Raw genomic sequence first — 57671 nt, forward strand, 5'->3', positions numbered from 1 at the left:
TCGGTGGATGGGACAATTCCTTTTTAGAAAATTTGCTCAGTTTGATTGAAAATTGAAGTGCGTAGGCCGTGGCATGTTCATTAAGGGGCAAGTGTACTTAAGGAAGAGTTAAGCCGGATCTGCTATATTGACCACCCTGCTCATAATTTGAATAAAAACCAATGCCGTTAACCGAACATATTGTCGCACGTACTATAGATGACGACCAAAAGGCGGTCGCTGAACAGTGGGCGAATACCTTCACGCACAGTCAAACCGACAAGAGGGCTGTCAAGATGGCCCAGTTGATGGCAGCCTGCCTTGCCCGGGGTGAATTTCGTGTCCGGGACTATTTAAGCAAAAGCAATATGCTGGCGGCCCCATCTGATCAATTAACGATTATTGATTATCTTTCGCATGCCAGCCGCATCATTTTTGATTATCAAGAGTTGTCTCCCGGCAATCGGCAACAGTTTTTATCGTTCTTCCCCGTGCCTGCCGAAGCGGACGGGGTGGTTTCCCGTTCGGCCACGCATGGCGTGGATCGCAATCAGTCCCATGAGATCGTCGAATTAAAAGGGTTACTACTGGGCTTGGCCGGGCAACTGCCGGCTTACCTTAAAACCGCGCGTGATTTTGGCATCAACATCGCCATGGGGGGTGAAGGGCAACGAAATGCCAAGCAGAAAACCATTGCGGCGAATGGTTACAGCGGCCATCTGTATTTTCATCGCTATGATGAAAAGCAACTGCTTATGGCTGGCCTTGAGCAAAGTGCGCCTGCGGCTTCCGCCCTTGATTTGTTGTGGGGTGAGTCAGCGCCTGTTGCCAATGAACAAGTCGGTACCGATCAATTTGGTCAGGGCCATTCACTGCTTGGTGCCTCGGATGTCTACACGGCGGCCGGCTCGCTTTATTTCAGCGACCCGGTTTATCAAGCCAAACTCATCTTGGAAAAAGACTGTTTTCCACCTGATAAGTACGGCGCCATGCAGGTTAAATTAACCGATGAAAATTGGTGTTTCATCAAGCAGTTTTTAATGGCGCTCCAAGACAATAGCCAGGAGGGCAAAACCCATTTACTCATCAAGCAATTACTGGAAAAACCGCAGTCGGCGGTCAGTGGCAAGCGGGAAGTCAAAAGTTATATCGCACTGGATTTTGCCACCTACCTTCATCGGGTTTATGACGTCTTCATTGCGGCGAATAAACTGGACAACAATAAATCCGTATTGCTTCTGCAAAATCAATTATTAGCCATTATCACCAAATTGCAGCAGGGGGACACGGGTTTTTATGCGTCCTTTGCACTGAAAGTGCAGGAAATTACCAGTTTAAAGCAATTGCCTGATGCCTACGTCAAGGCAATACAACGAATAGACGAATTGTTTAAAAAACAATTGACCGTTGATCCGCAATTAAAAAATAGTATGAGGGACATTCTGCTGGAAAGGCGCTTCGATGCGTTGCAGGCCGACGCATTGGAGTGGCTGCAGAAATTGCGCCTGGTGCGCGAGTATTTTACCGCGGAATACATCGATGCTGATGACAGCATCAAACAGTATTGCCAGGCGTTAAGTGCAGCCGAAGGGGCTTTAAAGGTATGCTATGGTAATGACTCTAAAACGCCATCATTAGAGTCCAGTTGGATGTTGCTGGGTTCAGCGATCGATGAACGGAAGCTGGATTCCTTGGCAGCAGCCATTGAGCAGGCCAGCCTTATCTTAAAGAAAGCGCCCAGACTGTACTCCGGGTTTACTGTGCAAACGGTTAGGGAAGAGCTTGGGAAAGCGCAAATAGCTAACGAAACCCTGACTATGCAAATAAAATTGCAGGAAAAGTTCCATGAGAAACTGGCTGAGAAGAACAACAAAGCAGCCCGTGCAATGGCCGAACTAGAGAAAAATCATGAGCAGGCAATTATATCGCTTAACAGGGACCATCAATCGGAGCTTAGCCGGCAACAGCAACGGTATGAACGGCGTATGAAATTAATGGAGCCGCTATTACTCCAGGTCACAAAATTGGAAAAGCAGGCTAAGGCATTGGGCGAGCGCGGTAAATTATCCACTGAAGTCAAAGCGAATAAGCTGGCTTCTGATATCCGCAAGCAATTGAATGTCTACTACCGCAGCGATAAACCAGACCATGAGGCGATGAAAACATTAAAGGATGAGACCAACATCCTGTTGGATGATTGTATTGATGCCTTTGAGTCGCATCGCGGCATCAAAGAAATTCTGGCGGCTATTTCCATGCTGGTGATTGGTTATTTTATCGCGGTAGAAGTCATGAAAAAGAAAACCGGAAAGCCCACTTTCTTTTTGACGGAGACGGATTCCATTAAACGGCTAAACGCCTTGCGCGGCGCCTTGAATTCCGTCAACCCACAAGACCAGTCAGAAGATGACACGCATGCGCCTGTTATTGATGCCGCGCAGATCTAACGATCTGGCGGCAACGGTTAGGCCTTGAGTGTATTTTTACTTTCAAGGCTGTCCTCATCCTCGGATTCATGGTTTTTTTGCGCCTCCTCATCATCGTCCGTAATCAACGTCGTGGCTTGGCGCCCCTTATCCTTATCGCTCATATTGATAGAAACATGGTCGGGCGCTTTGAATGAGTCTTGAACCGCAGGGGGCTGATCCTGAGCTTTCTGCGGGGGGAGGCTGGTTTCGTCTTTGGAGGCTTCTGCGAGAGCGAACGAAAAGGCAAGAAGCCCTTCAAAAAACAAGTCGACCAGGAGTTTGGATTTACATAAAGCATTCTCTTCATCATCACAGGTATTGCCTTGAGCAAACAGCGCGATAATGAGGCTCAGTTGGGTCGCGGCCAATGCAAACTGCAAAAATTGCACCCCCTTTTCACTGCCATGCGTATCCGTACGGAACATCGAAAAAAGCGCAATCAATATTTGCGCAAACTTGGCTGGGATGACGGCTTTGACGTCGAGGTTCTGAAGGCCTGAACCTAAAATTTCGGTGACGGCCTGAACCCGCTGTGTATGGCGATGACCGGAGGTGGATGAGTAAGCGGCGGGTCTGATGGTATTCATGACCGTATTAAAAAAACCAGACATATTATTTCCTTATAATTGAGCAACGTCATATGGCGTGTAACACCTTATCACAAAAGGCATTTTTTTATAAAACCGTTTTCAAGTAACAAAAGTGTAAAGTATTGTAAAAATTTAATTTTGTGTTATTATTGCGCTAACTTAACTAATCTAGTCAATGATGCCTGAATTAAACCCTCAAAGTTTGACCGTTAATCACAGGGAGTGTCATGGCAATGTATTTAAGTGGTGGAAAAAAGTGAAACATCCCACCGTTATAGGCCGTTTCTTTCCCAGTTTTCAAACCCGTTTGTTGGATAAAAGCCTCAACGAGTTTTCTTCTTTGCTGGAGACTCAGGAGTGCCGTCTAAAACAAAAAAGACTGAGTGCCTTAAAGCTATTGCAGACGCAGATACTGGATTGGCAGCATATGCATGTCATAAATAAACGGACGTCGCATCGTCACCAGGTAATCGATGCGCTTCTTCAGTGGGTTAATAAGGAAATCCAGACCAGTGGCCAGCCCTCTGTGAATGAAGTGAAGGCGGAACCAAACAGGCAGCAAGCTTCTCTTTCATTGCCTTCAAGTGATGAAACCCTTTACAACTGGTGGAAAAAACACAATCGGCAGCACGGGTTTACCTGGCGATCCGATGCCACCAAAGAGCTGGATAAAGCCATTCGCTGGTATTCCAATGCCATTATTGTCTATAAGCAGGAGGCGTTGCAGGAAATTCTGAATGCGATTGATGTCTGGCTCTATGCGCGCAAAGACCAGAGTAACCGTCAGCCGCTGGTTTTGCAATTAAAGCATAGGGTAGAAGCAGAAATAGCTCGCATCGGGATTGATGCGTTTGATGAACAGAGCGAGGACGATGATTTATCATTCGGTTTCAATGGATAAAAAATATTTTATCCTGTTGCTTGTGGCCCATGTGTCCATTCTTTGTTTAAGTAATGTGCTGGTGCAATACCCTTTCGATCTGGCCGGATTTAAAACCACGTGGGGTGCTTTAAGTTACCCGTTAATTTTTATTTTATCCGATTTAACCGTCCGTCTCACGCAGGCGGCGGTCGCCCGCCGGATTATTTACCTGGCCATGCTGCCTGGCCTCGTGGGTTCTTACCTGATTTCCAATGTGTTGACCTACCATACCCTGTTTGCTACCAATACCATGGCTCTGCGTATCGCGTTTGCGAGCTTCTGTGCTTATGTCGTGGGTCAGTTAAGCGACATTATGTTGTTTCAACGTCTTCGCCAAAAAACGCAGTGGTGGGTTGCACCGACGTTCTCCACAACCTGGGGCAATGTGCTGGATACCTATTGTTTTTTCTTTATTGCTTTTTTTCATAGCAGCAATGTGTTCTTAAGTCAGCATTGGTTAGAAATTGCCAGTGTCGATCTGGTATTTAAGCTGCTCATCAGCCTGGTGTCGTTTATTCCGCTTTATGGTTTAATCCTGCGCTGGATTCTCCATTCGCAAGGCCGGGGCAGGAAAGCCGCAGCAGCCTAATTCAGAATAGCTGCCAAAGCGACACTGCCTTTGCCGGCATGAAGGCCAATGGCTGTGGAGGCTGGCTCAATGAATGCGGGCTCATAACCAAAAGCTTCGGTGGTCATCAGGGCAAATTCCTGGGCTTTTTCAGGCACGCCGGCGTGAATAATGCAATAATTATCCAGGCCCTTGTCGTTGGCCTGCTCCTGAATGAGTGCAACCAGTTTGCTTAAGGCTTTTGTCTCGCTGAATGCTTTGTCATGAATCATGCCTTTGCCTTCTTCATCCAGGCTGATAATGGGTTTAACACCGGAAAATTGTGCCAGCATGCCTTTTAATTTACTGATTCGGCCGGAACGGATTAAGGAGTCAAACTGGTTGACCATGACAAAAATTTTCGTTTTGGCAATTTTATCCTGCAAAGATTCTTTAATCGCCTCAATGCTGTGGCCGTCAGCAATCAATTCAGCGGCGTGATTGAGCAAAAGGCCCTGACTGCCCGCGACATGCCGGGAGTTAATCACATGAACATTGGTAAAGGGTTGCCCCGCTTTAACAATGGCATCATGTGTGCCGCTCAGCGCTTTTGCCACACTGATAACCAGGACGTGTTCGTAATGGTCTGAAAGGTGGCGGAGTTTCTCCTCAATTAAAGCGGGAGCAGGAAACGAGGTGGTGGGGTAAACCACCGAGCGGGTTAAATGATCGTAAAAATTTTCACCATCCAGGCAATAGCGATCCAGTAAATCATGACCATCGAAATGAACATTGATGGTAATGAAATGGATTTGATAATGATCAGCCACATCCTGTGGGATATTGGCGCAGGTATCGGTGACTAAGGCAATAGGGTATTTGCGCTGGTGGATAATTTCGTATTGACGGAGCATGTCATCAACTTTCGGGTATTGCACTTTGCCTAAGGACTGCAGAGAAGAAAAAACCTGCCAGGGTTTGTTGCAATGCAGATGCAGGCGGCAAATGCGGGAGTTGGCGGTTAGCACAATACTGTCGCCCTTATCCTGCACGGCCTGCGTTATCGCGCCCTTGTCAATTCCCTCACCGACCAGCATGGCTTCGGTGCAATAGCGTGTGACAGGGGGGTGACCGCTGACGGGTTGTTCGTCGTGGTGTGATTCACACCGCAGTAAATCGATAGGTTCATATTTTTGCAGGGGATTGGCTAAAAATTCCGCAAATCCTTTCACAAAAAGTCGAAATCCCAATGCGCCTGCATCCACCACATGTGCTTCTTTAAGTACCGTTAAGGTTGTCGCGGTGGTTTGCAGGGCTTCCTCAAGGGCTGGCTGGGTATCAATCATTAACTGGTTGAAACAGGACGTTTGTGTCGCTGCGCGTTCCAGGGCCTTTGCCCAGGCTTCCATTACCGTCAGAATAGTGCCCTCCACTGGATTAACAATGGCGGCGCGCACGCTGGTCGCCGCACGGCTGACCATGGCTGCAAAATACCGGGTGTCTAATTCTGGCGGCATCGTGGTGTCTAAAAGCCCGTTAAAGAACTGTGAAAAGATCATTCCGGAGTTACCGCGAGCCCCCAGGATCCCGGCATCGGCAATGGCACGGCAGGTGGCTTCCATGTCGGCCATGGGCTTGGCATGGGTGACAATGGCTCTTGCGGTGGCTGCCATGTTATCACCCGTATCGCCATCGGCAACCGGAAACAGGTTAATGGCATTCAGTGATTCGCGTTGTTGGATAAGAGTGTAACACGCATGAATAATAGCAGAATGGAGCAATCCAGCATCAAGGTGCAATAATGCCATGGCTAACAAATTTCAGTGACTTTCTAATAGCATACACCGACTTTTGATTGGCTTCATCCCTCTTGACCTTAATTTATTAACTTTTAATAACTTATGCCGGCAATCTTTACTTGACATCTCGCATGGCGCAACCGAACATAGCGTCTATATAAATTAATTTAGTCGCAGGGAGAGCTGAGATGATGAAACAGAAATGGCTAATCAGTGCTGCTTGTTTTTTAAGTGCGCAAGCATTTGCTGATGGCATATTGAATAACCAGGTTGTAAATGGCCAAAAAGTCATTACATTGAGTGCAGGGCCCGCCTGGTACTCCTCAGGAACGACCCAGACTGTTACCTTGCAGCCCGATGTTTTAAAAACCTACATTGGCGACAGCGAAACGAGGGTGCTTGGTACGGCTGAAATTTTCTTTGGCATCCAATGCCTGCTGACTAATCAGATTTATAGTCAGTTTGGTATTGCCGCTGCCTACGCAGGCAACGCGAAATTGCGCGGCGATGTGCTGGAAGATGGTGATCCGAATTTTAATAATTTCGTATACCGCTATCAGCTTAACCATGGGCGCGTTGGATTAAAAGGCAAGCTGTTGGGTGATTTTGGCTATTGGGTTACCCCTTATGTCAGTGGCAGCGTGGCAGTGGCCTTTAATCATTCCTTCGACTGGTCTTTAACGCCTAAAATTTTTGAGGAAGTGCCCGCACCGCCATTTGCTTCTAACACCACCACTGCGTTTGCCTACACGGTGGGTGCCGGTTTGCAGGCGCCGTTGAACAAACACTGGCAATTGGGCCTTGGGTATGAGTTTGCCGATTTAGGCAAGAGCCAATTGGGTGCGGCCATTGGCCAGAGTGTGAATGATCGATTCAAGGAAACGCATCTTTATACCCATCAACTGCAATTCAGCGCGACCTATTTACTCTGAGAGGATTAAGAAATGCGAGGGATAATTTATGCTATCGGACTGGTTTTCTTGGGCCTCACCACGAGTGCCCAGGCAGGAGCCCAGCCAAAATTTTCTTTTTTTGTGATCGAGCGGGGGCAGCCGGTTATTACGTCGGATGGCGCGACGGAAGTTATTTATCAAGTAACCAATAATACGCGCATTACCAGGACGTTGATGATGGTTCCGCGCCCAGGCTTGGCGCTGGTGGCAGGCCTACCCGGCAAATGCAACTTCCCCTTTACCCTGACCCCCGGTCAATCCTGTCTATTGCATCTGGTGATTTTAGGCAGTGAGATTGGTAGTGGTGTGTCCGGCGGCCCGGTCGTCTGCAAAACATATCTGCCCAATAGCACCATTCCTGATACGTCCCTCTGCTCCCAGCCTGCTGCAGGTGATACAATCAATATCAGGGTTGTCGGATAGGTCAATAAGCTGCGCCCGCCTTAAGACATGGTGTGAAGGCGGGTGGAACGATTATATTGTGTTCTTTGTACAGCGATGTTAAGTATGACAGTGACAGTGGCCGTAGCGAGCGGCACGCAAAGAACCATGGTCCAAGGGATAGAGAACGGAATATCCAGCAGCGTTGAGGCTAGGTAACCATTAATGGCTATCGCCGCCACACTCGCTAAAAACCCTGCATAAGCACCAATAATCCAGGCCTCGCTGCTGCGTATCCAAAGCAGAGCGTAACGGCTCATGCCTAACATTTTAAGAATATGTGTTTCCTGCTGCTTGCTGCCGCTGAATGACAGAATAGCGAGGGCTGCGACCACCAGTCCTGCCAATAAGGCGAAAAAAGTAATCAAGGTGATGGCGTTGCCGGCACTGGTGATAATGGCTTGTATACGATTAAGCGTATTGGCTATATCAATGAGGCTGACGTTGGGAAATTGCCTCACCAGCTTAATAAGAGCCGACTGCTGTTCAGGCGAAACATACAGGCTGGTAATCAGGGTATGGGGAAATTCTTTCAACAAATCGGGTTTAAACAGCATAAAAAAATTGGGCTTGAATGTAGTCCAATCCACTTTGCGTAAACTGCGGATTTCAACTTCAAGCTGGTTATCGCTTATCTGAAAGGTGAGATGATCGCCAGTTTTTAACCCCAGTCGGTTAGCCAGGCCCAGTTCGACGGAGACCCAGGGTTTATCCGGGTTTGAGGCCCAGCGGCCGGCTGTTATTTCATTGCCATCGGGTAGTTGTCGTGTCCAGGATAAATTGAGTTCCCGCTGCAGGGCATTGATGTTTTTAGTATCTTCGCCAAATACCTGTTTTACCGGCTGGCGGTTAATGGCAATTAACCGCCCACGCACGACAGGATAAAAGTCGGCTGCCTCAACCCCTTCCTGCTGAAGAAGCAGGCGAAGATCGGGCAGTTGGGACGGTTCGACATTGATAAGGAAATAATTCGCGGTATTAGCCGGCAATTGTTGCCGCCAATTGGCCAGTAAATCGTGCTTAAGCAGAAACAGGGATAAAATAGCGGTGAGGGCAAGGCCAATGCCCACAACCTGCAGGGCACTGTCTTCGAGGTTGCGTGCAATGTTATTCAAACCAAAACGCCAATTCAGAGGAATAGTCCGTTGACCTTTCACCAGACTAAAAATTAACCATAGGCTGGCAATGACCACGCCGACATAAGCGACGCACCCTATCAATACAGCCGCGGTGATGCTGAAGGATTGGGTATAGAGGTAAGCAAGCAGAGCGAGCAGCAATAAGGCCAGACCATACGTTAAGTAAGCGCTGTTTTGCCCAATATGATGTTGCTCGCGAAAAATGGCGATGGCAGTCACTTGACGCAATGCCCAGATATTGCCCAAAGAAAAACAGAACAGCAAAAGCATGCCGCTCACCAGACTAAAGACAAAAGGCATTGCGTGAATTTGCGGTTTGATATCGGGTAATAAGCCACCTAACCATTGCACCAGTACAGGTTGCAATGCATAGCCTATGAGCCCCCCTGTCAGGCTGGCCAAAAAACCAAGCAGGCTTAATCCCGTGAAATAAACAGTAATCACCTGCTTTTCGGAGGCACCGAAACAACGCAACAGGGCTACCTGTTTTAACTGACGCTGGCAATACCTTAACGATGCCATGCTGATTGCCACTCCGGCTAAAACCAGACTCATTAATGTGCCCAGATGCAGGTAATTTAATGTGCGGTCAATGGTGCGGCTGACGGTGGGCGTGCTGCTCTGGCTATCCAGCCATTGTTGTTGATCGGTGAGTTGCTTTTGTAAATAACCGTGCAATTGCGCAAGCGAATCGGGGTTGCCCTTCAGCAGCCAGCTGTAAAGAAGATTACTCCCAGGTTTGATGACCTGGGTTTTATAGAGATCAGCCTGATTCATCAAAATGCGGGGCGAAAAAGAGAACCAGTCACCCATTTGGCCGGGTTCCTGGCGGATAATGCCGGTTAACCGGAATGAGGCCGCCCCAATGTGAATGGTTTCACCCAGTGTGAGGTTAAGCAAGGGTAAAAGCCGGGGACTGAGCCAAACCTCACCTGGGGGCGGCGCATGCGCCGCGTGGCCTTCGGCATCATCTATCCTAAAGGCTATTTTTAAGGAACCACGCAAAGGATAAAGGGGGGAGATGGCAGTAATCTGTGCGAGCTGCAACTGTTCCTCGTGTTCTGCCATGCTTAAAAAGGTTAGATTAACGGTTTGTGTGAGGTTTCGAGTATTGGCTTCTTTAATCCACAAGGGGTCAATGGGCGCTTGGCTGGTGACGACTGCATCTGCGCCAAGCAGACTGGCAGCCCCCTGTTGTAATTGCAGATTGACAGCATAGGTAAAATGATTGAGCGCGCTGACGCAGGCGACGGCAATGACCAGCGCCATGAACAACAGGGTTAGTTCGCCGCTTCGCCAGTCGCGGACTAAGGCTTTGATGGCCAAGGGTAATTTCAGCATTGCAGTTGCCCATCCACCAGCGGCCAATGCAACTCACAACGCGCCGCCAGTGTTTCATCGTGCGTGACAATCACCAAGGTCGTTTGATGCGACTGATTCAGGTCAAATAACAGATCGATGATGGTACGGCCCGTCTGTTTATCCAGGTTGCCTGTTGGTTCGTCTGCGAACAGGATGCGCGGAGCAATCGTAAACGCACGGGCAATAGCGACCCGTTGTTGTTCTCCGCCTGACAATTGCGTGGGGTAGTGGTTGGCACGCTGGCTTAAGCCGACTTTTGCCAACCAGCCCATGGCTACTGGCCAGGGATCATCGTATTGGCGATTAATTTCAAGGGGCAACAGCACGTTTTCAAGGGCTGTCAGGTTAGGCAGTAAATGGAAGGATTGAAAAATAAAACCAATATGACGGGCACGGAGTTGGGCACGTTGGTCCTCATCCGCTATAGTTATATCCTGAGTGCCGTAATAAATGTGTCCAGAGGTTGGTAAATCAAGCCCTGCCATTAAATTAAGCAGAGTTGTTTTCCCAGAGCCAGATGCACCGGTGATGGCGATGGTTGCACCTGCCTTGATTACCAGATTGATATCTTTCAAAATAGACAATATTTGATCACCACTCGGCACGGTAAAATAGACATTTTTTAATTCAATTAACGGATCGGGAGGCGACATGAACCCTCTGCGCGCAGGTTTTATTCTCTTTGCATTGATCATAGCACCCCTTCATGCAAAGAACATTGTGATTCTTGGGGATAGCTTAAGCGCGGGCTACGGCATGGATGTTCAAAAAGGCTGGGTTGCGCTGCTGGGAGAAAAGCTCAGGCAGGTTAATCAATCCTATCGGGTGATCAACCTCAGTACCAGCGGTGATACAACCAGTAATGGTTTGCGAAAGTTAGCGCCGGCATTGCAAAAATATCAACCAGAGGTCATTATTATCGCGTTGGGGGCTAATGACGGATTGCGTGGCCTACCCGTTAGGCAGATGAAGGAAAATCTTGAAAAAATGGTGATTGCCAGTCAGAAAACCGGCGCTAAAGTCATTGTGCTCGCGACGTTGCTGCCGCCTAATTACGGCTCACGTTACCTTGATCAATTTAACAAGGCCTATGCTGAATTGGCAAAAACCTACGGGATCATTTTAGTTCCCATGTTTCTTGACGGCGTGGCTGGTGACAGTGAATTGATGCAAAAAGACGGTCTTCATCCTAACGAACAGGCGCAACCGCAGATTCTGGATAATGTATGGCCGCATTTAAAATCCGTGTTGAAATAATGAAAATCAGGCAAGGTTTTTGCCTGTAAATGATGTTTTATTGTTTAGTTAAGGCAAACTCGAAGGCATGATGGCTGCTGACTACAAGATTAATGAGAAAGGGGGAGGTTATGAATAAATTGAAGTGCACGCTCGCGGCTTGTTGGTTGCTGCTTTTTGCGCCCTCGGCAATAGCGAATCAGCAAAATTGGCAATCCTGGGTTGCTGAAGTGCGTAAGCAGGCCTTGGGTGAGGGTATTTCAGCTGAATTATTTGATGAGGCCTTTGCCGACATCCGCGAACCCAGCCGGCAGGTTAAAAGCCTGGCGCGCTCCCAGCCGGAACATCGCTTAACGTTCACCAAATATTTAAATACCCGCGCGGACAATTACCGGATTGCTATGGGTAAAAAGAACTACAGCAAAAACAAGGCTATTCTGGATGAAGTGGCCGCCCATTTTGGCGTTGATCCCTGCTTTATTGTATCGTTCTGGGGTATGGAAACCAGTTATGGAACTTACATGGGTAATTTCCCAGTGATCAAGTCTCTGGCGACCTTGGCTTATGATTCCAACCGGCCGGATTTTTTCCGCAAGCAACTCTTTTTAGCCCTGCATATTGTCAATGACGGGCATGTCTCGTTGCGTCATTTCAAGGGCGAGTGGGCAGGTGCTTCAGGCCAGCCGCAATTTTTGCCGTCAAGCTGGGTTGAATACGCAGTGGATTATGATGGGGATGGCCGTAAAGACATTTGGGAAAGTAAACCCGATGTGTTTGCATCAATTGCCAATTACATGAAAAAAAATGGCTGGCAAACAGGCCAACCCTGGGCTATCCGTGTGAAATTACCGGCCAGGTTTGATTATACGCTGGAAGGTAAAACCATTGTTAAACCCGTCAGTGAGTGGAATGCCCTCGGTGTTCGCACAGAAAAAGGTGAGCCTTTGCCTTATCAGGATTTGGAAGCCAGCATTGTGCAACCGCATGGCGGTCCGGTCTTTTTGGCGTTTCCTAACTACAAAATGATTTTGCGCTACAATAATTCTATCTACTATGCCGGCGCGATTGGCTACATGGCCGATAAAATCTGTAATCGTGTGCAGTAGCATGGCCTGCAAACCGCACCGACAGCAGCCGGTGCGGTTCTTACGCTCTAAGGAGGCTTTGTGACCCATTTTCTTGATAAAACCGCAAGTTTAACGCCTCTTGCCCGCCGTGTGATCTGCGATAAAGCCACCGAATACCCCCACACAGGGCAATATATTCAACCTGTTGGCCGGGGCAGCTATCTCTGCCGGCGCTGCGGGTTGGCCCTGTTTCGAGGCGACAGTCAATTTCATTCCGGTTGTGGATGGCCGAGCTTCGATGATGATATCGTGCAAGCAGTCAAACAGGTTCCCGATGCGGATGGACAACGCACTGAAATTTTGTGTGAGCGCTGCCAGGCTCATTTGGGTCATGTGTTTGTCGGCGAGCAGTTTACTGCCAAAAATCTGCGTCATTGCGTTAATTCTGTGGCCCTGGATTATGTAGCGGACAGTGAGGTGCTGGATACGGAAGAAGCCATTGTCGCCGGCGGGTGCTTTTGGGGCGTTGACCATTTTCTGCGCCTTTTGCCAGGCGTGCTGAATGTGGAGGTGGGGTATACTGGCGGGCACGTGCCTGAGCCAAGCTATGAACAGGTGTGTCAGGGCAATACCGGGCATTATGAGGCGGCGCGCGTGGTTTATGATAAAAGTAAACTGGATTATGGGGCGGTCATCAAGCGCTTTTTTGAAATTCATGACCCCACCCAACGAACCGGGCAGGGCCCCGATTTGGGACAGCAATACCACAGCGCGGTGTTTTACTATAATGACGAGCAAAAAGCCACGATCGCGGATTTAATCCAGCAATTACGTCAACGCGGTTACGATGTGGCTACTCGTCTGTTGGAAGTCCGCCCTTTCTGGCCTGCGGAAGCCTACCATCAGGATTATTATGCCAAACACAGCAAGGCACCCTATTGCCACCGACCAGAACTGCGGTTTGGTGACTAGCCAAAAGCCCGTGCTGGTTGCCCACTATACAGTTGATTATTGCCTTTCTCTGACGCCTCGATTTCTGGGCGTAAGTATTTTGCCAGATGGGTATTAGGAAAACGTTTTAAAAATTGCACCGCGTAATTAAACCGCTTCGTGTCAGAGAGTTGGCTATTGTCAAGCAGGTCAATGGCTTGCAGGCTGGCATCACTTGAAAAGAAAGTATTCAATCCAAAACGCCCTGACAGCCCGCCCCAGCGCGATGATTTATAAGCCCTATACTGCTTAATCACCTCGTTTACCTGGCCTATGGTCAGTTTGGGAGCGGCTGCTTCGCTATTGTAAAAAGAATGCCGAAGGGTCTTAGCCCGCAGTTCTTGGCCGCTTTGGGGGGTGCAGATGAATTTATGGGCCGGCTCATCGGCCTGTTTCGTTTTAAGTTCTGACAAGTGACCGGGATAATAATCAATACGAATATGGCCCTGATGATATTGTTCGTATTTACGTAAGGAATTACGAAAGGCTGAGGCCAGGCTTTCTGCCTGTTTGCCGGCATCAAAGAAAAACAGCTTGATACGCAAGCGGTTTTTTGAGTCAGGATTAAACGATTGGAGTAAGCCGTCCTTGACTAAGTCATCGGCAATCTGCGGCACAAGAATGGTATCTTTTTTATGAGTCAGGCGCAGATGACTGGAGACACTGGGATGATGCCTGGCAGTCTCACTGTCAATGGTAGTGAATGGTGGAGCACCCGGCGTGCCATGTAACCAGACGCCTACTTTGGCTGAGTCAGGCAATGCGGGTAACTTCTCCCCTTGATAACACAGAATGACGTTTTTATTCTTTTGTTTCTCAAGCGCTACCCATTGCTTTACTGCTTCCTGCTGATCAAGGGGGAGTTTTTTCCTTGAGATTGGAATGTAAAGGTAATAAGTCATGGCAGAAAACCTTTGAAAGTAACAATTGAGTAAAGATTTGTAAAAAATCATACTTAAAAAAAAGAGAAATGTAAATAATTATTTCTTTTTGATTTGTCGATGAACAAAAATGCGTGTGTGGTCAATCGATTATCATTCAAGGTTATGTGAAGCTTCATCTTCATAGAAATAAATGCAGTTGCGCCCGGTGCGTTTACCTTTCAACAGGGCAATTTCCGCATTCATTAACACTTTTTCTGGTCGGATGGATTGCGGATCAAAGCAGGTATAACCAATGGTGACACTAAAATCCACTTTATGCTGCGGTGTTTCCACAATGATTAAGGAGAGGTTATGCTGAATTCTGTCGACAACGGTGCGAATATTGGCGGTGTTGTCGGTATGAATCAAGATGATGAAATCGCAAAAATCGCTGCGGGCAATGGTGTCCTCGGCGCGGCAGGTGCGCATTAAGGTTTTTGATATTTTTCTAAGCAGGTCATCGCCAATTTCAAACCCATCGTGTTCATTAATGGCTTTCAAGCCATCAATGTCCACGGAAACGAGGCCAAAACCTTTTTTGGTTTGGAGACTTTCAGACAACTGATAAGCCACGATTTTCTTAAAACCGGCAAAATTCCAGGCTCGGGTTTTTTGATCAGTGTAATCCAGGCGCTGATCGTAAGTCATTTCATCCAAAAGCATTTTTTGGGCTTTGGAGAGACGGCAATTGTTAATTTCAGCTTCGGCCAGCTTAATGATGTCATTGAGATTACTCAAATCGGTCAGGCAAAAGGTTCTTGGCTTATTGTCGAGCAACACAATAGCCCCTATTTTTTTTCGTTTTTTGCTATAAATCGGGCAACTGACATAAAAACGGATTTCGGCTCCTTCAAGAATCAACGGGGTTTTTATAAAACGCTCATCGTTATGAGTATCTTCAACAATCAGGATGTCGTCGTTAATGTATTGGGTAAAAAGCGATAAGTCCCTGTTTTTACTAAACACTTCTGAAAAGTTGATTAAATTGAATTTCTGCCGTTTTTCATCAAACAGGCTGATGGCGACAATGGGCACATCAAACATGCGTTTGCCTAAGGCGACTAAGCGGGTCAGGCTTTCTTCGATCGGCGTGTCAATGATCTTGCTCAATTGTTGCGTAATAATGTGGATATCCGAGGAAAGCGCTTTCTGCCCCATGATGAATCCTTGTTCGGCCTGACTACTATCAACTATAGCACGCACCATAGAGTATGCTGGGTAAATCTTCTTATAAGTCAACCGATTGGCGTAGGGGAAGACGATATTTTTAGGGGCTGACAGGCATTCCTGAGCAATTTGGTGTAAAATTTAATAAATTTGTATAAATTTATGTCTTCAGCCGTCCTTAAAGACGTAGATTAAAGTTATGGGTTTAAAAGCCCGATATAAAACACGTGGATACGGTTAGCCCAAGGTTGGAGAAAAGGTTATGCAAAGTTATTCTTTATCTGAAATTCTATGTGAGCGCATGCAGAATGCAGAAGAGGAGCTTGGTTTCGTTGAACGCATTATCCAACTGAATTGCAATGAAATCGACACATGGGAATTCAGGGACCGCAAAGCCTTTGAAATTGGCAATATTGAAGAACTGGCCTTCAGCATCAAACACAAGGGGCAGTGTCAGCCTATCGTTGTTGTGCGCGCTTCTGATGAATTTCGCCCCAAAAGCGACCCGAGTGCTAAATACATTGTCATTGCCGGGTATCGTCGCTGGTCAGCCTGTAAACTTTACAATATCCCGGTGAAAGCCGTGCTTAAGGATTTAACCTTTAATCAGGCGATTTCAGTGCTGGTGTCTGAAAATGAAAAGGAGAATGTATCGGACTATTCCAAAGGCATGTTTTACACCACGCTTTTATGCACCGAAAAAATTACCCAGGAACAGTTAAGCGACAAGCTGGGATTAAGTTCCTCGGTCTTGAGTAATTACCTGGCTTTTGCTCAGGTTCCTCATGAAATCTGGAATGCAGTGGGTGATTTATCCCATGTCTCTGCTAAAACGGCTTCCGTTATCCGCGCCATTGCTAAAAAAGGTACGATCTACATTGAGGTTTTGTGTGAAATCGGCGATAAGATAGCCAAAGGATTTGGGGAAAAACGGATCAAAGAAGCAGTAGAAGAGCAATTGGATAAAAAATTAAAGCGGGCGCCGATTGATAAATTTAATAATCATCGCTTTAACTACCGGGGTAAACAATTGATGACCTTGCATCGCGGCACCATCAAGTTGAGCAACACCCTGGTTCAGCACGAACATTATGATGATCTCGTGGCTAATCTTGAAAAATTGCTGGCTGATTTTGCTGATTTTTATATCAACAAATAATCACGGTTTGGTTTCGTCTTTACTATACAGGGCGTCGGCTTGTTCCGCTTTGCGGGTATTTTCAAGCAGTTGCTGTTCCTTCATTTGCTCTTGCCAGAAGTCATTCAGTTGAACCCTCAGGCGATTGAGGAAGCGGAAAAGCTTGCCCAGATGGTTCGCAAGCATGGGGAGCTTATTCGGGCCGAAGACCAGGAGGGCAATGACAAAGGTAAGCAGCAGTTCGCCTGAGGTCATGATTTTTCTTCGTCTTCATTGAGCGCCTTGCGAAAATTTTTAATGGCGCTGCCTAAATCCGATCCGATATTCTTAAGCTTGCTGGTGCCAAAAAGGGCAATCACGATTAATAAAATAAGCAACAACGACAAAGGACTCACACCGCTTAGGCCCATCATCAACTCCTGTTTGTCCGGTTTATTAACATTATCATACCGCCAACAAGGGCTGCAATCAAAGCAAGGGGCGCTATTTTCCCGGGCTCAATCAAATCAAGGAAACTGAGTGCACTGAGGGTCAGCATGGCGCTGAAAATACCGGTCCCGAGCCCCTTATTCCAGGCCTGTTGGCGGTTTTGCGGTGGGTTTTCGGCAGAAGACAGGATTAAAGAACGTATTTTCTCCTCTTTACTTAAGACCAGAAGGTCATTGAGTAATCGCGGCATGTGGGGGAGCTGTTCCGCAAAGAAGGGCAAATTTTCCTTTATCCGTTCAAAAAAGGCTTTGGGACCGATTTGCTCTTTAAGCCACTTTTCTAAAAAGGGTTTGGCAGTGGCCCAAAGATCCAGCTCAGGATACAACTGCCGCCCAAGGCCTTCGATAGCCAATAGCGTCTTTTGCAGTAGCACCAGTTGCGGTTGGACCTCCATTTGAAAACGTCTCGCCACTTGAAACAGACGCAAGACGACCTGGGCGAATGAAATATCTTTTAATGGTTTTTCAAAAATCGGCTCGCAGACGGTACGAATGGCGCTTTCGAATTCTTCAATACGGGTATTACGTGCGACCCAGCCTGATTCTACGTGCAATTGGGCGACACGGCGGTAATCGCGGTTAAAGAAGGCGTAGAGATTTTCCGCCAGGTAACGTTTGTCGTTTTCATTAAGCGTACCGATGATGCCAAAATCAATGCAGATATACTGCGGATTATGAGGGTGCCGGGTTGAGACAAAGATATTGCCAGGATGCATGTCGGCGTGAAAGAAACAATCGCGAAAAACCTGGGTAAAGAAAATCTCAACGCCACGTTCGGCGAGTTTTTTAATATCAATGCCGTAATCACGCAGGGTGGACACATCAGCGACTGGAATACCGTATATGCGCTCCATCACCAGGATATTTTCGCGGGTATAATCCCAAAAGACCTCCGGGATGTAGAGAAGCGGCGAATGATGGAAATTGCGCCGCAATTGGCCGGCATTCGCCGCTTCCCGCTGCAAATCCAGCTCATTGAGCAGGCTATGCTCAAATTCGGCCACAATTTCCTTGGGTTTAAGGCGCTTGCTTTCAGGCCAGTAACGATCGGCAAAATTGGCGATGGTGTGCATGATGCTTAAATCGTTCTCGATGACTTTCCGCATATTGGGCCGCAAAATTTTTACGACCACTTCTTCGCCACTTTTTAAGCGTGCGGCGTGTACCTGGGCCATGGACGCGGAAGCCAGCACCTGGGTATCAAATGCAGCAAAAACATCAAAGGCTGAACGTCCGTAAGCGGTTTCAACGATGGCCAATGCCTGCTCACTGGGAAAAGGCGGCACTTTATCCTGTAATTTGCAAAGCTCTAAAGCGATATCGGCCGGTAAAATATCCGGCCGAGTGGATAGAGCCTGGCCGAATTTAATAAAAATAGGGCCTAACTCTTCCAGGGTTTTACGCAAGGCTTCCCCACGCGTTAATTGCTTGCGGCGCCACCAATTCCATGGGTTTAAATAAACGATGAAGCGAAAGGGTGCAAATAAATGGATGCTCACAATGAGTTGATCAAGGCCGTTACGTGCTAAAACCCAGTTAATATAGAGCAGGCGAAGGACTTGTTTAATCGATTTCATAGGTGGTCGCTAATAAGTTAATCCGTGCCGCGAGGCGCTCAACGTCGTGTCCGAGTTCATCAATGTCCCTGAAGAAATCGTCTATTTCCTCGCGTCCAGGAAAAAGCCTTAATTCCTCATGCAGGTAATGGCTGACATTATGCTGCATGGAATGGGTAAAATCCTTCTTGAATGCCAGGCCTCGTTTGACGAAAGAGCCCAATTGATGAGCGATTACATCGCCGGTGAAGCGGGCAAGATGCCCTTCCCAGTCGATGTCGAGCTCATCAAACAGTTTCTTAACCTGATAGCCCAGCTCTGTATCGCCGGAAAGCCTGATTTTATCATTAAACAGGGACCGTGCCTGAGAGGCAGGCAGGAAACTCAAACGAATAAGCCCCAGTGGGTTGCTGTAAATCACCGTGTCGGGATGCTCTGAACAGCGATCCAAAAGAAGGAGTTGCTGTTTTTCAAATGTAATAAAAAAATGAAGGTCAAGCGGTGTCACAACGATTTCAATCCGTTTACCATGCAAGGCGGCAATTTTTTCCGGCATGGTATCATCCAGCGCCAGGGCGCTGTTGATGGCTGTTTGCAATGCGATAAGTGAGTATTTTTTAATCATAACCCTCTCAGTATTTATAGGCGATATGCAGGGCAACAATGCCGCCGCTTAAATTGTGATAATGACAATCCTCAAAGCCTGCTTGTTCGATCATGGCTTTTAATGTGTCTTGATCCGGGTGTTGCCTGATGGATTCCGCCAGATACTGGTAGCTGGCCGCGTCTTCGGCAAAAAACTGCCCAAGACGCGGCAGTATGGAGAAGGAATACCAATCATAAATCGGCTTTAAACCGGGCAGGGTGGGTGTGGAAAATTCCAGTATCATGACCTTGCCCCCGGGTTTACAGGTTCTAAACATTGATCGCAGTGCTTCATTTTTATCCGTGACGTTACGTAACCCAAAACCCATGACAATGCAATGAAAGCTGTTGGCTGCAAAGGGCAGGTACTGGGCATTGGCCTGAACATAGTGAATGTTGTCAAGCAAGCCCTCATCAAGCAGGCGGTTACGGCCGACATCAATCATGGCGTCGTTAATGTCCGCAAGAATAACCCGGCCTTTAGACCCCGCTTTTTTACTTAACAAGCGGGTTAAATCACCGCTGCCGCCCGCCAAATCCAGAATGGTCTGCCCTGCACGGACCTGGCTTAATTCAATGGTAAAGCGCTTCCATACATGGTGAATGCCGAAAGACATCAGGTCATTCATTAAATCATAATTTTTAGCCACCGATTTGAACACCGCGCCGACTTTCTTTTCCTTCTCATCCCAGGCGACGGATTGAAAGCCAAAATGCGTGGTTTTTTGCTCATGAGTCATCAGAAGCCCTTTAATTAAACAAAGAAACAAGTTTACCGCAAATTGGTGTTAACTTCATGTAGCTGTTAATAAGAGGCGCCGTTTTTAAAAAAATTGTATAAACTAAATAAGATAGGTCTAAAAATGGTTGTAACGGAGCTGTAGGATAGCTAAGGTTTGGGATAAGGTTTTACCGCTTACTGTCTCATTGGCTTAAACTGTGAGGAAAAATAAATGGATTTCCCAGGTGTTGCCAAGTCACAGCTCGAAGACAGGTTAATCAATGAGTCCTACAAGGATTTCTATTTTATGATCCTTGCGGATTTCTTTGCGGTTATTTTGTACGCACTGATTCTGTGGCCAATCATCACAAGCCCAGGGTTGCTTTTGTCCTGGGTGTTGCTCATCGTTATCGTCAATGACGGCCTGCGTGCCATCATGGTTTTTTATTTTAATCGCGAAATAACGCAGTCAGGCTTACGGAAGGCCGCGTTTTGGAAAACCTACTTTATTTTAAATAATACCTTGTCGGGGGTTTTATGGGCATTGGGGGGGCTGTTGTTCCTGTATGTCGACGATGCTCTTTATCGTATGATTATTTTTGTGTACCTAACCGGTTTATTAGGCGCGCCGCTTGCTAAATTATTAACTGACCTTGGCGCGTACATTGGCTTCATGACGCCCATTGCATTGGTCATGCTTTTTTTATCCGTCTCCATTATTCCCGGTTTCGCTCTCATGCTTTTTCTTGCGGTAGTCCTTTACGTGGGGCTCATTGTCTTTGCGTCGACCAGTGCCAACCAGTTTCTACTGAAATCGATTTACCTTGAATTATACAGCTCTGCTTTATTGCTGGATTTAAAACGCAGCGAAGAAAATTTTCGTAATACCATTGAAAACGCCCCGATAGGCATGGCTTTGGTGTCGCCTGAAGGATACTGCATTCACGCCAATCGAACCCTGCAGGATACTCTGGGTTACAGCGATAAGGAATTAAAAAATAAAAACCTGCTAGACATCACCTTTCATGATGATTTAGGGATAACCAAAGAATCCATGAGCAAAATCATAAACGGCGACATGCGGATTTCCCATCTCGAAAAGCGGTTTGTACGCAAAGATGGCAGTGTTATCTGGGCGATGGTCAGTTTGTCGTTAATCCGCGATGAAAAAGGCGAGCCGCTCAATTTTATTTTGCAGATGAAGGATGTGAGCGATCGGATTCAAAATGAAGAAAAAATGCGGCAGCTTAATGAAAAAACGCTGGAAACCCTGAATGAACTGAAATTATTGGAGCATGATGAAAGCCTGTTGAATAAATTGAATCGCTCATTACAGATCTGTATTTCAGTTGAGGAGGCTTACCCCCGTATTCGTTTGGTTGCCGAAGAATTATTCCCTGAGTTAAGCGGTGGGTTGATGGTTTTTAACAAAGCAACGAATCAACTGGAAACGGTCATTCAATGGGGCGAACAGGACATACTCACGAAACACTGTTTACCGCTGGACTGTTATGTCATCCGGGAAGCAGACATTATTGATGTGGATGAGCCACATAAGAGCATCCCCTGCAATCATTACATCAATCCGCCGCAAGGGGGATACATGGGGGTGCCGCTTATTGTACAAAATGAATTAATTGGGGTAATTCACGTATTTGCCTCTGTTCAGAAAAAATTAACCCAGCATCAGCGGGATATGGCAATTTCCTTTAGTAACATCGTCAAACTGGCGTTAGCCAACATTAATCTGCGCACGTCATTAAATGAACTTTCCCTGCACGATCCCTTGACCAACTTATATAACCGGCGGTACTTAAACGATTTGTTAGCCCGCGAATTAATTCGTCTTGCCCGTGAAAAAAATACCCTGTGCGTCGGCATGCTGGACCTGGATAATTTTAAAAAATTCAATGATACCTACAGCCATCTGGCCGGGGATGAGGTATTGAGGGTAGTCGGGCAATTGTTAAAGAAAAATTTTCGCGATACGGACATTGCCTTTCGTTATGGCGGCGAGGAATTTGTGGTGGCCTTGCTCAACACCACGCTGGAACAGGCCGCTAAAAAACTGGATCAGTTTCGTGAGATGTTGAAAGAAATACCGATTGTTTATAAAAATCAACGGCTGTCTAATATTACCATTTCAATTGGTGTCGCTGAGGCGCCGCGTCATGGGGCTACCATTGACGAGATTATCAAGGCAGCTGATCAGGCCCTTTATGATGCGAAACAAGCCGGCAAAGACCAGGTAAAAATTTACAAAACGACTCTTTAAATGAGAGGTTCCCGATTGGCTCACCTGCTGCTATATGAAAGCTGTATCAGGATAAGGCCCTTTCGGCTTGATTTAAAGTAGCCGTATTGAGGAGCCACTGAATCTGTGATTGTAAATCAATGTTTATCTGGGACGGTTCTTCGATGTCTCGCGATTCATAAGCGTTTCCTTCGGGGAAAGACGATTGGACGTCCTGCATGTATTTTTGCCGCTGTTCATGCAACCAAACAATTTGCGGTGAGAAAAGCCGCAACATGCCTTCGACCCAACGGTCCAAAACCTGCCAGTACTCGCTGTCGTTAAGCGTCATTTTAAACCGTTTGATAAAACCGGCGATATGGCGGGCATCATAAATGATATCAGAGGAAACCCAGCGGTTGACGGTAAACAGACGAATGGGTTGTCCGTAACAATTCATGGCAATGGCGACCAAATGGGTCATGGGATTGTCCATGTGCTTGTCCCAGTCAGGTAACGCTGTGGGTTTAATGCGGGATGGGATCCCTTTATATCGTAAAAAACAATGAAAATGCCCGTGCTCCATGCTTTCAAAATTTTCGCGATGGCAATGGTAAAAATACTGGGCACCCGTTTGATGGTCAATGCGATCACCCTTGGGGTAATGATTCATGGAGATATGCTTGCGCTTTTTCTCAAGGGTATAGTGAATAATATTCTTACCCCTTGCTGTCGTCATCTGTTGCTGGGTTTCAAGCACCAGCCTTGCGGCACGCAGCAATTGTGATTGTTGAAAAGGACTTAAGCCTGGAAGAGAAAAATTAGACATAGGAAATCGTTAGTCAAGAGAAAGCACTGGGAAACAGCCGCTGTGACCGTTTCCCAGACATGTATCAGCTGCCGCTGCAGCCTTTGCAACCGCCGCAACCTTTACAGCCATTGCAACCTTTGCAGCCTTTGCAACCTTTGCAGCCGTTACAACCATGGCAGCCTTTGCACCCATTACAACCGGTCACTTGAGTACCAGCCGTATCATTGGCGTAGGCAGCAGGGGCAACAGTAGCAGCAGATAAAGCAGTTAATAAAGCGGCAACAGCAACAGTTGATTTTTTCATGATAAGTCTTCCTTGAAAGTAAGTTAAGAACATGAAGCCAATTAAAGAGTAGCAGAAAAAAAATAAATTTTCTTTTCTCCCAAATAAAAAAATCCTGTTTAAAGAAGATAATGCGCAGAGTGTTTAAAGTTAACGAGTGTCGTTTCAAAATTTGTCACGAAGACGGGGAAACAGCCTGGTCTGGCTGTTTCCCGATGTCGACTCTATTAAGATTGGGGAGCCTGATTGGCCTGGTCAGGCGTGCTGGGGTTTGTTGAACTTGTGTTATTGGCAGGGGTATTTTGCTGATTGGGATTGGGTTGATTTTGAGTCGCATCGGTTGTTTGCTGCTGAGCTGGTTGATTGGGATTGGCGGCATTGGCATACGGTTGGGTTTGTGACGCATTGGATTGCGTGCTGGCATCGGCATTGGCATTTGGCTGAGCAGATACAGCGGTTGCAGCGAAAACGGCTAATAATGCAATTACTTTTTTCATGATCTCTCCATCGATTTTATTGGGAACGCCCCTTACCGACAACGGCATATCAAGAGGCAGACTCAATATAGCTGTTAATCGTTGAATTTGACAAGAGTGTCTGATTTTTCAAGCAATTAGTTAACTTATACCAGCGATTTGAGAGCAAGAAGGTATTGGCTTTCATCCGGGTAGCTGGCTGTACGTTGGGCTTGCCAAAGGCATTCGGCCAGTTTCTCAAGCAGCAGGTGTTCAACCGCCAGGGCATCCTGGTATTTCTTGAGCAGTTGTTGATAAACAGCAACGATACCAGCGGGGCGATTGGTTGCCAATTGATCGCGTACGGCCAGGTGAAGTCCCATGTGCAGAAAGGGGTTGGTCTGCCCTAATTCCGGGAAATAGGCTTGCTCGTGTTCAGGCGAGGGATTGTCCAGCATGGCCTGGTATTCAGGGTGATCGATAATCACGTTGACTATCTGCTGCTCCAGAGGCAATAGGGGTTGCGCGTGGCGGTACTTATGCCAGCTTGAATAAAACATCTGCCGGGTGTCGTTCACCTTGTCGCCGTAAAACATGTTTGCCTCGGTTGCAAAAAAATCGATTTTACTGCATTGAATCGTTAACAACAAATGCAATCTGCTGGAATTGTTGACAATTGCGCGTTGCTTGTGAGATAGTTTGCCCTGCGAGGTTGGACTTGCTATGTGTCATTCCACTGGGTCAATTGGCGACACACTGATTGGCCCTTTCTATTCCCTACCCCCGCCATTTCTTCCTGATATTTTTTTCTTCAATTTAGCCGAAAAATGTGATTATATCGAGGTTTTCAATGGACGGAGATGATCATGCGATTTTTTACAGGGTTCTTTACAGCGGCTGTTTCTGGCCAGCAAACCGATCGATTTGTTAAACCGGATAACGCGTTCGACTATCAATCCAGCACCCACCTTCAGCTCGTTAATCAACAGGTTGAGCGCTTCAGTAAAGCATTAGCCGATTTGCAGACTATTGATGATCATATCCTCATTGGCACCGGGATTGCGGTGGGTTCCTGGCTGACCTGCGGTTTTCTTCCTTTGGTGACGGTAGGGATGGTCGTCAGTGCCTATGTGGGCTATTGTGGCCACACCCGCACAGAATATGCCAGCCGTTACAAGGAGGCGCTTGAAGACCTGATTGCAGTCTACCAATGGTCGATGGGTAAAAACACCGACAAGATGTGGTACAAACTAGGCCAAAAAGATCTCCAGAATCTCATTATGACACTGGGTCCCTGGGTTAATACCGACACCATTCATACCTGGAGAAAGGACGATCTTCAACCGTCAACCCTGACTAAATTAACGACAGGCCGCCGAACGGACATTCCTGAGGAAACGGAAAGGCAATTACTCCGGCTTGAGGAAGGCCTGCACATGAATTCAGTTAAATTCCGTCTTTACGGTGAAGGCAGTGTCGACAAATTGCTGAGCAGCATCAAAGACAATGCCATGGCGAAAATAACGGCACTGACGACAGGTTATAAGCAATCTTGAGTTAAAACTGGCTTACCGCCAGTTTTAAACTCAGGCCGATCATTAATAAACCGCTACACAATTCCACGCGCCGCCATACCGCGGTGCGTGATAATACATCTGAAAAATAATGCGTGGTGAAGGTGAGGGAGCTGAACCACAGAAGGCTGGACGTAGCAACGCCCAGTACAAAAGCTTTTTGATGTTCAGGGAATTGTGCACTGTTCGTGCCGATAATCACCAGCGAGTCAATAATGGCATGGGGATTAAGCAGGCTGAAGCCTAAGGCCAGTAAAATGATTTGGAGACGGTTGTTTCCCTGTTGATCAGGTAATTGGGATTGAGCTGATGGGGATTGGAATGCGCTTTTTAAGGCTTTACTGCCGTAGTACAGAAGGAATGCCACACCAAACCAGGTCATGCCGACTTTGAATTGCGGGTGTAATTCCAGAACATGATATAAGCCGGCTACACTGCCGCAGACTAAAATCAGGTCGCAACAAAAACAAACCAGGGCGGATAGCACGGCATGCCGGCGTTGTGCTCCCTGACGGATTAAAAACACATTTTGAGGACCTAAAGCCATGATGAGGGAGAGGCCGAGCAGTAAACCATTAAAATAAACCAACATGATTATTTCCTCCTCAAATTGTGAATGCAGGCATTATCGCTGAAAGTGGGTTATTATTGAAATTAATAATTTTGATTATTGATAAATTTAACTTATGAGATTGGATCACCGTGGCTTACAGGCTTTGGATGCCGTGATAAAAACACAAAGCTTTGCTGCTGCTGCCCAGCAGTTGTTTATAACCCAGCCGGCGATAAGCCAGCGCATCAAGCAACTGGAAGTGATTATGGGCCAGCCTTTGCTCATCCGCAGCCACCCCTACCGGGCGACCCCTCTGGGCGAAAAAATGTTGGGATTGCTGCGCCGTATTCATTTGCTGGAAGAGCATTTTCTTCAGGAAATCGAGCAGGATTTGCCGGCGCGCTTATCGGTGGCGCTTAATCGCGACAGCCTGGAAACCTGGTTTACCCATCTGCTTGCCGATTTGCGTTTTCTCGAAAGAGTGAATCTGGACATCATTACCGATGATCAGGAATTAACGCTGGATTATTTCCGTAAGGGGGCGGTGTCCGCCTGTGTATCCAGCCATGATAAGGCATTGCCCGGTTGTGAATGCATCCTGTTAGGGCATATGGATTATTTACTGGTTGCATCACCTGCCTTTATCGAACGGTATTTTGAGAATGATGCTGCCCTGGAAGATAATCTCTACTACGCGCCGCTCCTTGTTTTTGACAGCCGCGATCGCCTGCATGAGCGCTTCTTTACCCACTTTTTTAAAAAAGCCCTGATGCCGAAGCGCTATAATATGGTGCCTTCCGTGCAGGGATTCAGGGAATTTGCGATTCAGGGCTATGGCTTTGGCCTCATCCCCAGTCTGGATATCACCAGAGAGCTGGCCGCAGGAATACTTAAGGAAATCTGTCCCGGCAAACGCTGGCTCATGCCCCTGTATTGGCATTACTGGCAATTGCCGGCTCAACATTATCAGGAATTCATCGAGACAATCATCCAGGGAGCCAGCCGCTATCTCATCTGATGCGGTTTAGGCAATGTCGACCATGATTTTACCCTGCTCGATGCGCGTCGGGTATATTTTCAATGACTTGGCTTGACTGACCTTACCGAGCACTTTGCCAATGGCAGGCGGCCAAGGCGACCAGCAGGCCACTTCGCCGCTGTCTAAATCAAATTCACTTTTATGAAACGGGCAGACAATGGTATTTTGCTCGGTAATCTTTCCCTTTGCCAGCGGCAGTTTGAAGTGCGGGCATTGTGAAGACATAGCATGAACATTGTCCTTGTGCCAGAGGAAAAGAATTTTGTTGCCGTCAATGGTTGCCACATGCCGCTGCTGCTCCTGTAACTGCGTTAATGCAAGTGCTTCTTTCCAGGCCATGATGTCATTCTCCTTTGAATAAAAGCCACCAGAATAGCAGTCAGCTGCCAAGAAGTCAGGCAAAAAACTCATTTTGCCTAAATAAAAAACAATTTAACATCATTTAGTAAATACTGCTGCAATCATCATTGCAAGTTCTCCATCTAGGGGTATAAAATGCTTGATTAATTTTTCTTGTCAGCCGCTGTTTAAGATAGGTACATTAAGGAGGGGGCGTGCGCTCTTTGTTGAAAAACAACGCAATTTTTGCGATTTTATTCATGAGTGTGATTTCATTCGTCAACGCATCGTCTGCTGCGAAAGTCAGTGATGAAACCTCAAAAGCAGCGGCTGCAACGGTTTTAGCACCAGACGAGGCCCAGTCAGTCGTTCCTGAAGAGCTCAAGCCAGTTCCCAAACAGGATGTGACAGCAGAAACAGGAACGCAACAGGAAAAAATCGCGGAGCCCCTGATTGATGGGTACTACCCGGCTTACCCCCAAACCAAAGCTCCGGCGGATGAGGTTCAGAAAAAACGGATTGAGCGCGGCGAATACCTGGCTAAGATGGGTGATTGCATTGCCTGTCATACCAATGTGAAGGGGGGGACTCCCGCATTTGCCGGCGGATTGCCGATTAACACCCCGTTTGGTACGTTCTATAGCCCCAATATCACCCCGGATAAAGAAACCGGTATTGGTAACTGGACCGAAGATGATTTTATCCGTGCCATGAGAGAGGGCCGCGATCCCAAGGGCAGGAATTATTTTCCGGTTTTCCCCTACATTTATTTCTCAAAGACGACTGAGGATGATTTACGTGCGCTTTATGCGTATTTCATGAGCCTTCCGCCCGTGAAACAGGAAAATAAATCACTTCCTTTCCCATTCAATGTGCCCGGCGCGCGTTTTTCATTATGGGGATGGAACCTGCTGTTCTTCTTCCCGGAAGAAAACGCCATTGACTATCAAAGCGATAAATCACCTGCCTGGAACCGGGGTAAATACATTGTTGACAGTTTAGGGCATTGCAGCATGTGCCACACGCCGCTCAATATGTTTGGTGCGCCGAAAGATCGCTATTACCTGACGGGCAGTTTCATTGACGGCTACTGGGCACCCAATATTACCAAATACGGTTTACGCTCAGCCAGCCGCTATGAAGTAGCAGATGTATTCCTGAAAGGGGAGCTTATCAATCGAGCCGGTCCTGTCGCAGGCCCCATGGCTGAGGTCAATCACAACAGTTTAAGCTACCTGACTGAAGACGATCGCCTGGCGATTGCCACCTACTTGAAAACCGTTGTCAGCGAGGAGTCCCTGGGTGTTTCCCCTTCCGAGCAGCAACCGACCCTGAAGCGCGGCAAACAGGTTTATGTTAATGCCTGCATCATTTGCCATCAGGATAATAAAATGGGAGCGCCGGTTATTGGTGATGGAGCAAACTGGTATAGACGCCTCAAAGACAGTGGTCTGACAGGATTGTATCGTCATGCCATTAACGGCTATAACAGCATGCCGGTCAAAGGCGCCTGCGTAACCTGCAGCGACAATGATATTATCGCGGCCACGGATTATATCTTAAACAAATCGCTTTCCCGATCCCAATGGAGCGACTTAGCCAGTGCCGGTTCACAGAAATACCCCTCTAACGGCAAGATTGTTTACAATGAAAACTGCGGCATGTGCCATGACGAAGGCAAGCAGGGTGCACCTAAAATTGGCGACAAAGCCATCTGGAAGCCGCTGCTGCAAAAAAATATGGATGTCCTAATCGAACAAACGGTGAGTGGTGAATACCATCCCAAAAACGGAGGCTGCAAGCATTGCACGACAGGTGAAGTGATTGAAGCAATCAAGTACATGGTTAGCCAATCGAAGGAAGACGGTAACTATTCCTTGTGGTAAGGGGCGATTGGTCGATAAACAGCGTCATTAAACAATTAATCATCAGGCTGGTTACCCGCAACCAGCCAATAATAATAAGGTGAGGGATGGGGATGCGAAACAGGTTTAAGGCTGGCGGTTTGCTTGCGGCCGCCGGAGTCGGGCTACTGACAACTCAAACAGCCACAGCTGCGGCTGATACGTGGCAGTTAAATATGTATGAAGGGGTAACGCCTTTAAGCCATGACATGTATTTTTTGCATACGACCTCGATGATCGTGTGTGCATTGATTGGTATTGTGGTATTTGGTGTGATGATTTACTCACTTATTCATCACCGCAAGTCGGTTGGGTACAAGCCGGCCGCTTTTCATGATAACCCGCGCCTTGAAATAGTCTGGTCTGTGATTCCGTTTCTGATTCTCATCGCGTTGGCGATTCCGGCAACTACCATCCTGATGCGGCTTGAAGACAGCAGCGATTCAGACGTCACCATTAAGGTGGTTGGATCGCAATGGAAGTGGCAATACCAATACCTGGATCAGGGGATTAGTTTCTTCAGTAATCTCGCCACGCCCTATGATCAAATTCAGAATAAACAGAAAAAAGGGCAATGGTATCTGCTGGAAGTTGACAAACCGTTGGTGGTTCCTGTTAACCGTAAAATCAGATTTTTGGTCACATCGACTGACGTGATTCATTCCTGGTGGGTGCCTGAACTGGGTGTTAAACGCGATGCCATGCCCGGATTCATGCATGAAGCCTGGGCGCGTATCGAAAAGCCAGGTGTTTACCGTGGTCAGTGTACAGAATTATGCGGTATTAACCATGGGTATATGCCGATTGTGGTTTATGCCGTGAGTGATGAAGACTTCAATAAATGGGTCGACGAACAGGTCAAGGTAGAAGATATTTATGCAGCCGGCGCCGATAAACCCAAAGAGCAGGTTAAAATGACCCGCGAGGAATTAATGACGCTGGGTAAAACCAAATACGAAGCCATTTGTGCGGCTTGCCATAAGGCAGACGGCAAGGGTTTACCGCCCATGTTCCCTCCCTTGAAGGGAAGCTCCATTGCCGTTGGTAAACCCATCAGCCGACACATTGCTCTTGTCCTTGATGGCGTGCCCGGTTCGGCCATGCAGGCTTACAAGGATCAACTGACTGATCAGGAAATCGCTGCCGTCGTGACCTATGAGCGAAATGCCTGGGATAACAATACAAATGATGAAGTGCAGCCTGCCGATGTCGCCAAGGTACGATCCGGGGAAGTTCAGGCACCTAAAATAGTGAAAAAAGCGCAAGCTGGAGGTTTACGATGAGTCAAACATTGGCACATGATCTTGACCACCATGATGAACATGATCATGGACCAGAACAAGGTAAGGGGTTTATCGGTTTTGCCAAGCGATGGTTATTTACCACCAACCACAAAGACATCGGCTCGTTATATCTTTGGATAGCGATGTTAAGTTTCTTTCTGGCAGGCGGCATGGCCTTGATCATTCGGGCCGAACTGTTTCAACCGGGTCATCGTTTTGTCGACCCCAACTTTTTTAATCAGATGACCACCATGCATGGTCTCATCATGCTCTTCGGGGTCGTTATGCCGGCCTTTACCGGTATGGCCAACTGGCAAATCCCCATGATGATTGGTGCGCCTGATATGGCTTTGCCGCGGTTAAATAACTGGAGCTTCTGGATATTGCCGTTTGCGTTTGCATTGTTGTTTTCAACCATGTTCCACAGTGGCGGCGGCCCTAATTTCGGTTGGACAATGTATGCGCCCTTATCCACGAAATATGCCCCACCCAGCACGGATTTCATGATCTTTGCGGTGCATATGATGGGATTGTCATCCATCATGGGTTCTATCAATATTATCGCCACCATTCTGAACATGCGTGCTCCCGGCATGACATTGATGAAGATGCCGATGTTCGTGTGGACCTGGCTCATCACCGCCTTTCTGCTCATCGCGATCATGCCGGTTTTAGCTGGTGCGGTCACCATGATGTTGGCCGATCGCCATTTTGGTACCAGCTTTTTTGACGCGGCAGGCGGCGGCGATCCGATTTTGTTCCAGCATGTCTTCTGGTTCTTTGGCCACCCTGAGGTGTACGTCCTGATTCTACCGGCTTTCGGTGTAATCTCCGAGATTATTCCAACGTTTAGCCGTAAACCCTTGTTTGGTTATCATTTCATGGTGTATGCAACAGTCAGCATTGCGCTGCTTTCATTCATCGTGTGGGTCCATCACATGTTCACCACCGGCGTGCCGCTTGGGGCTGAGTTGTTCTTCATGTATGCAACGATGCTGATTTCGGTTCCAACTGGCATTAAAGTCTTCAACTGGGTCAGCACCATGTTTAAAGGTGCCATGACGTTTGAAACGCCCATGCTGTTTGCGGTGGCCTTTGTGTTCCTGTTTACGATAGGCGGTTTTACAGGCTTAATGCTTGCCCTGGTGCCCGCGGATTACCAGTATCAGGATACCTATTTCGTCGTGGCTCATTTCCATTACGTCCTTGTCCCTGGCGCTATCTTCTCCTTAATGGCGGCAACCTATTACTGGCTGCCTAAATGGACCGGGCACATGTACAATGAGTGCCTGGGTAAGTGGCATTTCTGGCTGTCTGCCATTTCAGTCAATATCGCTTTTTTCCCCATGCATTTCCTGGGATTGGCCGGTATGCCAAGACGTATCCCTGATTATGCCTTGCAGTTTACTAACTTCAACATGATTTCTACTGTGGGTGCCTTTATTTTTGGCTTTTCACAACTCTTGTTTTTATACAATGTGTTCATGACTGTGAAGCGCCGTCATGAGGGCAAACGGCTGGATGCACGGGTTTGGGAGGGGGCTCACGGTTTGGAGTGGACCTTATCTTCACCGCCTCCGTATCACAGTTTCACAACGCCCCCGACAGTCCCCTAGTGGGGAAGGCAGTTAATGCCTGGCATTAACTGCCGTATGAGGTAAAAATGAACAAGCAGGTGGGTGAATGCAGTGAAAGGTCATAAAAAATTAGTTTTGTTATTATCACTCATCGTGCTCAGCATGTTTGGATTCGGATTTGCGTTGGTGCCCATTTACAACAGCCTTTGCCAGACCTTGGGTATTAATGGTAAAACCAATAATCAAGCCGCGGCTTATGATGCCAAACATGCGTTGGTGGATAAAAACAGAATGGTCACGGTGCAATTTGTTTCAACCACAAACAGCAGTTTACCCTGGGCTTTTTATCCCAAGGTAACAAAAATTAAGGTACACCCCGGTGAAATAGCTAAATTGGCTTTTTATGCTGAAAATAAAAGCAATTTCCGGATGACCGTACAGGCAATACCCAGCGTAACACCTGGCATTGCCGCAAAATATTTAAAGAAGACAGAGTGTTTTTGTTTTACGCAGCAAACGTTGAATGGGCACGAAGCCATGGATATGCCTCTGCTGTTTCATCTTGATAATGATTTGCCGGCGGAGGTGAAAACAATCACATTGTCTTACACCTTATTCGATGTAACCAATCGTGTAATTAATTGACTCTGGATGCCAGTGGTTATCCAGGCAAATGAGAAAGAGGAGAAAAAAACCCATGGGAGCGCACGGTACTTATTACGTCCCTAAGCCTAGCCATTGGCCGCTGGTCGGCTCCATTGGCCTGACCACAACCCTGGTTGGTGCTGCGTCATGGCTGCATGATGACTGGTATGGCCCCTACATTTTTTTTGCCGGTCTCTGTATTCTTGTCGGCATGATGTTCGGCTGGTTTGGTCAAGTCATTTATGAAAACGAAAAAGGGCTTTACGATCTGCAGGTCGATCGGTCCTTCCGTTGGGGGATGTGCTGGTTTATTTTCTCAGAAGTATGTTTCTTTGGTGCCTTTTTCGGGGCATTGTTTTTTTGTCGGTATTGGTCAGTGCCGTTGCTCGGCGGGGAAATGCATCCCATCACCCACTATACCTTGTGGTCTGACTTTGTTGCCAAATGGCCTCTGTTGCAAAACCCTAACAATCAGCTTTTCACTGGTGCATCCGAGGCGATGGGCGCGTGGGGTCTTGCGGCAATCAACACGCTAATCCTGCTGACCTCCGGGGTGACCATCACCTGGGCGCATTGGGCGTTGAAACTCAACAAGCGCAAACAACTGATAGCAGGCATGGTGTTGACCATCCTTCTCGGGATCTTGTTCCTTTCTTTGCAATCCTACGAATACCATGAAGCTTATACTGAGATGAATCTGACTCTCGATGCCGGAATTTATGGTACGACTTTCTTTATGTTGACCGGTTTCCATGGTTTGCATGTGACCATTGGAACCATCATGTTAATTGTTATTTTAATCCGTTGCATAAAGGGCCATTTTACACCGGAAAGACATTTTGCCTTTGAAGCGGTAGCCTGGTACTGGCATTTTGTAGATGTGGTGTGGCTTTTTCTGTTTATTTTTGTGTATTGGCTCTAAGCGCTATCAAGCGCGCAGGACGTCACTTGCGCGCTAAAGTTTGGTGTTCACCAAAAAGCCGGGTTGATAGTTAATGTGTAGAATTTCAAACGTGTAAGTAAACTGATAATGACTGTAGCGGGTGTTAATAATTTGTGCTTCACCTCGGAAAAATGGGGAAATAAAGGCAACAGGACTCTCCTTGTCAATATACTCTGTGCAGGTAACTACCAGTTCGTTTTCTGACAATACAACAAGACTGCATGAAACATCCCTATTTTCAAATTTAATGATTACGTTTACTTCATGAATGGGCTGAATTTGCATCTACATCTCCCTTCATGTTAAGTATAGGTACAAATGGACGCAGCAATGACCAATTTGAGATTTATTTTCATGGGCGTGGGGGATTCAGTGACACAATGTGCGCAAAATTATACCAAAATGCGGGTAAAAAATAAACAGACTGATCAAGGTAATTTTTTTATGCGATAACGGCTTCCTGGTCTGCAGACGCCATTAATCAGGATATCATGGCAAACCTTACCCTATAACCGGTTAAATTCATTAGGTTATCGTTCTGATGTATTGAGGAATATCTTCAAACGGCATCGGTTTTTCAAACAGAAAGCCCTGATAAAAATCAATGTTATACTGCTTGATAGTCTGCAGTTCGTCGTGGGTTTCTATTCCCTCGCAGATTATCTTAATCTTTAGCTTGCTGGCCATCTCACATATTTTTTCCAATATAATTTGTTTCACCTCATGGGTATGAATTTGATGAACCAATTCATGATCGAGCTTCACGTAATCAGGCTGCAACTCCGTGAGTAAATTTAAAGAACTATAACCAGAGCCTAAATCGTCAAGCGCCATACCATATCCTTGATTTCTATAATAATCAATAATTGATAACAAATGCTTTTTATCCTTGACTTCATCACTCTCGGTCACCTCAAATACAATTTGAGAAGGGTGAATGGCGGTCTTTTTTAATGACTGGTTCGTGGTAGTCAAGCAAAAGAGCGGATCATAGATGGCGGTTGGATTGAAATTTATAAATATTTTTTTCTCTGAGACATCAATTTTACTCATGTTCTCAATATGGCAGATCCGGGCATTTTTATCTAATAAGAAAAGGAGGTCGCTGGATTTAGCTGCCCCAAATAGATCAAGAGGAGGAATAATCCTGGTGTCCTGCCTTCCCCTCAGTAAACATTCAAAACCATACGGCTTTAGCGTATCTCGGTGTAAAATAGGCTGACAGAATGTTGTGAGTTCCTTGTTTTTTATGAGTTCTACCAACCATTGGGATAAGCACAGGCCGACAACTTTTTTTAATGAGTGAGTGTGGTTTAATACCCGCTCAATGTTTCTCTCGGCCATATCCATGGGCAACAAAACAGCCTTGCTGTCTTCCAGTTCTGCCTGTGAATAGCATCGTTCCAGTGTTTGACCTAATCTCAGGGCTTCGTCAGAAGAAAAAAATAACTCAATAATATCGCCCGCTTTGATGTTGAAATCATAATGGCATTGAGCCAGGTAATTGACTAATTTGGAATAGCAATGACCACGTGGCGGTGAAATCAGCAATTGATAACCACCGGTTAGTTGATAGCTTGCTGCTGAATCACATTTTGGACATGGCATCGACTTTCCCTGCTTGACCATTCTTGTTTTACTCATAATTATAGATCTGTTTTTTGTTGGGAGCGTCGTTGAAATGCCATCAAAAGAGACGAGTATCGGGTTATCCAGGAATTTTTGAATGAAAATCAGGCATGAGAGGCTATGCAGTACATCACCGCATGGGGTTGTATCCTAACTACCCCAGCATTTGACGAATAACTGCCTGCAATTCATGGTCTGAATTGTAATGAATTACCAATGAGCCCTTACCGGTTTTACCTGGTTTAAGTTTTACTTTGGTTTGCAAGCGTTGTGAAAGGTGTTGCAACTGATTTTTAACGTCGGGATGCACGTCAACGGCCGTGGCTGAAGACTGCTCGGGTTTACCGTCCTTCATTCGTTTGACCAGTTGTTCTGTTTCACGTACTGATAAATTTTTAGCCACAATTAATTGCGCAGCCTGACGTTGTTGCTCCTCATTGAGGATCAGCAAGGCACGGGCATGCCCCATGTCCAAATCCCCATGTTCCAATAAGCGTTTGACCTCATCCGATAAGGTCAACAGGCGTAAGAAATTACTGACAGCGGTTCGTGATTTGGCGAGTAGATCGGCGACCTGTTGATGAGTCAAGGCAAATTCATGCGTTAAACGATGCATGGCCCTGGCTTGATCAAGCGCATTTAAATCTTCGCGCTGCAGGTTTTCGATAAGGGCAATGGCCATGGCTGTTTCATCATCAACCATGCGTATAATGACAGGCACCTCGGTTAATCCGGCCAACTGCGAGGCCCGCCAGCGACGTTCGCCGGCAATGATTTCATACTGGTGTTCATCAAGGGCCCTTACGATTAACGGTTGAAGCAAGCCTTGCTGGCGGATTGATTCGGCCAATTCCCTCAGTGTGTCTTCGGAAAAGTCAGTACGTGGCTGGTATTTACCCGGTTTAAGACAAGTCAGTGAAAGAGTCAGAGGGGAATCCGGGGTCTTATTCTCCGGTGCCGCTGATTGCCCGAGTAGAGCAGATAAATTTCGACCCAAACCACCACGTTTAACTGCCATAATGCACCTCTGATTTAACCCGTTACTGTCTGCTTGCTGATGACTTCTGAAGCTAGAACCATATAGGCTGCAGCACCCGGCGACGATTTGTCATATTGCAGGGCGGGCATACCATGGCTTGGGGCTTCAGCAAGACGCACATTGCGCGGCACAACTGTGCGGTAGACCTTGCTGCCAAAGTGCTCGAGTAATTGCTTGGATACTTCGGCGCACAGACGATTGCGCGCATCATACATAGTCCGTAACAGACCTTCAATGTGCAGACGCGGATTGACTGCCGATTTAATCTGCTCAATTGTTGACATGAGGGCGGCCAAACCCTCCAGGGCGTAATATTCACACTGCATGGGGATCAACACCGAATCGGCAGCCACCAGGGCATTGATGGTCAGCGTGTTTAAGGTCGGCGGGCAATCAATTAAAATAAAATCATAATTGCTTAAAATGGGTTGCAAGGCTTTAAAAAGAAACGTTTCACGGTGGTTTCTTTCCATGAGACTCACTTCCGCGACTGTTAAATCGCCGTTGGCCGGGATGAGATCGTAGCCGTAGACCGTCTTTAAACAGGCCTGCTCTGCCAGGCAATCACGCAGGATGACATCGTTGCTGCTATGCACCAGTTCATTTTTGTTAACGCCTGAGCCCATGGTGGCATTGCCCTGGGGGTCTAAGTCGATAAGCAGCACGTTCTGGCGATTCGCAGCGATAGAAGCAGACAGGTTAATGGCGGTCGTCGTTTTTCCTACGCCACCTTTCTGGTTAGCAATGGCAATGACTTTCGCCATGGTGTTATATCCTTGGTTATTGATTGTTGATAATGACAGCGCATCGCTCTCCATCAAGACCGGGAACGGTGTAGGGATGGACCTGGTATGGGAACTCAATCATGGCCAATTCAGTCTCAGGGTAACGGCCCTTCATTGCAAGCCAGAGACCGTCTTTTGCCACCAAATGCTTAGTCCAACCTACCATTTGCGCCAAATCGCTAAATGCTCGACTTATTACTGTATCAAAAGCAAGGGGCGGGTGGTAGTTTTCTGCCCGGGATTGTACGATTTCAATGTTATCCAGTTGCAATTGCCGTTTGACTTCCTCAAGAAAGCGGGTTTTCTTGCCGTTGCTGTCGAGCAAAACAAAAGTCACCTCAGGTCGGGCAATAGCCAGAGGAATCCCCGGTAAACCAGGCCCGGTACCGACATCAATGAGCGATTTGCCACTTAAAAAGGGTAAAATGGCTAAACTGTCAAGGGCATGGCGAGTGACCATGGCCGGTATATCGCGAATAGCGGTCAAATTGTAAACATGGTTCCATTTTTCCAGCAATAACAGGTAGGCTAGCAAGGGATCGCTGTAATCAGGCAAGCCCAGTTGTTCGAGTCCCTGGCGCAAAAGAGGAGCTGGAGGTCTTAGTGCTTTCATGCGGGTGTCCGTTGTTTTTTAAGATGAATGAGCAGCAGCGACAAAGCAGCCGGCGTGACGCCGGAAATACGCCCGGCCTGTGCCAGGGTGATAGGCTTAATGCGTATCAGTTTTTGCATGACTTCCGTCGATAATCCGGTCACCTGACTGTAATCGAAATCAGCCGGCAGCTGGGTATTTTCATGTTTACGCAGGCGCTCAATTTCCATTTGCTGCCGTTCAATGTAGCCTGCGTATTTACTCTGAATTTCAACCTGCTCGGATACATCTGCCGGCAGGGCAGGCAGATTAAAAGCAGAAATACCCTGCAATTGTTGATAGCTGATTTCCGGCCGTTTTAATAATTCAGCGGCGCGGCAATCCTGTTGCAGGGGTTTTTCGAGCAGCGGTTGCAGCAGGTCATTGTGGCTGACGCGAATGAGCGTGTCTTTCAACGTAGCCTGTGCCCGTTCAATGGCTTCCCGTTTTTCACAGAAGGCCTGCCAACGGTGCTGGGACACCATCCCCAATTGATAGGCTTTTTCAGTCAGACGTAAATCGGCATTGTCTTCGCGTAGCAGCAAACGGTATTCAGCACGGGAAGTAAACATCCGGTAGGGCTCCTGAGTGCCGCAGGTAATTAAATCATCAATCAGGACACCGATATAGGCTTCGTCACGGCGAGGGCACCACAAGGCCTTCTCCTGTACCTGCAATGCGGCATTCATCCCAGCAATAATACCCTGTGCGGCGGCTTCTTCGTAGCCAGTGGTGCCGTTAATCTGACCAGCGAAGAACAGGTTGTCTATGGGCTTGGTCTGCAAATAGGGCGTTAAACCGCGTGGGTCAAAATAATCATATTCGATGGCATAACCCGGGCGGGTGATGTGGGCATTTTCAAAGCCCTTAATGGTCCGCACAAAGGCGACTTGCACGTCAAACGGCAGGCTGGTTGAAATGCCGTTAGGATAAATTTCATCGCTGGTTAATCCTTCCGGTTCAACAAAAATCTGATGGGAGGATTTATCGGCAAAACGCACCACTTTATCTTCAATGGATGGGCAATACCGGGGACCTACCCCTTCAATAACGCCGGCATACATGGGTGATTGATGCAGGTTCGCCTGAATAATCTCATGCGTTTTTTCGGTCGTATGGGTAATGTAACAGGGCAATTGCTGCGGATGCATGCCGGCATGACCAAGAAATGAGAAAACAGGGACGGGCGTGTCGCCGGGTTGCTCTTCCATCTGCGAATAATCCAGCGAACGGCTGTCTATTCGCGGCGGTGTGCCGGTTTTTAGACGGCCGACGGGTAAATCCAGCTCGCGCAAGCGCTTGGCCAGCGCGATGGCCGGCGGATCACCGGCACGGCCGCCGGCGTAATTGTTCATGCCGATATGAATTTTACCGCCAAGGAAGGTACCGACGGTTAGCACCACCGCTTTGGCGCGCAGGGTCAACCCGATTTGTGTGACGACACCGGTGACGCGGCCCTGTTCAATGAGCAAATCATCAACCGCTTGTTGAAAAAGAGTTAAATTGGGCTGGCGTTGCAGGCGTTGCCGGATGGCCTGACGGTAAAGCACCCGATCGGCCTGGGCGCGAGTGGCCCGCACCGCAGGGCCTTTCGATGCATTTAAGGTACGGAATTGAATCCCCGCTTCATCGGCAGCCAGGGCCATGACGCCATCCAGTGCATCAATTTCCTTCACCAGATGGCCTTTGCCAATGCCGCCTATCGCCGGATTGCAGGACATCTGCCCCAGTAAATCCATGTTATGCGTTAACAGGAGGGTCTGGCACCCGAGGCGGGCAGCCGCCATAGCCGCTTCAGTGCCGGCGTGGCCGCCGCCGATAACAATCACATCATAGTGTTTATCAAGATTCATGGTCGCAAGGAAATTGAACAACAAATTGTGCAATTATACACTTTTTTGTCATCATACCCAACTTCCTTATTGGGTAAGATGTGGTAGAGAGCGCTTAAAAGGATATTAAATCAGGCGCTTCTCCGTCATTTGGGTTGACTTCCTGGTTTGAAGAAGGCTTGTCCTTATCAGAAGCTTGACCGAAAAAGCCTGTCGTAGCCGTTGGGCTTTTTTCCTTAAATCGATTAACCGGATTGTCCAGGAAATCTGCAAAGTCATCCTCTTTGCCATCCAATATTGCCTTTTCAGCCGGTTTAGGCTCAAACCGATTAATCAGCAGGTAAGACAAGCCTGCCAATAACAGACCGGCTGCCAAAACACCGATAGCAATGGGCAGTGGCATGAAGGTGAAGCTTGCAAAAATCAAAACCGGTATGCAGGCATCGATAAAAATGGATCGGACCAGTTTAACGCTCTGAAAGCGGGCCAGGCGATTTTGATAATCGACGTCTGCTTCGAGATCGTTCAGAATCAGGTAGTGAACACGTAGCTTATTCCCCAATTCATGAAGCTCGTTTAGTTCGTTTTCCTCCGCTTCGATTAACCTGCCGTGCAATTCTTTTTCTTTTTGGTCATAGAGCCCTTTCAAACGAGTGAATTCATTAAAGGCCTCATTGTATTCCTTTTTCATTTGTTCAGCCGTGGCTTTGGTTTTGGCAATGGCAATACCGCTGGTCACCGCGGAATAAGCCACGGTTAAAGCGAAACACAAGGCCGCGCCGACGGCGGAAACAATCAGCAGGGTCGATGCAGCCATGGCGCCCGGGAATGCAAAGCCGCAAAAAACCACGGTGAAAGCAAGCATCAAGCCGGCAGAATAGGCAATGTCGGTTAAGGTCCCGTATTTTTTATATTTCCAGTCAAACTCAGCCTTAACAATCGCTTTTTCCAGTTCAGCAATCCGTTCTTCATTGCCATGGGTCAATTTAAGCTGCTCAATTGTATTCTGAAGCATCATGATGTGTTTTTTATGATTGCCTTCTTCTTCAAAATAACGAATCACGGTGAGAACCAAATCCATCGCCAGCAAAGCGGCCGTCGCTACATTACCCCCCCACCCGATTAAGCCTGGGCCTTTGAGCCAGAAGAAGCACACCAGGTTGGCCGTTGCCCAAATGGAATCGTTAAGTAACGCATACTTTCGTGCCTTTAATTCACCGCTAAACCGCTGCCAGGGTGTGGATAGTTTCGCTGCTTCCCTCTCCTCTTTAGTCATCCAGGGGCCGACAAAGGTATGTTTCAATACCAGAATCATGTTAAGAGCAAACCGGGCATAATAGAGCAGCCAGCTCATGTAACCGGTAAAGGGCGAGGGCGCGGAGATCGCAGTCTGTGTTTGCTGCTTGTTAAAAAAATCATCCGACAGCAGATCGAGCACGCTGGCCAACATGCCGCCGCCCCAAACCCAATACAGTCGCCGCTCATTGATGGCCCCCATCCATTCCTTAATGAAAACTGTATTACCACGGGCAAATTCACCTTGTGACACTTTCTCTTTTTCGATGGCCTCAAGCTCGGCAAAATCAGAATTCACTTGGTATGGCTTAAGATCCTTAAGACCATAGAGTTCTTGAAGTCTCGCTGCCAGCCACTCACCCACAATCATGCCCGTGAATTTAAGGTATTTTTCAGTGGAAACCTGTTCGACTTGATGCACTTGCTCGGGCGAGTTGGGTGCCGTTTCGGTCATGACCTTTAATTGATCCATCAAGCGGGCGCACTGCTCCATGGAGTCTCGGTATTTATGCAGATTATATTGTCGGCCCTGCGTGGAATCGAGTTGATATTGGGCATACAGCAGGAAATAGATTAGCCTTAATTTCTTCTGCAATGCCTCTTTTTTTGCCTGGTCTAAAAAACGAAAGCTGGCGGCATTGATGGCATTTAATTCGTTCAGATAAAAAGGCAGCAGGCTAGGGGCATAATTTTGCAAAGCAGCCAGTTCTTCGCCTGTAAAAAGATTAACCAGGGTGCGTGCGCGATAAAATTGAGTGGCGGCATCAATCCCCGCAGGGCTTAACAGGGTTTCAGGCGTCAGTAACAATTTTTCGGTTTTCGCACTCATAAATCACCTCATAGAGCAGGAGTGGTGATGGTAATGCACAATTTATCGTGCAATCTGTATTATTTTATAACATAGCAGACGTTTGGTGCACAAGATGTGGGTGTGGAATTTACACTGTTGAAAAATTATTTACTGTAAAAAGTGAATAAATTACAAAGAATCAACCAATTTGCGCTGATAAATGTCATCGAATCGCTCGATATCATCTTCGCCCAGGTAATGGCCGCTTTGCACTTCAATGACAAACAGCGGTTCGTTGCCGGGGTTTGAGAGGCGATGGCGGGTTTTAGGCGGGATATAAGTGGATTGATTGGCTTTAAGGTGCATGATTTTATCGTCATTCACCACCTCGGCCTCGCCGCCGACGACGACCCAATGCTCGGCACGATGCTGATGCTTTTGCAGGGAAAGACGGGCGCCGGGTTTAACCATTAAGCGTTTGACTTTAAAGGCGGGACCCTCCGCTAAAATTTCATAATACCCCCAGGGCCGCATGACGCGCTGGTGGTCATCCACCAGTTGCTGATTTTCACCGGTGAGGGAATTCACTAGCTCTTTAACCTGTTGCGAGTAGCTCTTGTCAGCAACCAGCACAGCATCGGGCGTGGCCACAATAATCTGGTTTTTAATGCCTAAGGTGGTGATTAACGCATGGCTGCTGCTGATTAAGGAATTGTGGCTTTCTTTGGCAATGACATTGCCGTGAAGAGCATTGCCTTGTTCATCCAGGGTATTGGCTTCGGCGACCGAGGTCCAGCAGCCCAAATCGCTCCATTGGATATCCACCGGGATAACCACCGCTTTGCCGGTTTTTTCCATGACCGCATAATCGATGGAATCGCTGCGGCATTGGGAAAAGCTGTCGTCGTCCAAGCGTAGAAAATCCTGGTGATGATGGGCTTTATCCAGTGCCTCCTGGCTTTGGCGGGCAATATCCGGCGCGTGTCGTTCAATTTCGTCCAGATAAATGCCGGCACGGCAGATAAACATGCCGCTGTTCCAGAAATAATGACCTTGTTCAACAAAGGTCGCAGCCAGAGCGGCATCCGGCTTTTCCCGGAAGCCATGCAATTGAAAAATACCTGGCGCTAATTCGTCGCCGGCCTCAATGTAGCCATAACCGGTTTTGGGGCTGTCAGGCTTAATCCCAAAGGTAATGATCACGTCCTCTTTCGCGGCATATTGGCAGCCCAGGATCATGGCGTTCTGCCAGGCTGAAGGATTGGCTATCCAGTGGTCGGAAGGCAAAACCAGCATGATCGCCTCGCGGCCGGCCTGATTGACCAGATGGCGGGCTGCCACCGTAATGGCCGGCGCGGTATTGCGGGCACAGGGCTCGAGCAGGTATGTCAGTTGTGGTGCGTTAGCCAGTTGCAATTGGTCCAACTGTTCCTGACAAAGAAAGTAATGCGCGTCATTGCTGACCACCAGAACCTGTTCACAGGGCAGGGCTGCCACGCGTGCCATGGTTTCCTGTAACAAGGAATGCTTCCCCTGCAGGCATAAAAACTGTTTGGGAAAGTTTTTACGGGATAAGGGCCACAAGCGGGTACCTGACCCTCCGGCCAGAATAACAGGAAACAGTGCTGACATCTTCATCCAACGGACATGCAAATTGCGCGAATTTTAGCAGTATCTGGCTAAAATTGGCAATCATCGCAGGCCGTGCAATGAGGGCGTGTATACGATGGGTTATGTTATGATGGCCGCCCTTGTTGGTTTTATGGGTAAGTCATCATGAAAAAGGCCATTGTATTGTTATCAGGCGGATTGGATTCCACCACCTGCCTCGCCATCGCCAAATCGCAGGGTTACGCCTGTTATGCTTTAAGTTTCGATTATGGTCAACGTCATCAGGCTGAGCTTGAGGCGGCCAAGCGCGTGGCAGACCAGTTAGGGGCTATCGAGCATCGTATTTTTACGCTGGATATCGGTCAGTTTAAAGGGTCTGCTCTGACAGACGCATCAGTTGCGGTGCCTGATTACCGCGGTGACGGCAAAATCCCGGTCACTTACGTGCCGGCGCGCAATACTATTTTTCTCGCGGTGGCCTTAGGCTTTGCTGAAACGCTCGAGGCATTTGATCTGTTCATCGGTGTCAGTCAGATTGATTATTCGGGTTATCCCGATTGCCGCCCCGACTACATTGCCGCCTTTGAAGCCATGGCCAATCTGGCGACCAAGGCGGGGGTAGAGGGTAGAAAGACGGTCATTCATACGCCCTTGATTGCGTTGAGCAAGGCAGAAACAATTCGTCAGGGGCTAGCTTCTGGCGCGGATTACAGCCTAACTGTTTCTTGCTACCAGGCAACGCCTGAAGGACTTGCCTGCGGTCGTTGCGATAGTTGCACATATCGCAAAAAGGGGTTTAAGGAAGCGGGAATAGCCGATCCAACGCGTTACGTCAGGGACTAATAAAGTAAAAAAATTAATCCTTTACAGAAACGTTACAACATACTGGACATTTTTGTTTCATGCTGGGGTGAATGCTGCTATGATGCTGCCGTTTTGAGCCAATAAATAATAAGGAGTATGTGATGTTAGAATGGTTAAAAAAGCACTGGAAATTAGTTGCTGCGATTGGACTGGCCTTGCTCATTGGTGCTGGTTTGACTGCACTCTATTTTTTTGCTCCGCCTGTAGCGGCTGTGATAACCGGTTTCCTTGTGGCTAACGCGCCTGCGATTGCTACAGCGATTGCGGCCATGTCGCCTGTAGCCGGTGCCTTTGTTGTCGGTGCCCTGGGGGCCGCTGCCACTCTGGCATTTGCCGCGATATGGAACCTGGGTGTGAAAATTACCAATGCTCTGGACGGTTGGATTAATTCCAAAGGCAAAGAGAAAAAAGAGGCCTTCAGCCCCTTGGTTAATGATGAAGAAACAGACAGTAATTTGTCCTCTACGCCAACCCAGCCAGAAAGAAACCCTTTGTCAAGCTTGGGTGGACCAAAAACGGACAACCCATTGCTCATTAACCTTGATGCAGTTCCAGGGAAGAAAGAAGACAAGAAAGAAGAGGTAGAGCCTAAAAAAGAAGTTAAGCTAATGACGGGCCAGCCTCCTGTCTCTGAAGATGATGGACATAATCCAACGGGCCTAAGTTTCACTTCGTCTTAATTGTTCAATCAGTCCTGACAACGCGGCGCATGCCGCGTTTTTTTATTTCTTCATCATGCATTCTTGACAATCATGGGTTATAATTCGCCATTTTGACTGCAACAGGCAAACGTATGAGCGATTCTCGAAAAATGCTGGTCACCAGCGCGCTGCCCTATGCCAATGGCCATTTACACTTAGGCCACCTGGTTGAACACATTCAAACGGATATCTGGGTTCGCACCCATAAAATGTTGGGGCACCAGTGCATCAGTATTTGCGGCGATGACGCGCACGGTACACCGATTATGCTCAAAGCCGAACAGATGGGTGTGACGCCTGAGGCATTGACTGCGGAAATGAAGGCCAGCCATGAGCAGGATTTTAAAGCCTTTGCCATTGCCTACGATTGCTACCACACCACCCATTCGCCTGAAAATCAAGCCTTGGCGGGTTTGATTTATGAGCGGCTGAAAGCCAATGGCGATATCGTGACCAAAACCATTCGTCAGGCTTATGATCCGGTCAAGTCCATGTTTCTGCCTGATCGCTATGTCAAAGGCACATGTCCCAAGTGTGGTGCAAACGATCAATACGGCGATAATTGCGAAGCCTGCGGTGCGACCTATGCACCAACGGAATTGGTCAATCCCGTTTCCGCCATTTCCGGGGCTACCCCCGTCGAAAAAGAATCGGAACACTATTTTTTTGATTTGCCGCGCTATGAGCAGCTGCTAAAAGACTGGACCCGTAAAGGCCACCTGCAGCCAGAAGTCGCCAATAAACTGGACGAATGGTTTGAAGCCGGCTTAAAGCAGTGGGATATCTCACGTGACGCGCCTTATTTTGGCTTCCCAATCCCAGGCCTTAACGACAAATATTTCTATGTCTGGCTGGATGCCCCCATCGGCTACATGGCCAGCTTTAAAAAATATTGCGATGAACAGGGGCTGTCATTTGCAGAGTTCTGGGATAAACAGTCAGAAACGGAACTGTATCATTTCGTCGGCAAAGACATCGTGTATTTCCATGCCCTGTTCTGGCCGGCCATGCTGGCCGGCAGTAACCACCGATTGCCCACCGCGGTCTACACGCATGGGTTCTTAACCGTGGAAGGGCAAAAAATGTCAAAATCGCGTGGGACCTTTATTGAAGCCCGAACGTACCTTAAGCATTTACACCCCGAATACCTGCGGTACTACTATGCCGCCAAATTAAATGGGCGTGTGGATGATCTCGATTTGAATTTTGATGATTTTACTAATCGGGTCAATGCCGATTTAGTCGGCAAGGTTGTCAACATTGCCAGCCGCTGCGCGGGTTTTATTAACAAACGGTTTGATAACCGTTTAGCTGCGGAGTTAGCGGAGCCGGACCTTTACCAGGCCTTATTGTCGGTCAAGCCCGCGGTTATCGATGCCTTTGTGCAACGTGATTATGCGCGTGCTATCCGCCTGATTATGGAATGCGCTGATCGGGTGAATCAATACATCGATACCCACAAACCCTGGACGCTGGCCAAAGACAATGAACGTCTTCCCGACGTGCAACGCATTTGCACCATGGGCATTAATTTATTCCGCGTGTTGATGACTTACTTAAAACCGGTTCTGCCGAACATGGCCAGAGAAGCCGAAGCCTTTTTGAATTGCCCGCCGCTGGACTGGTTTAATGTCGATACCCCACTGCTTAATCAGCCCATTCATGCCTTTACGCCGTTGATAACCCGCATTGAGCGCGAAAAAATAGATGCCATGCTGAATGATGGCAAGTCAACGAACGCGAAACCGAAGGAGGAAAAGAGCGTGCAAAACCCTGAGAGTGACACCGTCTCCATAGATGATTTCAGCAAGATTGATTTACGTATAGCCCGCATCATTGCCGCCGAACCGGTTGAGGGGGCGGACAAACTGCTGCGCCTACAGCTTGATGTGGGTGAGCAGCAAAAACAGGTGTTTGCCGGCATCAAAAGTGCCTATCAGCCGGAACAATTGATTGGTCGATTAACGGTGATGGTGGCTAATCTGGCCCCTCGCACCATGCGCTTTGGCGTATCAGAGGGGATGGTTCTGGCGGCCGGTGATGGTAAAGGAATATTCCTGCTTAATCCCGATGAAGGCGCTCAACCCGGGATGAAAGTCAAATAATGGCCACTGTTGAGGACATTGACGCGCTTTTGCCTCAGACGCAATGCGGTGAATGCGGTTACGCCGGTTGCCTGCCTTATGCCGAGGCCCTGGCACACGGCACGGCCACGATTGATCGTTGCCCGCCCGGCGGGATTCATACGGTTGAGGCCTTAGGCCGCTTGCTGGGTGTGGATGTCGAGCCTTTTCGTTCGTCAGCCGCAATGAATACCCGTGCTCCGGCACTTGCCCGTATCCGCGAGCCGGAGTGCATTGGCTGTACCAAATGCATCCAGGCCTGCCCTGTGGATGCCATTATGGGCAGTGCCAAACGCATGCATGCCATCATAACCCACGAATGCACCGGATGCGGATTGTGTGTTGAACCCTGTCCGGTGGATTGCATTGAGTTGCACCCGCTTGAGGAGGCGCAGTACGATCGTCAACTGGCACGTCAGCGCCATCGCGCCCGTCAAACTCGCCTTTTGCGTGAAGAGCATGAAAAGCAACAGCAGTACCGCCAAAAAAGCAGATTAGCTCTTTTAGAGAGCAATCAAGAGAATTTAAAAGCAAAGCAAGATTATATTCTTCAAGCGCTGGCACGGGTGGAAGCAAAAAAGAAAACCAATGGATAAAGATAAACGACGGCTTATTTTTGAGCGCTTTCGTGCACAAAACCCGCACCCCACCACAGAGCTTCATTACCGTTCGCCTTTCGAATTGTTAATTGCGGTGATCTTATCGGCGCAAGCGACCGACATCAGCGTCAACAAGGCAACGGCCCGCCTGTTTCCCGTGGCCAATACTCCAGAGACATTGCTTGCTCTGGGCGAGGATGGATTAAAAGACTACATTAAAACCATCGGACTGTATAACAGCAAGGCCGCCAACATCATCAAAACCTGCCGGATACTGCTGATACGCTACAACGGTCAGGTGCCGGATAACCGCGAAGCCCTGGAATCGCTGCCCGGTGTCGGTCGCAAAACCGCCAATGTCGTGCTCAATACTGCCTTTGGCCAGGCCACCATGGCAGTGGATACACACATATTCCGGGTTGCCAATCGCACCGGCATTGCTCCGGGTAAAACGCCACTGGCTGTGGAAATGAATTTACTGGCCACTATCGATAAGGAATTTTTGCATGATGCCCACCACTGGCTAATTCTTCACGGACGTTATGTCTGTATCGCCCGCAAGCCGCGTTGCCCGCAGTGTCTTATCCGTGACTTATGCGAATACCCGGATAAAACAAAATAAATTTCCTTCGTAAAAAAAACCGACGGATCTGGTAATTAGTAAGCATTCCCCCTAGAATGAAATTCCCACGGTATGCAGGAGAGCTAAATGGGATGGAATGATGTTTGGAAGACAGCCAGTGATTGGGGACAGTCAGCCTGGACGCAGGCGGTCAAGTTTAAATACACCTTGAATTCGATTTCTATACCTGAGGTTGTCGTTGGGACAGCGCAGTTCACGTACAATACCCTGATTGGGCTCACAGAAGAGGTGGCCGCCTTACCTCATGTGTTGAAGGCTGCGGCTCTGCATCCCAAAACCCGGCGTACGTTTGGGCATCTTGCCCGCATTGGCGTTGAGGATGGTGGTGCTCTGATCCTCGCTTACCAAATCGAAAAAAACCTTGAGTCCATCCTGCTGCCTGCACTTGAAGGCAGTGAAGGGCAGCCCTGGCTAAGCACCAGTACGGCCTTATACCTGGCACTGATGCTCTTGAGGGCGACTCACGAGGCCTATGCCTTCCGTAAACGTATCCAGATTGGTATCCGCCTGGCTACCGTTTCCATTGAGGCGAGCGGTACCATTACTTCGGCCAACCCGCAATTGGACAAGATGGGGGAGGTCAGCAAGAACGAATCAAAATTAAGTAGCATCATTGGCTCACTAAGTGACCTGTTTAAATACACCTTGACCGATTTCACAATCAACCAGGGCGTCAAACGAATTCCCGTAGTAGGGCCTGTCGTCGGTCACGGCCTGGCCACCAAGCACACCGGCGATTACATTCTGACCTCGGTTTTAAAAGGCATGGCCCCAAAGCATGTGCAAGCCTATTTGCAGGAATACCCGGAATATGCCTGGGTATTGGGCATGACTCATACGGTTTTGTCCTATTATGTGAATGGTTTCATTGAAAACACGACAGGTGTTCCTAAGGCCCTATATGAAACCATCATCAATCAGACAGCAGTCGTCGCACTCATCGCCGTGGCTGCGCACATGCGTCTTCCACCGCCCGTTGCCGAATCAAAACGGCAAGTGCCTGATCCTATCCGACTTTATAAGGCCGGCTTACAGGTAGGACTGGATATCATCGGCTATGGGCTGAAGGCTAAAATCCCGGAAATGCTTAAAAACAAATCTGTCATTCCCTGGCCAAGGGTTTTCGCGGTGATGACAACGCTTTGGTATCATCCCTCCACGCAGACAGCAAAAATCATTATTTTTCCGCGTATGCTGCATGGGAAAAAAGCGTTTTACCGCGATCCAGTGGTCGAACCCAATTGGGAAAGTCTGCGCACGAGGATAATTGCAGCGATTCAGTTTATTGAAAAATACAGAGAAAAGCTGCTGGTTGCCACCGCCTCAAAAATACCCAAAATATCGGCCAAGATTGCCGGGTTTTTAGGTGCCCCGCCTGGTGTGGTTGCCTTTGTCTTAAAACTGATGGCCAATGACCCCTTCATGAAAAATTTGTCCGCTTTTCGCCGGCGTCTGGAGGCCATGCATATCGTCGATATGCCGGAAGGGGATAATTTAAGACAGGTTGAGTATTTGAACGTGCCTCAAAGCCAAAAGAGAGAAGAAACGAAAGAATCCCCCCAAGTTAGCGACGACATGGAGGTATCGCCCTACGACCTGCTTCGAAACGACTCGACACCCGCACCGCTGTTACTAACCGATAGCCGTGTGTCCGGAGAAGATAATTCGGCGAGCGCTCTTATAACCGGAGGGTTCTTTGCAGTCAAATCCACCAAAAAGAACGATGAAGACCTGGATCCCTATAGCCTGTTGGGTATAAGTGCCAAGACCAGTACTCAAGGCCCTGGTATTGATCCGCTTGGGTAATGCTGTAACCTAATGTTAAGGGATTACAGCAGTTTTTTGCGCTTGAAAAAATAAAACATCAGCATGGCGAGCAGGATCATAATCGTTAGAATGGCGGGGTAACCGTACCGCCATTTCAATTCGGGCATGAATTCAAAGTTCATTCCGTAAACGCCGGCGATAAACGACAAAGGTATGAAGAGACTGGCAAACAAGGTCAGGATTTTCATGGTTTCATTCATGTGGTTATTGACGGCGGATAAATAAATTTCCAACATGCCGGTGGACATTTCACGGTGCAAATCAATCAGTTCCACCAGGCGGATGCTGTGATCATGCAAGTCGCGGTAATAGAGGTAATAGTTGGAATTAATCAGACGGCCATGCTCGGTTATGAGCAGATGGACAATATCCCGCATGGGGGCAATAATTTTGCGAAGCGTCATGGTGCGGCGTTTTATGGTATACAGTTCGCGTAGGGAAATGGCGGATGGGTTAATGATAATAATGTCTTCAATCTCGCCTAATTTTTTCTCGGTTTCTTCCACAAAATTAAAGTAGTCATCAACAATATTATCCATGATCAGGTAGGCTAAATACTCCATGCTGTGTTGACAGACGAGAGAATGGGCATTTTTGAGGCGCTCATACAGGGGGGTTAAGTTAAAGCGTGACGATTCGCGGAAAGTGAGCAGCAAATTTTGGCGAAGCAGCATACTGAATTGCTCTCGCTGGTACGTTACTTCGTCGCCGGATGTGTCCAATAATTGCAGAACAATAAAGAGGCTGTCATCGAGGATGTCGAGCTTGGGACGCTGATGAGTATTTAAAATATCTTCGACAATGAGCGGGTGAATATGGAATTCATTACACCAGTCTGAAATCGTGCTGCTGTCTGACAGGCCATGCACATCCACCCACACATTCTGATGGGCGGCAAGTGCTGCACGAATGTGTGAGGCATTCCATTGGTCGTGGCGAGTATAGGAATGGGCATCAAAAACGTGAACGGAAACCTGCGTTGCCTGGGGTTCCTTGTCGCCGACATACACGGCTGACCCGGGCAACATGCCGATTTTGGCCGACGCTTTTCGTCGAAATTTCGCCATGAATTATCCCTTTCGATAGACATTTTATTGTGACATGATAGGGTATCACTCCTTCAGTTTCCAGCACCATGGAATGGTTTTATAAACTGTTGTATAGCCTGGTTGATCATTACGTCCAGGAAAAGGACCGCGAAGCGGCTAAATCCTTTGTGGATACCATTCTTGAACATTCGCTGGAGGTGTGTGCCAGTAATATACCGGTTGAAACCCGCGGCGTATGTGCGCTTTATGGGGTTGATTTGGGTGTTGCTAATCGCCGGGGCAATAAAGAGTACCTGTCGCGGATGAAGCTTGAGTTGAGTGAACTGGCTTATGATTATTTTCTAGCCCTAATGAATCCCAAGAGCACACGGCTGCACGATATTATCCTGGAAGCCGAAACATGCATCAGCGATACGATGCGGCAATTGAAAGGCCCGGAAAAAAGGTCCGCTAAAGAGGAAGACGATTCAGACACTGAAAAGCTCCCGCCGTCTGTCTGCGAGGACATTTTCATTTATGAGGGAAGTCCCATTCAGGAAGTGGGCTCCACTCAGGAAGAAAGTGCTGTTCAGGAAGACAGCTCCGCCAGCAATGAAAGCCTCAGCCAAGATAATCCGCTTCAGCTTGAAACACCGTCCAGGGAGGCGTTGCGTCAAGAAGTAAGCCGGATGTTCAGCCAGATTGTCCGGCATATTGATGAAGGCAAGGGGCTCCTGTCGCTGGAGACCTGCTTTGGTGTATTAGGTAAATTGCTGGATATTCTTGAGGGACCTTATGCACTGCCTAACAATGACCATGCCTTTGTGCTGCAGGCCGTCATGCAAATGGCTGAAATACCGGATAAAAACACCAGCTCGTTTTTTCAAAAAATTGGCAGCGTCAATACCGAGTGGACTACGGAGATTTGCCAGAAATTCGCTCTTCATTTAGACAGGGTATTGTATCAGCTGGTGATAAAGGATAAAGATAACCCCAGGGATCTGGCGGCGGCAGCGGATAAACTGTATCTGGTTTTATGGGAATTGCTGGGTAGTAAGATAACACAGGAGGCCATCGGAAATTTAATTACCCGCACAAGGAATACGTTAATCCAATACCTCAACGAGGAGGTGCCGCCTCTTTTTGAAATGAACGATTTGACTTCCTTTCCGACCGGTTTTTTCAAGACGCCTTCCGGTCAGGCTTTTTATGTTAATCTTCATAAAGAAGTGTATGATTTGTTTAGCAATGAAGCGGCGGAAGAAGATCTCATTGCCGCGTCGGACAGGCTTTATCTGCTCTTATGGGAAATCAATACCCCGTTAACGCCGCAAAAGGTCGTCAGTCTGGTCCGGGACTCGTTAGAAAAGCAGCATAAAAACCCGTCCTTATCCCTGTTTGATGCGGTTCGTTCAGTTCCTTTTCCCGATCATTTTTTTAAGACCCAGATGGGTTATCTTTTTCTTGAACGATTACAGAACGCGCTTCTTCAACAGCTTGAACAAGGCAAGTACGAAGCCAGGATGCGGACGGCAACTGCTAATCTTTATTCGTCCTTACCTTCTCTGTTAACCGGCGTAACCCCTGCTACCGTCATTCAACTCCTCAAGAACCGGCTTAGCCAATTAAAACTTAAACTGGCGATTGAGAAGGATGTGCCGCTTTATACACTGGATTTACTGAAATATGTTGCGCGGGCTAACCGTCTGTTAGGTGGTTCGCTTCATGATCAAGCGCTGCATCAAGCCTTCATTGCCCATTTTAAATCCGATAACAGGTACAATAGGCGGCAATGGGATGCGGATGCGTTTGCGCAATTGTTTTTGGGGCTGATGGTTCTTTATATTAAACAGGATGAAAGCTATTTTGTTTTATCTACTGGTGATTTTTGGAAAGACAGTTTTATTTTTTTAAAAAATTCCACGCAAAAAGCCATGGCGGTGAAGGAAATGCTGATGATTGAACGGGAAGTGTTTGCCTTAATTGATCACAATGCCACGATTAGTCATGAACGCCTGCGAAAGTTTGTAAGCGAGGAGCCGGCCGAAACAATCGACAGGCTGCTTGAAGATTGCCGAAAACAGGGCGGCGACGATTTTTATACGGCCATGAGAATGTATTACCAGCCGTCTAAAAGCCCCTGTCCTCATCCAACCTATTCCTGCCTGTTTTTCCCATCGTTTAAGTGGGCTCAGAGCAGCAACCATGACGAGTCAAATGAGATTGAGGAATCCGAAGCGTCTGGGTGCTGGATGCAATAAATTTGCCAAATTAATGAAAATAATGCTATATTCGTGCACAATTTGTAAGCAGCCACGGTAAAGGCTTTATTTTGCCCCTCGGAATTTGGCAAATTGTATGATATTTCCTATGACTTCATCACAGCCTCGTCATTACCTGATTCTTTCGGTGGCGATGATGACCTTTCTGCCCCTGCTCATTAATGTATCGTTTAAAATCATCAGCGTGCAGGGCATGGTGTTTACAGCCAGCAGCGTGCTGTGCCCTTTGGTGGCCTGTTTTTATTTGCTGGTTCTGAAAGGATGTTCTATCACTCAGCAAAGGCAGGTGCTTTATCAATCGCTGCTTGCGCTCTATCTGTTTTCCATTGGCGTTTATTTATTGGTTAACCTGCCTTCTGTCGATTATGTTCGCGACAACATGGCTTATCAGATTGTTTTCGAAGACATCCCCAAGAAATTTTTTGCAGCCACACTGGCTTTTGGCTTAAGTTTTTATATTCCTCATCTTCTCTGCTGTTCCCCCCACAACGCAACCTTTGCGTCACCCCGCAAGCGTCTCCTGTTGGCTTTGTTTGGCGGGTTCAGCTTTTTTAGCCTGGATTTTTTTCTGCTTTTCTCTGATCCACGCGTTCCTAATTTTAACCAGATTTACATTGATTCCCTCATGATTGTCTCCGGTATCATGTTCAGCGCCGGGATTCTGTATCTGGTCGGTTTGTTGTTTGGCAGCCGCCTTAGGTTGCTGCGCCGCGCCGCGGTCCCGGATTACCTGCACTCGCCCGTTTACCATTACCTGCTTGGCTTTTCTGTCGTCATTACCTTAATCTGTTTAGCCTGTGAGTACCGGCTGGTCTCTTTTAACAACGGCTGGACTTTGCCTGCCAGCGGCATCCTGTCGCCGTTTCTGCTGATTGCGAGTAATGTGGTGGGTGAAATTTATGATTACCGGGCTAATTTGCGCTTGATGTTTGTGGTATTACTGAGTGAATTAACCTTTGATATTCTGTTAATGACGACCATCATCCTGCCTTCCCCCGCTTTCTTTGACCTCAATCCTTTTTATCACTTCATTATGCCCCGCCGCATAACTGCCACGACCCTGGCCTTGTTTATCACCTTAACCTGTAATGCGGTGCTGCTTAAGAATTTGAAAGAAAGCGGCTATGGCGGCGGAAATCAAAGCCTGAGGCTATTGGTCGCCAACAGCATTTCCAGTTCGTTGTTGTGTCTGGTCAATTACAGCCTGTTGTTTGCCGGCATCTATCCCTACGAACAGATTTTTAGTCTGGCGCTTACAAGCTGGGTTTATAAATTGGTGATGGTGATATTAGGATTGCCGCTGGTGTTCTGGCTCTACCGCTTTATTATAAAACGCCAGTCGATGGCCCCTTTTGGCAACGGAGCCGGCAAGGCCTGAAGGATACCTTGCCGATTTAAGCGCCAAATGCCCTATTTTCCTGTTTTGACTGGCCGCTTCCAGCCAAAGACGGTCTTTTGTCGATTTTCGGTAAGAGTCAGTTCGCCGGCAGGAACATTTTTGCGAATGGTGCTGCCAGCGCCGATGGTGGCATGGGCGCCTACTGTAACGGGTGCAACCAACTGCGTGTCTGAACCTATAAACACCCCATCCTCGATAACGGTTTGATGTTTGTTGACCCCATCATAATTACAGGTGATGGTCCCGGCACCGACATTGACTTTTTTTCCTAAGGAAACGTCGCCCAGATAGCTTAAGTGACTGGCTTTACTGCCGATGTCAAACACCGCGTTTTTGGTTTCAACAAAATTACCGATTTTACAACCTTCAGCCAGACGGGTACCCGGGCGTAAACGGGCAAAGGGACCAACCTGGCAATGATCGCCTAATTCGGCCCCATCCAGAACGCTATTGGCCAGGATGTCGCAGTGCTCACCCAGAGTGACATTGGTCAACGTGCAGTTAGGGCCTATACTGCTGCCTTTGCCCAGGGTCACGTTCCCTGAAAAAACACAATTGACATCAATGAAGACATCCTTACCGCAGACTAAGTTGCCGCGAATATCAATGCGCGCTGCATCGGCGATGCCAATGCCTTCAAGCATCAGTTTCTCGGCCTGATACTGCTGCCAGATGCGTTCCAGTTGTTGCAATTGCAGGCGATTATTCACACCCTGAATTTCAAACACATGCGGGGTAGACATGGAGTGGATGAGTTGCCCTTCCTGGACTGCGAAGCGGATGATTTCAGTCAGGTAATACTCGCCCTGGGCGTTATCGTTAGTTAATTGCGGTAGCCAACGCAGGAGGTCGCTGACATTGGCGCAGCAGATGCCGCTGTAGATTTCGCGGATTTGACGTTGTTCTGGCGTCGCATCTTTTTCCTCAACAATGGCTTCGATGGCATGGTTGTGGTTACGGACAATACGGCCAAGGCCGGTGGGATCATCCAGCGTGGCCAGTAGCAGGGTGAGTGCCTGGGCGTTAGCAGCACAGGTGACCAAAGCTTTTAAGGTATCGGCCTGAATCAAAGGGACATCGCCTGATAGCACCAGGACCTGCGCCTGTGGATTTAAATGCGGCAGGGCTTTAAGCAAGGCATGCCCGGTTCCCAATTGCTGTTCTTGTATGATCCAGTTCACTGGCAGGTGCGACAGCCTTTCTTTGATGTGTCCGCCGCCATGGCCATAGATAATATGAATAGCTTCAGGGTGCAGTTGACGGGCGGTTTCTACGACCCGTTCGAGCATGGGCTTTCCGGCCAAGGGGTGTAACACCTTGGGTAAATCAGAGTACATTCGTTTACCCATACCGGCTGCTAAAATGACAATCTGTAATGACATGAATAAATTAATCCTTGCGTTATGTCGTGTTTATGTGTTGGCCGTAGCCGAATTAAACAGTCTGCATTTATGTTGCGAATCCTGAAATTACTGATATGATAAAAAAATTGCGACAAAAGGAGTAGTGCAATGACTATTTTTCTTGAAATAGCGAAAGAATACCTCATAAACGAAATCATGAAGATCAGTGATGCGTCGGTGGCTTCGGATAAAAGTGTTGGTAATACCGTGTGTAGCTGGCTTGGTTTGGGCCGTGATGAGACCTTGTCACAATACAAACGGGAACAGGCAGATATATTACGGACGGATATACGTAATCTGGCATCGGATGTCTCGGATGAAAAAAATTACGAGGCTTTAAATACGTTATTAACCGAATGCCGCAGAAAAGCAAAAGAGAAGGCCGATGAAAAAGGCTATTCTGAGGGCTCTTTTGGGCCTGGCATGAGTGATGTCAGTGAGTTGCTCAAACAGTTATATGAACGCTTTAATGCCGCAGGTTTACTCAATATCCCTTACAAAAAAACAGAAGAAGAAAAGCCGCCACTGACCGTGTTTCGTTATTGGGCAGGCGTTTACCTGGCTCATAAGGTAAAAGAAAGCCGCCACAATTCTCAAAGCACATTAAAAACCATTACCCATAACCCCAAAATTACCTCCTTTAATCGTTTGGAAAAAGAAAAACAGGATGCCGTGGTGCGCGCAATCCAGGACTGTAATAAAGATTTACAAACGATTAAAGAGGATCTTGATAATTACAGGGAAGTTTGTGTCAAAAGGGTACTCGAATGTCTGCGAAATTTACTGCGTAAAAATAAAGAGTTGGTCGAGCATCATGGTGCGAATCTCGAAATTCCGGTGACCATTTCATTTTTTGCCTCAGCAACTGTTTCAGGTCCTGTCATAGGCCCCCATTCTGGCGAATTAAAAAAATGTATCCAGCAAGCCATCAAGGAATTGGGTGGTGATAAAGAAGAGAACAAAGAGGACCTCAATGCGGCTCCCACTTACAACACCTAGTTAATGACTAAGCTCGCCAAACAAGTTCATCTCCATGCGTTGCCTGACTTCTTCAGAGGTCAGGTTTTTACTCAGGAGATAGAGTAACTTGCAATGCGCTGCTTCCGGGGTCATGTCATGACCGCTGATTAAGCCCGCTTCTTTCAGGGTGTGGCCGGTGGCGTATTGATTCATTTCGACCCGTCCCTGCTGGCATTGCGTGCAATTGACGATAATGATGCCGCGCGAGCAGGCCTCTTTGAGAATATTTAAAAAGCGGGGGTCATTATTTTGCGCGTTGCCAGCCCCATAGGTCTCTAAAACCAATCCCTGTAAGGGCTGCTGCACCAGGTAATTCAGCACGTCAGCGGCAAAACCCGGAAACAGGCGAAAATTGGCAATAAAATGCGGGTGTATGGGTTGCAGATGGAAGGGTTTTGA

General features: G+C 47.7%; 54 protein-coding genes (1 of these 54 running past the window's edge). 26 read left to right on the top strand and 28 right to left on the bottom strand.

Annotated features, from left to right (window positions below):
• Positions 1-161 precede the first annotated feature (161 nt).
• Positions 162-2426, top strand: coding sequence for a hypothetical protein (locus tag Lery_RS03655; protein WP_058525903.1), 2265 nt, complete (start codon positions 162-164; stop codon positions 2424-2426).
• Positions 2427-2443: 17 nt separating this feature from the next.
• On the opposite strand, the gene Lery_RS03660 is transcribed toward Lery_RS03655, so the two are convergent.
• Positions 2444-3058, bottom strand: coding sequence for a hypothetical protein (locus Lery_RS03660; protein ID WP_058525904.1), 615 nt, complete (start codon positions 3056-3058; stop codon positions 2444-2446).
• Between the two features lie 235 nt (positions 3059-3293).
• Here Lery_RS03660 and Lery_RS03665 point away from each other — a divergent pair, with 235 nt between their 5' ends.
• Both Lery_RS03665 and Lery_RS03670 read left to right on the top strand, forming a co-directional pair.
• Entirely contained in the window at positions 3294-3938 is a 645-nt protein-coding gene (locus Lery_RS03665; protein WP_131751020.1) for a hypothetical protein, read from the top strand.
• Positions 3931-4548 carry a 7-cyano-7-deazaguanine/7-aminomethyl-7-deazaguanine transporter gene (locus tag Lery_RS03670; RefSeq protein WP_237759137.1) on the top strand — a complete coding sequence of 206 codons (618 nt, stop codon included), beginning with the start codon at positions 3931-3933 and terminating at the stop codon, positions 4546-4548. The genes Lery_RS03665 and Lery_RS03670 overlap by 8 nt, the downstream gene beginning before the upstream one ends.
• On the opposite strand, the gene Lery_RS03675 is transcribed toward Lery_RS03670, so the two are convergent.
• Positions 4545-6314 (bottom strand): DegV family protein, encoded by a 1770-nt coding sequence (locus tag Lery_RS03675; RefSeq protein WP_058525907.1) that lies wholly within the window; start codon positions 6312-6314, stop codon positions 4545-4547. The two genes, Lery_RS03670 and Lery_RS03675, sit on opposite strands and share 4 nt — an antisense overlap.
• Before the next feature lie 179 nt (positions 6315-6493).
• On the opposite strand from Lery_RS03675, the gene Lery_RS03680 reads away from it, so the two are divergent.
• A complete protein-coding gene (locus Lery_RS03680) occupies positions 6494-7237 on the top strand; it encodes an outer membrane protein (RefSeq protein ID WP_058525908.1) in 744 nt (247 codons plus the stop codon).
• A 12-nt stretch (positions 7238-7249) separates the two neighbouring features.
• Positions 7250-7681 (top strand): hypothetical protein, encoded by a 432-nt coding sequence (locus Lery_RS03685; protein ID WP_058525909.1) that lies wholly within the window; start codon positions 7250-7252, stop codon positions 7679-7681.
• Positions 7682-7701: 20 nt separating this feature from the next.
• Here the strand turns inward: Lery_RS03685 and Lery_RS03690 are convergent, their stop codons facing one another.
• Positions 7702-10179, bottom strand: coding sequence for an ABC transporter permease (locus Lery_RS03690; RefSeq protein ID WP_058525910.1), 2478 nt, complete (start codon positions 10177-10179; stop codon positions 7702-7704).
• Positions 10173-10853 (bottom strand): ABC transporter ATP-binding protein, encoded by a 681-nt coding sequence (locus tag Lery_RS03695; RefSeq protein ID WP_058525911.1) that lies wholly within the window; start codon positions 10851-10853, stop codon positions 10173-10175. The genes Lery_RS03690 and Lery_RS03695 overlap by 7 nt, the downstream gene beginning before the upstream one ends.
• On the opposite strand from Lery_RS03695, the gene Lery_RS03700 reads away from it, so the two are divergent.
• From Lery_RS03700 to Lery_RS03710, 3 genes are all read left to right on the top strand, one after another.
• On the top strand, positions 10852-11457 hold the full coding sequence (locus tag Lery_RS03700; RefSeq protein WP_058525912.1) for an arylesterase: 606 nt from the start codon (positions 10852-10854) through the stop codon (positions 11455-11457). The two genes, Lery_RS03695 and Lery_RS03700, sit on opposite strands and share 2 nt — an antisense overlap.
• A 110-nt stretch (positions 11458-11567) precedes the next feature.
• On the top strand, positions 11568-12542 hold the full coding sequence (locus Lery_RS03705; protein ID WP_058525913.1) for a lytic murein transglycosylase: 975 nt from the start codon (positions 11568-11570) through the stop codon (positions 12540-12542).
• A 60-nt stretch (positions 12543-12602) separates the two neighbouring features.
• Entirely contained in the window at positions 12603-13475 is an 873-nt protein-coding gene (locus Lery_RS03710; RefSeq protein WP_058525914.1) for a bifunctional methionine sulfoxide reductase B/A protein, read from the top strand.
• On the opposite strand, the gene Lery_RS03715 is transcribed toward Lery_RS03710, so the two are convergent.
• Positions 13472-14395 carry a hypothetical protein gene (locus Lery_RS03715; RefSeq protein WP_131751021.1) on the bottom strand — a complete coding sequence of 308 codons (924 nt, stop codon included), beginning with the start codon at positions 14393-14395 and terminating at the stop codon, positions 13472-13474. The genes Lery_RS03710 and Lery_RS03715 overlap by 4 nt on opposite strands.
• A 132-nt stretch (positions 14396-14527) precedes the next feature.
• A complete protein-coding gene (locus Lery_RS03720; RefSeq protein WP_058525916.1) occupies positions 14528-15574 on the bottom strand; it encodes a sensor domain-containing diguanylate cyclase in 1047 nt (348 codons plus the stop codon).
• Between the two features lie 271 nt (positions 15575-15845).
• Here Lery_RS03720 and Lery_RS03725 point away from each other — a divergent pair, with 271 nt between their 5' ends.
• Complete coding sequence (locus tag Lery_RS03725; RefSeq protein ID WP_058525917.1) at positions 15846-16742, top strand: ParB/RepB/Spo0J family partition protein; 897 nt, start codon at positions 15846-15848, stop codon at positions 16740-16742.
• On the opposite strand, the gene Lery_RS03730 is transcribed toward Lery_RS03725, so the two are convergent.
• Genes Lery_RS03730 through ubiE form a run of 5 tightly spaced genes read right to left on the bottom strand, consistent with a single transcriptional unit; the run spans position 16743 to position 20150 of the window.
• Positions 16743-16976, bottom strand: coding sequence for a Sec-independent protein translocase subunit TatA/TatB (locus Lery_RS03730; protein WP_058525918.1), 234 nt, complete (start codon positions 16974-16976; stop codon positions 16743-16745).
• The gene (gene tatA / locus Lery_RS03735; RefSeq protein WP_058525919.1) at positions 16973-17131 is read right to left on the bottom strand and encodes a twin-arginine translocase TatA/TatE family subunit; all 159 of its coding nucleotides are present in this window, start codon (positions 17129-17131) and stop codon (positions 16973-16975) included. Before tatA ends, Lery_RS03730 begins: the two co-directional genes overlap by 4 nt.
• A gap of 2 nt (positions 17132-17133) precedes the next feature.
• Positions 17134-18786 (bottom strand): ubiquinone biosynthesis regulatory protein kinase UbiB, encoded by a 1653-nt coding sequence (gene ubiB, locus Lery_RS03740; RefSeq protein WP_058525920.1) that lies wholly within the window; start codon positions 18784-18786, stop codon positions 17134-17136.
• Complete coding sequence (locus Lery_RS03745; protein WP_058525921.1) at positions 18773-19390, bottom strand: ubiquinone biosynthesis accessory factor UbiJ; 618 nt, start codon at positions 19388-19390, stop codon at positions 18773-18775. Before Lery_RS03745 ends, ubiB begins: the two co-directional genes overlap by 14 nt.
• A gap of 7 nt (positions 19391-19397) precedes the next feature.
• On the bottom strand, positions 19398-20150 hold the full coding sequence (gene ubiE, locus Lery_RS03750; RefSeq protein ID WP_058525922.1) for a bifunctional demethylmenaquinone methyltransferase/2-methoxy-6-polyprenyl-1,4-benzoquinol methylase UbiE: 753 nt from the start codon (positions 20148-20150) through the stop codon (positions 19398-19400).
• 213 nt (positions 20151-20363) lie between these two features.
• Here ubiE and Lery_RS03755 point away from each other — a divergent pair, with 213 nt between their 5' ends.
• The gene (locus tag Lery_RS03755) at positions 20364-22406 is read left to right on the top strand and encodes a sensor domain-containing diguanylate cyclase (RefSeq protein WP_058525923.1); all 2043 of its coding nucleotides are present in this window, start codon (positions 20364-20366) and stop codon (positions 22404-22406) included.
• A 46-nt stretch (positions 22407-22452) separates the two neighbouring features.
• Here the strand turns inward: Lery_RS03755 and Lery_RS03760 are convergent, their stop codons facing one another.
• From Lery_RS03760 to Lery_RS03775, 4 genes are all read right to left on the bottom strand, one after another.
• A complete protein-coding gene (locus tag Lery_RS03760) occupies positions 22453-23193 on the bottom strand; it encodes a DUF6969 family protein (RefSeq protein WP_058525924.1) in 741 nt (246 codons plus the stop codon).
• Between the two features lie 64 nt (positions 23194-23257).
• On the bottom strand, positions 23258-23479 hold the full coding sequence (locus Lery_RS03765; protein WP_058525925.1) for a hypothetical protein: 222 nt from the start codon (positions 23477-23479) through the stop codon (positions 23258-23260).
• Positions 23480-23685: 206 nt separating this feature from the next.
• Entirely contained in the window at positions 23686-23955 is a 270-nt protein-coding gene (locus Lery_RS03770) for a hypothetical protein (protein ID WP_058525926.1), read from the bottom strand.
• 125 nt (positions 23956-24080) lie between these two features.
• The gene (locus Lery_RS03775; protein ID WP_058526046.1) at positions 24081-24509 is read right to left on the bottom strand and encodes a DUF1841 family protein; all 429 of its coding nucleotides are present in this window, start codon (positions 24507-24509) and stop codon (positions 24081-24083) included.
• Positions 24510-24779: 270 nt separating this feature from the next.
• Between Lery_RS03775 and Lery_RS03780 the strand changes: the two genes are divergently transcribed.
• Positions 24780-25469 (top strand): hypothetical protein, encoded by a 690-nt coding sequence (locus Lery_RS03780; RefSeq protein WP_131751022.1) that lies wholly within the window; start codon positions 24780-24782, stop codon positions 25467-25469.
• Position 25470: 1 nt separating this feature from the next.
• On the opposite strand, the gene Lery_RS03785 is transcribed toward Lery_RS03780, so the two are convergent.
• Positions 25471-26079, bottom strand: coding sequence for a LysE/ArgO family amino acid transporter (locus Lery_RS03785; RefSeq protein WP_058525928.1), 609 nt, complete (start codon positions 26077-26079; stop codon positions 25471-25473).
• Positions 26080-26173: 94 nt separating this feature from the next.
• On the opposite strand from Lery_RS03785, the gene Lery_RS03790 reads away from it, so the two are divergent.
• Complete coding sequence (locus Lery_RS03790) at positions 26174-27058, top strand: ArgP/LysG family DNA-binding transcriptional regulator (protein WP_058525929.1); 885 nt, start codon at positions 26174-26176, stop codon at positions 27056-27058.
• Positions 27059-27064: 6 nt separating this feature from the next.
• On the opposite strand, the gene Lery_RS03795 is transcribed toward Lery_RS03790, so the two are convergent.
• Entirely contained in the window at positions 27065-27418 is a 354-nt protein-coding gene (locus tag Lery_RS03795; RefSeq protein ID WP_058526047.1) for a Rieske (2Fe-2S) protein, read from the bottom strand.
• A 215-nt stretch (positions 27419-27633) separates the two neighbouring features.
• On the opposite strand from Lery_RS03795, the gene Lery_RS03800 reads away from it, so the two are divergent.
• The 5 genes from Lery_RS03800 to Lery_RS03820 all read left to right on the top strand — a co-directional run bounded on the left by Lery_RS03800 (position 27634) and on the right by Lery_RS03820 (position 33749).
• On the top strand, positions 27634-29304 hold the full coding sequence (locus tag Lery_RS03800) for a c-type cytochrome (protein ID WP_237759138.1): 1671 nt from the start codon (positions 27634-27636) through the stop codon (positions 29302-29304).
• A gap of 92 nt (positions 29305-29396) precedes the next feature.
• Positions 29397-30605 carry a cytochrome c oxidase subunit II gene (gene coxB / locus Lery_RS03805; protein WP_058526049.1) on the top strand — a complete coding sequence of 403 codons (1209 nt, stop codon included), beginning with the start codon at positions 29397-29399 and terminating at the stop codon, positions 30603-30605.
• Positions 30602-32221: a cytochrome c oxidase subunit I gene (ctaD, locus tag Lery_RS03810; protein WP_058525930.1), complete on the top strand. Its 1620-nt coding sequence runs from the start codon at positions 30602-30604 to the stop codon at positions 32219-32221. Before coxB ends, ctaD begins: the two co-directional genes overlap by 4 nt.
• Before the next feature lie 63 nt (positions 32222-32284).
• A complete protein-coding gene (locus Lery_RS03815) occupies positions 32285-32827 on the top strand; it encodes a cytochrome c oxidase assembly protein (RefSeq protein WP_058525931.1) in 543 nt (180 codons plus the stop codon).
• 52 nt (positions 32828-32879) lie between these two features.
• Complete coding sequence (locus tag Lery_RS03820) at positions 32880-33749, top strand: cytochrome c oxidase subunit 3 (RefSeq protein WP_058525932.1); 870 nt, start codon at positions 32880-32882, stop codon at positions 33747-33749.
• Positions 33750-33782: 33 nt separating this feature from the next.
• On the opposite strand, the gene Lery_RS15505 is transcribed toward Lery_RS03820, so the two are convergent.
• From Lery_RS15505 to Lery_RS03860, 8 genes are all read right to left on the bottom strand, one after another.
• Entirely contained in the window at positions 33783-34055 is a 273-nt protein-coding gene (locus Lery_RS15505) for a hypothetical protein (protein WP_058525933.1), read from the bottom strand.
• Between the two features lie 240 nt (positions 34056-34295).
• Positions 34296-35378, bottom strand: coding sequence for an EAL domain-containing protein (locus tag Lery_RS03830; protein WP_058525934.1), 1083 nt, complete (start codon positions 35376-35378; stop codon positions 34296-34298).
• Positions 35379-35553: 175 nt separating this feature from the next.
• Positions 35554-36417: a ParB/RepB/Spo0J family partition protein gene (locus tag Lery_RS03835; RefSeq protein ID WP_058525935.1), complete on the bottom strand. Its 864-nt coding sequence runs from the start codon at positions 36415-36417 to the stop codon at positions 35554-35556.
• A 14-nt stretch (positions 36418-36431) separates the two neighbouring features.
• Complete coding sequence (locus Lery_RS03840; RefSeq protein ID WP_058525936.1) at positions 36432-37202, bottom strand: ParA family protein; 771 nt, start codon at positions 37200-37202, stop codon at positions 36432-36434.
• Between the two features lie 16 nt (positions 37203-37218).
• On the bottom strand, positions 37219-37836 hold the full coding sequence (rsmG, locus tag Lery_RS03845; RefSeq protein ID WP_058525937.1) for a 16S rRNA (guanine(527)-N(7))-methyltransferase RsmG: 618 nt from the start codon (positions 37834-37836) through the stop codon (positions 37219-37221).
• Complete coding sequence (gene mnmG, locus Lery_RS03850; RefSeq protein WP_058526050.1) at positions 37833-39707, bottom strand: tRNA uridine-5-carboxymethylaminomethyl(34) synthesis enzyme MnmG; 1875 nt, start codon at positions 39705-39707, stop codon at positions 37833-37835. The genes rsmG and mnmG overlap by 4 nt, the downstream gene beginning before the upstream one ends.
• Positions 39708-39801: 94 nt before the next feature.
• A complete protein-coding gene (locus tag Lery_RS03855) occupies positions 39802-41811 on the bottom strand; it encodes a hypothetical protein (RefSeq protein ID WP_058525938.1) in 2010 nt (669 codons plus the stop codon).
• A gap of 150 nt (positions 41812-41961) precedes the next feature.
• Positions 41962-43404 carry a mannose-1-phosphate guanylyltransferase/mannose-6-phosphate isomerase gene (locus tag Lery_RS03860; protein ID WP_058525939.1) on the bottom strand — a complete coding sequence of 481 codons (1443 nt, stop codon included), beginning with the start codon at positions 43402-43404 and terminating at the stop codon, positions 41962-41964.
• Between the two features lie 144 nt (positions 43405-43548).
• On the opposite strand from Lery_RS03860, the gene queC reads away from it, so the two are divergent.
• From queC to Lery_RS03890, 6 genes are all read left to right on the top strand, one after another.
• A complete protein-coding gene (queC, locus tag Lery_RS03865) occupies positions 43549-44226 on the top strand; it encodes a 7-cyano-7-deazaguanine synthase QueC (protein WP_058525940.1) in 678 nt (225 codons plus the stop codon).
• 122 nt (positions 44227-44348) lie between these two features.
• Positions 44349-44927 carry a hypothetical protein gene (locus Lery_RS03870; protein WP_058525941.1) on the top strand — a complete coding sequence of 193 codons (579 nt, stop codon included), beginning with the start codon at positions 44349-44351 and terminating at the stop codon, positions 44925-44927.
• Positions 44928-45040: 113 nt separating this feature from the next.
• Positions 45041-47053, top strand: a complete 2013-nt coding sequence (metG, locus tag Lery_RS03875) for a methionine--tRNA ligase (protein ID WP_058525942.1) — start codon at positions 45041-45043, stop codon at positions 47051-47053.
• Positions 47053-47667, top strand: coding sequence for an RnfABCDGE type electron transport complex subunit B (locus Lery_RS03880; RefSeq protein WP_058525943.1), 615 nt, complete (start codon positions 47053-47055; stop codon positions 47665-47667). Before metG ends, Lery_RS03880 begins: the two co-directional genes overlap by 1 nt.
• Positions 47660-48292, top strand: coding sequence for an endonuclease III (nth, locus tag Lery_RS03885; protein ID WP_058525944.1), 633 nt, complete (start codon positions 47660-47662; stop codon positions 48290-48292). The genes Lery_RS03880 and nth overlap by 8 nt, the downstream gene beginning before the upstream one ends.
• Positions 48293-48379: 87 nt before the next feature.
• Positions 48380-50119, top strand: a complete 1740-nt coding sequence (locus tag Lery_RS03890) for a hypothetical protein (RefSeq protein WP_058525945.1) — start codon at positions 48380-48382, stop codon at positions 50117-50119.
• A gap of 23 nt (positions 50120-50142) precedes the next feature.
• Here the strand turns inward: Lery_RS03890 and corA are convergent, their stop codons facing one another.
• Positions 50143-51207, bottom strand: coding sequence for a magnesium/cobalt transporter CorA (corA, locus tag Lery_RS03895; RefSeq protein ID WP_058525946.1), 1065 nt, complete (start codon positions 51205-51207; stop codon positions 50143-50145).
• A gap of 68 nt (positions 51208-51275) precedes the next feature.
• Between corA and Lery_RS03900 the strand changes: the two genes are divergently transcribed.
• Positions 51276-53429, top strand: a complete 2154-nt coding sequence (locus Lery_RS03900; protein WP_058525947.1) for a hypothetical protein — start codon at positions 51276-51278, stop codon at positions 53427-53429.
• A gap of 109 nt (positions 53430-53538) precedes the next feature.
• A complete protein-coding gene (locus Lery_RS03905) occupies positions 53539-54828 on the top strand; it encodes a VUT family protein (protein WP_058525948.1) in 1290 nt (429 codons plus the stop codon).
• 32 nt (positions 54829-54860) lie between these two features.
• On the opposite strand, the gene glmU is transcribed toward Lery_RS03905, so the two are convergent.
• Positions 54861-56231, bottom strand: a complete 1371-nt coding sequence (gene glmU, locus Lery_RS03910; RefSeq protein WP_058525949.1) for a bifunctional UDP-N-acetylglucosamine diphosphorylase/glucosamine-1-phosphate N-acetyltransferase GlmU — start codon at positions 56229-56231, stop codon at positions 54861-54863.
• A 129-nt stretch (positions 56232-56360) separates the two neighbouring features.
• Here glmU and Lery_RS03915 point away from each other — a divergent pair, with 129 nt between their 5' ends.
• Positions 56361-57251 (top strand): hypothetical protein, encoded by an 891-nt coding sequence (locus Lery_RS03915; RefSeq protein ID WP_058525950.1) that lies wholly within the window; start codon positions 56361-56363, stop codon positions 57249-57251.
• Here Lery_RS03915 and ansA read toward each other — a convergent pair whose 3' ends face one another.
• Positions 57252-57671, bottom strand: partial view of an asparaginase gene (ansA, locus tag Lery_RS03920; RefSeq protein ID WP_058525951.1) — the end only. It continues 591 nt past the right edge of the window; 420 of the gene's 1011 nt are visible here — the last part of the coding sequence; its start codon lies beyond the right edge, outside the window; the stop codon is at positions 57252-57254. It lies immediately after the preceding gene.

It is taken from the genome of Legionella erythra (assembly GCF_001467615.1).
Taxonomy (GTDB): domain Bacteria; phylum Pseudomonadota; class Gammaproteobacteria; order Legionellales; family Legionellaceae; genus Legionella_C; species Legionella_C erythra.

Bases quoted from the DNA above. Each gene is read 5' to 3' on its own strand.
- Lery_RS03835 (WP_058525935.1), bottom strand. From the start codon at position 36,417: ATGGCAGTTAAACGTGGTGGTTTGGGTCGAAATTTATCTGCTCTACTC.
- Lery_RS03870 (WP_058525941.1), top strand. From the start codon at position 44,349: ATGTTAGAATGGTTAAAAAAGCACTGGAAATTAGTTGCTGCGATTGGA.
- Lery_RS03685 (WP_058525909.1), top strand. From the start codon at position 7,250: ATGCGAGGGATAATTTATGCTATCGGACTGGTTTTCTTGGGCCTCACC.
- Lery_RS03675 (WP_058525907.1), bottom strand. From the start codon at position 6,314: ATGGCATTATTGCACCTTGATGCTGGATTGCTCCATTCTGCTATTATT.
- Lery_RS03860 (WP_058525939.1), bottom strand. From the start codon at position 43,404: ATGTCAGCACTGTTTCCTGTTATTCTGGCCGGAGGGTCAGGTACCCGC.
- Lery_RS03745 (WP_058525921.1), bottom strand. From the start codon at position 19,390: ATGATTAAAAAATACTCACTTATCGCATTGCAAACAGCCATCAACAGC.
- Lery_RS03720 (WP_058525916.1), bottom strand. From the start codon at position 15,574: ATGGGGCAGAAAGCGCTTTCCTCGGATATCCACATTATTACGCAACAA.
- Lery_RS03760 (WP_058525924.1), bottom strand. From the start codon at position 23,193: ATGTCTAATTTTTCTCTTCCAGGCTTAAGTCCTTTTCAACAATCACAA.
- Lery_RS03655 (WP_058525903.1), top strand. From the start codon at position 162: ATGCCGTTAACCGAACATATTGTCGCACGTACTATAGATGACGACCAA.
- glmU (WP_058525949.1), bottom strand. From the start codon at position 56,231: ATGTCATTACAGATTGTCATTTTAGCAGCCGGTATGGGTAAACGAATG.
- Lery_RS03770 (WP_058525926.1), bottom strand. From the start codon at position 23,955: ATGAAAAAAGTAATTGCATTATTAGCCGTTTTCGCTGCAACCGCTGTA.
- Lery_RS03785 (WP_058525928.1), bottom strand. From the start codon at position 26,079: ATGTTGGTTTATTTTAATGGTTTACTGCTCGGCCTCTCCCTCATCATG.
- Lery_RS03730 (WP_058525918.1), bottom strand. From the start codon at position 16,976: ATGACCTCAGGCGAACTGCTGCTTACCTTTGTCATTGCCCTCCTGGTC.
- Lery_RS03890 (WP_058525945.1), top strand. From the start codon at position 48,380: ATGGGATGGAATGATGTTTGGAAGACAGCCAGTGATTGGGGACAGTCA.
- Lery_RS03695 (WP_058525911.1), bottom strand. From the start codon at position 10,853: ATGTCGCCTCCCGATCCGTTAATTGAATTAAAAAATGTCTATTTTACC.
- Lery_RS15505 (WP_058525933.1), bottom strand. From the start codon at position 34,055: ATGCAAATTCAGCCCATTCATGAAGTAAACGTAATCATTAAATTTGAA.
- Lery_RS03790 (WP_058525929.1), top strand. From the start codon at position 26,174: ATGAGATTGGATCACCGTGGCTTACAGGCTTTGGATGCCGTGATAAAA.
- tatA (WP_058525919.1), bottom strand. From the start codon at position 17,131: ATGGGCCTAAGCGGTGTGAGTCCTTTGTCGTTGTTGCTTATTTTATTA.
- ubiE (WP_058525922.1), bottom strand. From the start codon at position 20,150: ATGACTCATGAGCAAAAAACCACGCATTTTGGCTTTCAATCCGTCGCC.
- Lery_RS03725 (WP_058525917.1), top strand. From the start codon at position 15,846: ATGCAAAGTTATTCTTTATCTGAAATTCTATGTGAGCGCATGCAGAAT.
- coxB (WP_058526049.1), top strand. From the start codon at position 29,397: ATGCGAAACAGGTTTAAGGCTGGCGGTTTGCTTGCGGCCGCCGGAGTC.
- Lery_RS03830 (WP_058525934.1), bottom strand. From the start codon at position 35,378: ATGCCATGTCCAAAATGTGATTCAGCAGCAAGCTATCAACTAACCGGT.
- Lery_RS03820 (WP_058525932.1), top strand. From the start codon at position 32,880: ATGGGAGCGCACGGTACTTATTACGTCCCTAAGCCTAGCCATTGGCCG.
- ubiB (WP_058525920.1), bottom strand. From the start codon at position 18,786: ATGAAATCGATTAAACAAGTCCTTCGCCTGCTCTATATTAACTGGGTT.
- rsmG (WP_058525937.1), bottom strand. From the start codon at position 37,836: ATGAAAGCACTAAGACCTCCAGCTCCTCTTTTGCGCCAGGGACTCGAA.
- Lery_RS03705 (WP_058525913.1), top strand. From the start codon at position 11,568: ATGAATAAATTGAAGTGCACGCTCGCGGCTTGTTGGTTGCTGCTTTTT.
- Lery_RS03670 (WP_237759137.1), top strand. From the start codon at position 3,931: ATGGATAAAAAATATTTTATCCTGTTGCTTGTGGCCCATGTGTCCATT.
- Lery_RS03700 (WP_058525912.1), top strand. From the start codon at position 10,852: ATGAACCCTCTGCGCGCAGGTTTTATTCTCTTTGCATTGATCATAGCA.
- Lery_RS03900 (WP_058525947.1), top strand. From the start codon at position 51,276: ATGGAATGGTTTTATAAACTGTTGTATAGCCTGGTTGATCATTACGTC.
- Lery_RS03795 (WP_058526047.1), bottom strand. From the start codon at position 27,418: ATGGCCTGGAAAGAAGCACTTGCATTAACGCAGTTACAGGAGCAGCAG.
- nth (WP_058525944.1), top strand. From the start codon at position 47,660: ATGGATAAAGATAAACGACGGCTTATTTTTGAGCGCTTTCGTGCACAA.
- Lery_RS03905 (WP_058525948.1), top strand. From the start codon at position 53,539: ATGACTTCATCACAGCCTCGTCATTACCTGATTCTTTCGGTGGCGATG.
- metG (WP_058525942.1), top strand. From the start codon at position 45,041: ATGAGCGATTCTCGAAAAATGCTGGTCACCAGCGCGCTGCCCTATGCC.
- ctaD (WP_058525930.1), top strand. From the start codon at position 30,602: ATGAGTCAAACATTGGCACATGATCTTGACCACCATGATGAACATGAT.
- mnmG (WP_058526050.1), bottom strand. From the start codon at position 39,707: ATGAATCTTGATAAACACTATGATGTGATTGTTATCGGCGGCGGCCAC.
- Lery_RS03690 (WP_058525910.1), bottom strand. From the start codon at position 10,179: ATGCTGAAATTACCCTTGGCCATCAAAGCCTTAGTCCGCGACTGGCGA.
- Lery_RS03780 (WP_131751022.1), top strand. From the start codon at position 24,780: ATGCGATTTTTTACAGGGTTCTTTACAGCGGCTGTTTCTGGCCAGCAA.
- Lery_RS03855 (WP_058525938.1), bottom strand. From the start codon at position 41,811: ATGAGTGCGAAAACCGAAAAATTGTTACTGACGCCTGAAACCCTGTTA.
- corA (WP_058525946.1), bottom strand. From the start codon at position 51,207: ATGGCGAAATTTCGACGAAAAGCGTCGGCCAAAATCGGCATGTTGCCC.
- Lery_RS03915 (WP_058525950.1), top strand. From the start codon at position 56,361: ATGACTATTTTTCTTGAAATAGCGAAAGAATACCTCATAAACGAAATC.
- Lery_RS03715 (WP_131751021.1), bottom strand. From the start codon at position 14,395: ATGACTTATTACCTTTACATTCCAATCTCAAGGAAAAAACTCCCCCTT.
- Lery_RS03680 (WP_058525908.1), top strand. From the start codon at position 6,494: ATGATGAAACAGAAATGGCTAATCAGTGCTGCTTGTTTTTTAAGTGCG.
- Lery_RS03765 (WP_058525925.1), bottom strand. From the start codon at position 23,479: ATGAAAAAATCAACTGTTGCTGTTGCCGCTTTATTAACTGCTTTATCT.
- Lery_RS03880 (WP_058525943.1), top strand. From the start codon at position 47,053: ATGGCCACTGTTGAGGACATTGACGCGCTTTTGCCTCAGACGCAATGC.
- queC (WP_058525940.1), top strand. From the start codon at position 43,549: ATGAAAAAGGCCATTGTATTGTTATCAGGCGGATTGGATTCCACCACC.
- Lery_RS03755 (WP_058525923.1), top strand. From the start codon at position 20,364: ATGGATTTCCCAGGTGTTGCCAAGTCACAGCTCGAAGACAGGTTAATC.
- Lery_RS03775 (WP_058526046.1), bottom strand. From the start codon at position 24,509: ATGTTTTACGGCGACAAGGTGAACGACACCCGGCAGATGTTTTATTCA.
- Lery_RS03660 (WP_058525904.1), bottom strand. From the start codon at position 3,058: ATGTCTGGTTTTTTTAATACGGTCATGAATACCATCAGACCCGCCGCT.
- Lery_RS03840 (WP_058525936.1), bottom strand. From the start codon at position 37,202: ATGGCGAAAGTCATTGCCATTGCTAACCAGAAAGGTGGCGTAGGAAAA.